Here is a 42,536-nt window from a genome sequence, read left to right as displayed (position 1 = left end):
GAGTGGCACGGTGAGCGCTGAGGCCCGCAGCGAAGCGAGGACCGGAAGCGATCATGTGCCACTCACGGCGGGCGGCGGAGCCGCCCCTTGAAGGAGTAGGGAAAGTTCTCACGAGCCAGTACTCGACGTCGAGACCTCCAGTGGAATTGCGGGCGCTGACCTCGGGCCCTGACGTCCGGAAGGAACTCCCGAGGTCAGCTTCTGACACCACTGCGATGGTGCAGCTATGCGGTTGATGGTAGTGGGGCGGAGCTGACGGGGCTCGTGTGTCGGGAACCTTCACGGCAGCAAGTCCGATATTTACCCCCTGGCGGCGGCCGGCGAGGGGCGCTCCGCCCAGAGAAAGCGCCTTCGCTTCTGCCCGACGGCGCGCCCGGAAGCCTTCGAGGTAGCCTCCTTGACCAAGGTCCTCTGGAAGGAGCACATCAGTGGGGTCCTCTGAGGCAGGTCAAACGTTCACCAGACATGGCGGGGAGCCGAGTTCGACTCTTGAGCCCTCCGGCCTGAGCATCGAGCTCCGCGAGTGCACCAGGAGGCTCAACGCGCGTCTTGGACCCACGCTGGTTTCGGCCCTAGCCGGATCCAGAGGTCCTCAGCATGCTCATGCGTGGGTAGCGGGATCAGCAGCCCCGGGTCCAGCAAGCGAACGACGTCTTCGCGCTGCCTACTCCGCCTGGTGCACGGTCTCTGAGGCCGAGGGCGAGGCAGTCGCACGCACATGGTTCACGGGGGCCAACCCGTGGCTCGACGACGAGTCGCCTGTGGACGCGTTACGCCAAGGCCGACTTGCCGCCGTCGCACGCGCTGCGGATGCCGTCGTGGAAGACTCCTTCGCCGGCTGATATCGCTCCTGCACACCGTTCCACGATCAGGCGACCTTCTCGATCTTCGGAACGGTAGCGATCAGGCCCGCGGGACAACACCAGCCTGCTCCACGGCATGCCGTTCGAACTCAAAGTATTTTGCGTGGTCGTCGCTGAGGCGGGACAGTGCGTGTTCCATAAGGTTAGGCGAGACATCTGTCAGCGCTCTCTTGGTTTCCACGCTTAGCGCGCTTACCCCCGTGTATCCGCGCAGCGGATTCGGGTCGAAGCGAGACTCGACCAACGTGCGACCTCGCCACCCTTCCCCGTGCAGCACATCGGCAGTCTCATCAATGAACGTCGTGAATGCGCTGCGGATATCCGCACGCATGCGGTAGTCATTCCGAGCCTGGTCGTTCCGATCACGCAGCATCTCATCATCGACTGATGCAAAGGCGGTCTCGACCAGGTCAAAGGACACTCGGTCGCCCAGGAGGGACTTGACAGCGTCTACGTGGATTGGCGAGTACCTTCGCCGCAGGTTCCCCGGGGTGACTCGTTGCCAGCTCGCCACCTCCTGAAGGCTGGGCCGCTCGCTCGCGACCGCGTGAGCATAGGCCGTCAGGAGCGTCCGGAGGTCCTTGGCTTCGCGCTCGGCCTCGTTCGCGAACCCGAGAGACGCCAGCAGGAACAGCTCGTCGCGCTGGCCCGCCTCGAGCTCCTCTCTTGCTTCGTGGCTCGTCTCAAGCGCACGCAACCTCAGCTTCTCCGCCAAATCGCGGATCGGCTCGGGCAGGTTGAAGGCGTCTCCGACCTGCGCGTTGGTAGCGATGTACGGCTGGCTCATGCACTCATCATACGCATGCCCTCACATTGTCACTTGACGTTCGTCAAGTGTCATGTGTCTACTGGTCGGGCAGTTGATCCCAACCCAAGGAGGCCAACCATGGCTGTACAGACTCGTTTCCCCGTCCAGATGGAGGACGTGTTCCCCCAGGGCGCGTACATGATCGGCGAGGTCACCGCCGCCGAGGACTTCGACAAGAAGAGGGCCGGCGAGGTCGACCCCCAGGTGCGCGACAAGGTCTCTGGCCAGCGCGTCTGGCAGGTCCGGGTTCTGGATCCGGATCCCGAGAGCCGGAAGGGTCAGGCCGAGGTGACCGTGAAGGTCTCCTCCGATCACCAGCCGGTGCCGCCCAAGGGGCCGGCCACAGGTCCCTTCCGCGCCGTCGCCTTCGAGGGGCTCACCCTCACCCCGTACGTCGACCAGAACGGGAACTTCCCGAAGATCGCGTACTCGCTGAGGGCCACGGGCTTCGCCGAGGCGAAGGCTTCCGCTCGCACCTCGAGCACCGAGGCGGCGTGATCATGGAGCGGAAGGCGATGGGTCTGCTCAACGTCGCAGCGATCGGGATCCTGCTTTGGCAGATCATCCCGCTCGGCTGGCAGCTGGCGTTCGGGGGTGCGTGAGCCATGCACACCGCCTCCCTCGCCTTCCGCTTCGGCCTCGCCGAGCTGCGGTGGATTCTCACGGGCCTCTGGGGTCACGTGCGCTGGTTCCACCGGTTCTGGTTCGTCGTCGCGATGTTCACCTGGCTCTCGGCCGACCTGCTCGGGAGCTGGAAGCCCTTCGCCGTCGTCGGAGCCATCGCGCTGTACTTCGCACTCTGGGCCCGGTTCCAGCCCCACACGTACTACCGGGCTATCTCGCACCCTTTGACGCGCCGGTCCGTGTGGCTCGACCTGCTCGAGTCATGGCCGCTGCTCATGGAGGAGTGCGGGCTGGCATCGTCCAGCATTGATCGTGAGGGGCAGAAGCGCCTTGTCTGCCCCACCATCGTGAGTAGGCGGTGGACTCGCAACGAGCTCGCCGTCGTGCCCGGACTGCTCACTGGCCAGACCGTTGAGGACTTCCAGAAGGTCGCGGACCGCCTCCGCACGACGGCAGGCGCCACGGACATTCGCGTGACGGGAGACCTCTCCCCCACGCTGATCTTCACGTTCGGCGATGCCCTCGCCGAGACCGTGAACCGTGGCCTCTCCGATGCTGGAGAGCCGTGGGACGGGTGCTCGGTGTGGATGGGGGTCGACACAACGGACGATGACTGGTGGCTCCGCATCGCGGGCACACACACCCTCGTGGCCGGTTCCTCGGGCTCCGGGAAGGCATCGCTCGTCTGGGGCGTCACCATCGGCCTCGCTCCCGCCATCGCTCGCGGCGAAGCACAGGTACACGGGATCGACCTCAAGGGCGGCGTCGAGCTGGGAATGGGCAAGGATCTGTTCACCCGCTACGCCGTGACGCCTGCTGAAGCCGTGGTGGTGCTCGAGGACGCCGTCGAGGCGATGAGTGCTCGCCTCGAACGGATGGCCGGTCATACCCGCCAGCACACCGCGAGTGCCGATGAACCGCTGGTCGTCGTGCTGATCGACGAGGTGGCCGCGCTGACGTCGTACATCGAGGACCGCGACCTCAAGAGCCGCGCTCGCACCGCGATGTCGCTGCTCTGCTCCCAGGGGCGCGCCGTCGGCTACACCGTGGTTGCCTGCCTCCAGGATCCCCGGAAGGAGACGATCCCCAACCGCGGCCTGTTCACCCAGATGGTCGGGCTTCGTCTGCGGGATCGCGAGGAGACCTCGATGGTCCTTGGTGACGGTGCAGTGGCATCTGGGGCCCTCTGTCACAAGATTCCGCTCGCCTCTCCGGGCATCGGCTATGTGGTCCCGGAAGACGGCTCGGAGCCGATGCGCGTGCGCGCTGCGTTCGTCGATGACGACCTGATCCGGGCAGCGGCCGAGCAGTTCCCTGCCCCGTCGACGATCCCCGTCGTCGTCCCGGAGCCCACGGAGAAGCCTCGGAGTTCACGGGCTCGCGCTCGGAGCAAGTCGGATTCGGAGGGAGCCGCATCGTGATCGACCCCGAACTCTACACCCTCGACGTCGAGGATCCCACCGCACTGACACGGATGCTCTCCGACGGCTTCGAGGACTGGTCCAAGCAGGCCGCCTCGACCGGGTTCTGCTCCCGCCCGGTGCGCCTCTTCGGTCAGGCGCGCACCTTCGATCGCAGGTCCGGCCAGCACCTCCACACGTTCGACAGCCGCGACCTCCCTGACAGCGTTCTCTACGTCCGCTGCGGCAACCGGCGGGCCTCCCGCTGCCCCTCGTGCTCTCATGAGTACCAGGGCGACATGTGGCACCTCCTCTCCGCAGGGGTCTCCGGCGGGGACAAGGGGGTCCCGGAGAGCGTCTCCACGCACCCGCTGGTGTTCCTCACTCTGACCGCACCGTCGTTCGGCACTGTGCACTCGTCGACTCGTCCCGGTGCTCAGCCTCGGCAGTGCACCGTCAACGCTGCGCCGGGCCTGTGCGAGCACGGTCGCCCTCGCCGCTGCACCGAGCACCACGATGCCGACGACGCCCGGATCGGGCAGCCACTGTGCCCGGACTGCTACGACTACGAGGGGCAGACCGTCTGGCAGTGGCACTGCCCCGAACTCTGGCGGCGCTTCACGATCCGCCTGCGCCGTCTGGTCGCGACTCATCTCGGCATGAGCGAGAAGGCCTCGAGGGATCTCCTCCGCGTGCAGTTCGCCAAGGTCGGCGAGTACCAGAAGCGCGGCGCGATCCACCTGCATGCACTTGTCCGGCTCGATGGGGCTCCGACGGACCAGGAGCCCTTCCCCTCCCCCGCAATCGACGCCCCCGCCTCGTGGCTTGCTGAGCGCTGTCTCGAAGCCGCGCAGGGCGTTGAGGTCGATTCAGCGCCGGTCGACGGCAATGACTGCGCTCGTACTCTCCGCTTCGGCCGTCAGGTCGATGCGCGCCCCGTCCAGCGACACACAGACGATGGTGGCGACGTCTCCCCCGAGATGGTTGCGGCTTACCTCGCCAAGTACGCCACCAAGGCGGCTGGTGATGTCGCAGCGGAGGGCGCACCGAATCGGCACCTCAAGCGCCTGCGGGAGACCTGCCTCGAGCTGTGTGGGCGGGCGCTCCTCGCCGACGGATTCGCGAGCCCCTACGCGCTGCTCGGGAAGTGGGCTGATGCCTTCGGCTTCCGCGGTCACTTCGCGAGCAAGTCCCGCCGGTTCTCCACGACCCTCGGCACTCTCCGCGATGTGCGGCGCAAGTACCACCGCGACCGCGAACGGCTCGAGACGTCCGCAGGCTCTTCGGGGACCGCTGACTCGTTCGACGTCACCGAGCACACCGTCGTGATCAATGAGTTCCGCTTCGTCGGACAGGGCTGGCTCACTCCCGGCGATGCCGAGCTCGCCCGCTCCGCCGCCGACGCAGCACGCGAGTGGAAGGACTCTCGCTGCGCCGCCCGTCGACTCCACGAGAAAGGAAAGAATCATGGAGAAGCTCTGCTTCACCGCTGACGAGGTCGCTGATCGGCTCAGCGTCTCGAAGACCCGTGTGTACGACCTGATGCGCTGCGGCGAGCTGCCCAGCGTCAAGCTCGGTCGCTCCCGCCTGGTCAAGGCCGCTGATCTTCTCGCGTACGTCGAGAGCCTCGAACCGGCCCCTGTGGTCGCATGAGCCGCGCGAACGGTGAGGGCAGCATCTATCGGCGCAAGGACGGCCGGTGGGCTGGTGCGGCGTACGTCCTGACCCCGGACGGCACTCGTCGGCGGAAGACGGCGTACGGGAAGACCCGTAAGGAGGTCAGTGCGAAGCTGGCGAAGATGCAGGAATCGTCTCGGTCGGGCATCGCCGCGACCCCTGGGCGGCTCACTGTGAAGGCTTTCCTGGAGTCCTGGATGCGCGACGTCCAGGAACCGCGGCTGAGCCCGGCGACCTATCAGACGTACGAGGGCTACATCCGGAACCACATCGTCCCCGCACTTGGCTCCAAGCCGCTGGGTCAGCTGACCGCATCAGATCTGCGGGAGTTCCTCGGCGCGAAGAGCCGCGAAGGCAAGAGCGCGGCCACGGTCAAGCAGATCCACGCGATCATCCGCTCGGCACTCCAGCACGCAATGCGCGAGGACCTCGTCCCGAGGAACGTGGCGAAGCTCGTCGTGGTCTCCAATCCTGCACGACAGGAGGTCGAACCGCTGACCCCGGTGGAGGCGAAGCAGCTCCTGAGAGCGGCAAAGGGGCACGACTGGGAAGCCTTGTGGACCCTCTATATCGGGCTCGGGCTGCGCCGAGGGGAAGCACTCGGTCTCCGGTGGGGCGATGTCGACCTCGAGAACGGCCGCCTGCGGGTCGTGCAGTCCCTTCAGCGCTCTCGGGGCGAGCTGCGGCTGAAGAGCCCCAAGACGGACACCTCGCGCCGTCGGGTCGTGGTGCCGTCTTTCTGCATCGATGCTCTGCGACGCCACCAGTCTTCCGAACGAGTGAAGCTTGCTTCGCTCGGGCTGCCCGTGGACCCGACGACGCTCGTGTTCACGTCCCAGGCGGGAACACCGATCGAGCCGCGCAACGTGAACCGGGCGTTCGAGGCGCTCCTGAAGAAGGCGAAGCTGCGCCGGGTCAAGCTGCACGACCTCCGGCACACCTGCGCGCCCCTGCTCCTCGCAGAGGGTGTCGCTCCGCGCGTCGTCATGGAACTTCTGGGTCACTCCGCCATCGCGGTCACGATGAACACCTATTCGCACGTCATCCCGGCGCTGCAGGACGAGTCCGCGCAGCGGATGGACGCGCTCTTCCGGTAGCCTCCAGAAGGAGGTACATACACCACATGCGCCCGACTGTCAACAGCAAAGCGGAAACATCGAAGATGAGATCACACCCCACCGACGCCACCATCCTCGGGAGCCCGAGTCGTTCTGACGGACCTTGGTCGGAGTTCCCCTATCCAGCCTTCTGGGTCGACCGCTTCCCTTCGGAGTCCTCGACCAACCCGCAGTTCATGGCCGTGGTGTACGACGAAGAACGGCGCATGCTGTGGTTAGACGCTGACGACGAGCTCGACGTCGCCCTCCCGAAAGCTCTTGCCGCGGCTCAATCAGAGGGCGGCGAGAGCGCAGTGGTGTACCGCTACCTGATCGATCAGGGCTCCCCTGCCCCCGATGCAGCGACGAAGTGCTCCGTTCTGATCGACGGCTACTACGAACTCTCGACGCTGGGCATCGCTACCTGGGTCAGCGCCGTCGAAGCTGCCACCCCGACCCCACCCATCGACTAGGAGAGGCAAATTGGAACTCGAAGGACTCGACCTTGTTGCACGTGCACAGTCCATCGCCCGGCGTGCACATGAGGGGCAGACGGACAAGCTGGGCGAGGACTACATCGCCCACCCACAACGCGTCGCGGAATGCGCACTGTACATGGCCCCGGCCAAGGACCGATTCGACTGCGTTGCCGCCGGGTGGCTGCACGATGTCGTCGAAGACTCAGAAGTCACCCTCGAAGATCTGCGCAGTCACGGCATGCCGGATCGCATCCTCGACGCAGTCGACTGCCTGACCAAGCGCGACGGCACCTCACGTGCCGACTATTTTGCACGCATCCGTGAGCACAGGATTGCCCGGGTCGTGAAGGCAGCTGACCTCGCGGAGAACTGCGGCCCAGACCGCGCCTTCCGGCTCCCGTCGTCCACTCGATACCGGCTTTCCGCCAAGTACGCCGAGTCCTGGGCGATGCTCATGGGAGTCACCTCATAGTCGACTCCTCGAGCGCACACCTCATGCGGAGAGTGGAACCCCATGTCCAGAAGGGCATGGGGTTCCTTCGTCCAGACCGTCACAAGGGCCGATGCCGCACGGCTGCTGTCACGACGCGTCCAGCGCAGCACGCTCAGCCGCGTTGCTGTCAGCGTTGCTGTCATCGCCAACTTCGGAGCAAAGGTCGGAACCTAGAAAGTCGCTCTGACCAGGGTGGGCCCGGAGGGGATCGAACCCTCGACCCGCGGATTAAAAGTCCGATGCTCTGCCGACTGAGCTACAGGCCCCAGCCCTTTCGGGCCAGACCAGTCTACCCGCGAGTGGCGGTCGCCCTGGCAGGTCAGTGGGAGGCGGCCGCCTCGCCGCCGCCACGCGCCTTCTCGATCGCGGCGAGCCACTTAGCGCGTCCGGAGACCACGAAGCTGAGTTCCTCGCCGTCGGCCAGGGTGAGCACGATCGAGTTGGGCACCAGCGGGATCGCGCCGAGGAACTTGGTCCATCCGCCCTTCTGGCCCACCACTTGCTGCAGCCACACCTCGGTGGCTCCGCGCTGGAAGTTCAGGGCATGGGCATCGAACAGCAACCGCTGGTTGGTGAGGGTGAGCTTGCCGCCCACGGTCTCCATGCCCCGCTGCATGTTGGCGCCGCCCTTCTTGAAAACGGTCTCTCCTGGGTGCAGGTTCGGTGCTTCGCTCATGGTCGGGCTCCGTTCGAATGGACGGCGAACTCGGGCGACGTGCCCTGTGGGGGCCCGCTTGCGCAATGGGGAGATCCAGATGCCACGCCCGGGCAACCGTAACGTCTCTCGGTGCACGTCGACGAGTTCGATCGCGACGGCCCTGCCGAGCACCTCGCAGAGATCGAAGCGGTTGAGCGCCAGGATCCACACCGTCGAGACGCCGACGGCCGCCACCAGCAGCACCGCCTTGGTGATCTGCACCCCGCCCGATCGAGGGGTCGAAACCGTCGTGTCGATCGGGGCCGAAGCATAGGCTGAGGAGGTGCTCGACATCCTCGACGGCGCCCGGGAGCGCCTCGCCCGCGCCTCCGATCCGGTGCCCTGCGCCGTCGCGACCATCGTCTCCGCCCAGGGTTCCGTGCCGCGGCCCGTGGGCACCTCGATGCTGGTGGGCGCCGATGGCGCACTGCACGGCTCGCTCTCCGGTGGCTGCGTCGAGGGGGCGGTGCTCGAGGCCTGCCGCGAAGCGCTCGAGACCGGGAGGAGCAGCCTGCGGAGCTTCGGGTTCAGCGACGAGGACGCCTTCGCCGTCGGGCTGATGTGCGGAGGTTCGCTCGAGGTGCTGATCCAGCCGTTCGCTCCCCCGCCCCCGGGGACGCAGAGCCCCCTCGGCACGGTCAACGACCCCTCCCCCGCCGCCTACGTGACCCGGCTGCCGCGGGAGTCCGACGCACCACGGACGGTCGCCCCCGAGGGTGACGACGCCGACGGCCCACGCGCTGTCCTGCTCGCGGGCGACGGGGCCGAGGAGGTCCGCGGCGCGCTCACGATGCTGCTCCCCCCGGAGGTGCTCGAGGCGGGCAGTGCCCAGGTCGCCGCCATGCTCCGCGAGGCTCGCACCGGCATACTCCGCCTCCCTGCGGGCGCCTCGACGACCGACCTGTTCGTCGAGTCCCGTATCCGGCCCGCGCACCTGGTGGTGTGCGGGGCGAACGCCTTCGGGCAGGCGCTGGTGGAGGCCGCGCGGCCGCTCGGGCTGCGGATCACGCTGTGCGACCATCGGCCGGCGTTCACCGATCCCACGGCGTTCCCGGGGGCGGAGGTGGTGCGTGCCTGGCCGCACCGGTTCCTGGCTGCGGCCGCCGAGCGCGGGGATCTCGATGCCCGCAGCATGGTCTGCGTGCTCACGCACGATCCCAAGGTCGACGTGCCGGTGCTCGCCACCGCTCTGCGACTGGACATCGCCTACGTCGGTGCGATGGGGTCCCGGCGCAGCGATCGCGATCGGCGCACAGCGCTGCGCGAGGCCGGGGTGGACGAGGAGGCGCTGTCGCGGCTGCGCTCCCCGATCGGCCTCGACCTGGGGGCGGAGAGCCCTGCGGAGGTGGCGATCGCGATCCTCGCGGAAATCCTGGCCGTGCGGGCCGAGCGCCGCACCGTCGAGCCGCTGCGCGACGGCAGCGGTCCGCTGCATGCGCGCACTGCTACGAGCGGCTGAGAGGTCAGCCACGCGCGTCCAGCCGCCAAAGGTCCTCAGGCAGGTCCAGGTCCGCACCGTCGTCGAGATCCGTGCAGTCCACGAGCTGCACGTGATCCCGTCGGGCGCGGAGCAGGTCGCGGGCGCCCACGTCCGCGTGCGCGGCCTCCGCGGCGGCGGTGGTCAAGGCGGCGTCGAACAGCACCGGATGGCCCCGTCGGAGCCCGCCGGAGGCCTCGCGGTGGGCGGCGGCGGTGATGCCTCCGGGGCGGTGGGCGGCCAGCACCCGGGCCACCTCCGCCGCGCACATCCCCGGGCGGTCCACCGGCGTGACCAGCACGTCGCGGCCCGGTCCGATCGCGGCCAGGCCGGTGCGCAGTGAGGTCCCCATCCCCTCGCGCCAGCGCGGGTTCTGCTCCGTGCGCGCCCACGGCATCTTGTCCACGACGGAGCCCACCCGCTCGGCGCCCGCGCCGGTGACGACCACGACCTCGGCGCAGCCGCCCTCGCGCAGGGCGCGAGCGACGTGCTCCACCAGGGGGACGCCGCGCAGGAGCAGCAGTGCTTTCGGGCCGCGGCCCAGGCGCCGTCCGGCGCCCGCGGCCAGGAGCAGGCCCACGGGAGGCGCGGCCGCCGGCCGGGGGACGTCGAACGACGCGGCGCTCACCGTGCCAGCAGGTCGCTGCCGAGCACGGGCAGGTCCCGCACCCGCACCCCGGTGGCGTGGTGGACGGCGTTGGCGATCGCCGCGGCGGCGCCGACGATGCCGATCTCGCCGATGCCGCGCGCGCCGAGCGGCCCGGCCTGGGGGTCCTCCTCGTCCAGCCAGTACGCCTCCAGGGAGCGGATGTCCGCGTTGACGGGCACGTGGTACTCGGCGAGGTCGTGGTTGACGACGTGTCCGAAGCGGGGGTCGAGCTCGCCCTTCTCGTGCAGTGCCATCCCCACCCCCATGGTCATCCCACCGAGGAGCTGCGAGCGGGCGGTGCGGGGGTTGATGATCCGCCCGACGGAGAACACCCCGAGCATGCGGTCCAGACGGATCTCACCGGTCTCCTCCTGGACGCGGACCTTGGCGAACTGGGCGCCGTAGGAGTGCATGGCGAGCTTCTTCTCGGCAGGGTTCTCCGCCGCCTCCCCGATCGTCTCGACGCCGTCGGCCGGGGCGGTGCCGTGCTCGCGGCGGAAGGCGTCCGCGGCGGCCAGCACGGCCGCGCTCCAGCTGGCGAGCCCGGTGGAGCCGCCGGCGACGGTCGCGTTCGGCAGCGCGGTGTCGCCGATTCGCAGCGCGATGCGGTCCGGGTCGACCTCGAGGGCGTCGGCGGCGACCTGGGTGAGGGCGGTCCAGGTGCCGGTGCCGAGGTCGGCGGCGCCGATGCCCACCTCGTAGACCCCCGCCTCGTGACGGATCCGGGCCTTCGAGCCGGGCTGCCGGGATGCGGGGTAGGTCGCCGAGGCGACGCCCGTGCCGATCAGCCATCCGCCCTCCCGGCGGGCACGGGGCTGCGGGTCGCGGTCGGCCCAGCCGAAGCGGGTGGCGCCCTCGCGTAGGCAGTCGATCAGCCGGCGTCGGTTGAAGGGCATCCCGGTGTCGGGGTCACGCTCCGGCTCGTTGCGCACCCGCAGCTCGATCGGGTCGACCCCGCAGGCCTCGGCGAGCTCGTCCATCATGATCTCCGGGCCCACCATCCCCGGTGCCTCGCCGGGGGCGCGCATCCAGGAGGGGACGGCGATGTCCAGCGGGAGCACGCGCTGGGTGATGCGACGGTGCTCGCCGGCGTACATCTGCCGAGAGGGCTTGATCGCCATCTCGGGGAACTCCTTGGTGTGCGAGGAGCTGGAGACCGCCTCGAGCCCGAAGGCGGTGATCGTGCCGTCGGCCCGGGCCCCGATCCGGAGGTGCTGGGAGGTGGCGGGCCGGTGCCCGGTCAGCGCGAACATGTGCTGGCGGGTGACGGCGTGCTTCACGGCGCGGCCGGGCACGGCGTGCGCGGCCATCGCCGTGAGCATCATGTCCGCGTGGGGCAGGCCCTTGGAGCCGAAGCCGCCGCCGACGTGCGGGCTGATGATCCGCAGCTGCTCGGGGTCGATGCCCAGTATCGGGGCGAGGGTCTGTCGCGCAGGATGCACGCCCTGGGTGGAGGTCCACAGCGTGAGCTGCTCGCCGTCCCAGCGAGCGATGGTGGTGTGCGGCTCCATCGGGTTGTTGTGCTCGAGAGGGGTGGAGTACCGCTGGTCCACCACGATCTCCGCGGCAGCGAGCGCGGCCTCGAGGTCACCGGTGTCGATGTCGTCCGCGCCGTCCTCGGGTTCGCGCACTGCGGGGTGGTCGGGGCGGAACTCGGCGTCGTGCGGCGCAGCCTCGGTGGTGACCACGACGAGGTCGGCGGCGTGGCGGGCCGTCTCCGGGGTCTCGGCGAGGACGGCGCCGAGGTACTGGCCACGGAAACCGATCCGGTCGTCCTGGAGGATCGCCAGCTCGCCGTCCTCGGTGTCGGCGAGCCGAAGGGCGTTCTCGTGGGTGATCACGCGCACCACCCCGTCGAGCGCGAGCGCGGCTGTGGCGTCGATCGCGGTGACGCGGCCGAGCGCGATCGTCGAGCACAGCGGGAAGAGATGGAGCGGATCCTCGACCGGGTGCTCGTAGGCGTAGGGGGCGAGGCCGCGCACCTTGTCGGGCCCGTCCAGACGCACCCGTCCGGTGCCGATCGCCGAGGCTCGCAGGAGGTCACTCATCACGCGGCTCCTCGTTCTCCTCGTCCAGGCCGGCGAGCTCGGCGAGCACGCTCACCATCACGCCCTGGGCCATCGTCACCTTGAACTCGTTGCCCGCGACGGGCCGGGCCTGCTCGAGCTCGGCCGCCGCGGCCCGGCGGAAGCTCTCGCGGGTGGCGGGGGCGCCGGCGAGGAGCTGCTCGGCGCGGCGAGCCCGCCAGGGGGCGTGGGCGACGCCTCCGAGGGCGATCCTCGCGGAGAGGATCGTGGGCCGCGCGGCGTCCGGGTCGAGCTCGAGCACCGCGGCGACCGAGACCAGGGCGAAGGCGTAGGAGGCGCGGTCGCGGATCTTGCGATACGTGGAACGGGTGCGGGCGGCGCGGTCCGGCGGGGGCAGCTCGACGGCGGTGATCAGGTCGCCGTGCTCGAGGACAGTGTCGCGCTCGGGCTCGTCCCCCGGAAGCCGGTGCAGCGTAGTCAGGGGCAGGCGCTTCTCGCCGTCGCTGCCCAGCACCACCACGGTCGCGTCCAGGGCGGCGAGCGCGACCGCCATGTCGGAGGGGTGGGTGGCGATGCACGCGTCGGAGGCGCCGAGGATCGCGTGGTAGCGGGTGTATCCGCCGAGCGCCGAGCAGCCGCTGCCCGGGGCGCGCTTGTTGCAGGGGGTGGTGGGGTCCTGGAAGTAGACGCAACGGGTGCGCTGCAGCAGGTTCCCGCCGGTGGTGGCGGCGTTGCGCAACTGGCCCGAGGCGCCGGAGAGGAGGGCGCGGGAGAGCATCGGGTGGTCGCGACGCACGCGCGGATCGGCGGCCAGATCGCTGTTGCGGACCATGGCGCCGACGCGCAGGCCGCCGTCCGGCAGCTCCTCGATGTCCGCGAGGTCGAGACGGCCGAGGTCGACCAGCAGATCGGGGGCGGTGATCCCGAGCTTGAGGTGGTCGACGAGGTTGGTGCCGCCGGCGAGGTAGGCCGCGCCGGGTCGTTCGGCGATCGCGGCGACAGCGCCGGCGGGGTCGTCCGCGCGTACGTAGTCGAAGGGTCTCATCGGTCCGTCCCCTCGTTCGCGGCGCTCGCCCCGGCCGCCTGTTGGACGGCGGCGACGATGTTGACGTAGGCGCCGCAGCGGCACAGGTTCCCGCTCATGCGCTCGCGTATCTCGTCCTCGGTGAGCTCGATCGGGTGGTCGTGGCCGTGGTCCTCGGTGACCACGCTGGGGTGCCCCTCGGCCGCCTCGCGGAGCACGCCGTTTGCGGAGCAGATCTGCCCGGGGGTGCAGTAGCCGCACTGGAAGGCATCCTGCTCGAGGAAAGCGGTGTGCAGGTCGGAGAGCTCGCCGTCGGTGGCGAGGCCGTCGGGGGTGAGCACCTCCGCGCCGTCGAGGGACACGGCCAGCAGCAGGCAGGAGTTCAGCCGCCGCCCGTCGACCAGCACGGTGCAGGCGCCGCACTGGCCGTGGTCGCAGCCCTTCTTCGGGGACATGTTCCCCAGGTGGTCCCGCAGCGCGTCGAGCAGGGTGGTGCGCGGGTCGACGGTCAGGTCATGCGGCTGGCCATCGACGATGAGGTGGACTGGATGGCCCATCGGGCACCTCCGGATCAGGTCGGGATTCGACCGTACCGGCCGCCCGGGGGCTCGGCAAACGGTTCCGGCGGGCACCGACCGATCGTTCGCCTGCACCGAGGCGCACGGTCTTCCCAGTGGCCGTGCCGGCGCGGCCGCAGCACGTACGAGCGCTCGCTCGCGCTTGGGGGTGCCGGCCAGGTGAAGAACGGCGGCTCGATGGACGTCAGTCCTTCTTGCGGGTGACCAGCCACCAGATCAGGCCGGCCAGCAGCAGCAGGAAGCCCAGGATGCCGCCGCCGATGCCCAGCAGCACGCCGCCGATGGCGCCGAAGATGCCGCCCAGGGAGACGGGCGGGCCCACGGCCACCTGGGGGCTGTCGCAGTCGATCTGGTGCTCGCCGGTAGCGGTGGCCTCGAAGGAGTCGAAGGAGACCCAGGTGGCCCCGTCGATGGTGGTGCTGCTGGACTGGTTGGTGCCCGGGCCGGGCTCAGCCCCGTCCGGAGTCATGATGGTGCAGGTGGCGGTGGTTCCCTCGGGCGCGTACAGCTGGAGCACGTCCCCCTCCTCCGCGGTGATGCTGCCGCTGCCGCCGGGCAACTGCTCGATCTCGCTCAGACCGCCGGCGGTATTACCCACACCGACCACGGTGAGGATCGTGCCGATGATCAGGCTGAGCAGCAGGATGATGCCTCCCAGGACCATGAGGATCGTCGGTCCCTTGGACTTCTTCCGGGGCGCGGGGGCGGAGCCGAACTCCGGAGCGAAGCTGGGCGCCGGGTCGGAGTGGGGCTGAGGTGCGGGCTGGGACGTGGACATCGGGACCTCCCGGGTCGAAGCTGCGGCCGCGCTCAGCGTATCCCCTGTCACCCCCGCGCCGTCGCGCTCGAACCGGTTCCCGCACGGCAACGCGCCTAGACTTTCCGTATGTCCGATCTGTTCGTACTCGCCGCCGACGTCGAGACCGAACTGGTCGAGCGCCGCTCCCGCTTCCTCACCCGCTTGCACCGCGTCACCTCGGTCGAGCAGGCCGAGGAGCGCATCCGCACCGCGCGCACCGATCACCCTGATGCACGCCATCACTGCACTGCCCTGGTCATCGGAGCCACATTCGACGCCGCGCCCGTCCACCGCTCCAGCGATGACGGAGAGCCCTCCGGGACCGCTGGCATGCCGATGCTGCAAGCGCTGCTGCACGCCGATCTCACCGACACCCTGGCGGTGGTGATCCGCTACTTCGGCGGGGTCAAGCTGGGGGCGGGGGGTCTGCTGCGCGCCTACACCGCCGGGGTGGAGCAGGCCGTGGCGGCCGCGACCCTGCTGCGCCGCACGGAACTGGTGGTGGCGCGCCTGGAGGTGCCGCTGGCTGAGGTGGGCATCGCCGAGAACGCGGTACGGGTGTGGGCCGGCGCCCATGGCGCCCAGGCGGAGCCCACCGAGTACACCTCCCGGCTCGCCCGGTTGGACGTGCTGCTGGACCCGCCGCTGCTCGATGACTTCGCGGCCGATGTGGCCCGCTGGTCCTCCGGTCGCGTACGCGTCACCGAGGCAGGCCGCCGCGCTGCGGACGTGCCCATGGCCTGACCGAAGCGGGCAGAAGAACAGCGCCGCCCCCGACCTGAGTCGGGGACGGCGCTGCGGCGATGTGTGCCTGACGTGTCAGGCGAAGCGCATGTGGATCACGCGCGGTTGCGGCTACCGGTGGCCAGGCCGTAGATGACCATGACGATCAGCGCGCCGATGACGGCGAGCAGGATGGTGCCGATGCTCCACGGGTTGTTCATGATGCCGGAGATGCCGTCACCACCGAACAGGCCGCCGAGGAAGCCACCGACGATGGCGCCGATGACGCCCAGGACGATGGTTAGGCCGAGGCCCATCGACTGCTTGCCCGGCATGATGGCGCGAGCGATCAGGCCGATGATGGCACCGATGATGATCCAGGAAATGATGGCCCAGAGAAGACCCATTGTTTTTCTCCAATCAGGGGAAGGGATCAGGGACTACGGCGACCATTCTGCCCCAGATGACGCTCGCATGGTGGAACACGCGGCCGACCTAGCGGTCAGAAGTACAGGAATTCCGGCGTACTGGTGACCGATTCGCCCCGCTTTGCGACACTTTGAGCGTGCCGGTTGCGCGAAGAAGTTGTGCATATCCGAAGGTGGGCTTTACAACACCTTTAGCCCGCACACTCCCTGGCACGGCCGGTTCAGAAGTCCCAGTCGTCGTCCTCGGTCTCCACAGCCTTGCCCATCACGTAGCTGGAGCCGGAGCCGGAGAAGAAGTCGTGGTTCTCATCCGCGTTCGGCGACAGCGAGGCAAGGATCGCCGGGTTCACCTCGGTGGCCTCGGAGGGGAACAGGCCCTCGTAGCCCAGGTTCATCAGCGCCTTGTTGGCGTTGTACCGCAGGAAGGTCTTGACCTCCTCGGTCCAGCCCACCGGGTCGTAGAGATCCTCGGTGTACTCCTCCTCGTTGTCGTACAGCTCCATGAGCAGCGAGAAGGTGTAGTCCTTCATCTCGGCACGACGCTCGGGCGAGGCCTTCTCCAGTGCCTTCTGGAACTTGTAGCCGATGTAGTAGCCGTGCACGGCCTCGTCACGGATGATCAGCCGGATGATGTCGGCGGTGTTGGTGAGCTCGCCGTGGCTGGAGTAGTGCATGGGCAGGTAGAAGCCGGAGTAGAACAGGAAGGACTCCAGCAGGGTGGAGGCCACCTTGCGCTTCTCCGGGTCATCGCCCTGGTAGTAGCTCATGACGATCTTGGCCTTCTTCTGCAGCGGCTCGTTGAACTCGCTCCAGCGGAAGGCCTCGTCGATCTGCTTGGTGCTCGAGAGGGTCGAGAAGATCTGGCTGTAGGACTTCGCGTGCACCGACTCCATGAACGCGATGTTGGTGTACACCGCCTCCTCGTGCGGGGTGACCGCATCGGGGATGAGGGAGACGGCGCCGACGGTGCCCTGGACGGTGTCCAGCAGGGTGAGGCCGGTGAACACCCGCATCACCAGGGTCTGTTCCTGCTCGCTCAGGCGGCCCCAGGAGGGAATGTCGTTGGACAGCGGCACCTTCTCCGGCAGCCAGAAGTTGCCGGTCAGGCGGTCCCATACCTCCTGGTCCTTGGGATCGGGGATCCGGTTCCAGTTGATCGCCTGGACAGACGTCTTCAGGTGGTCGTTCACCGCTGCCTCACTTGCTCCTTCAGGGGTCGGGTTCGGGTGCCTGCCAGTCTAGGCAGAGGCGGTGCCCAAAGGGACCGCGGCATCCGGTTCCCCACGGTGGGCCGCGCCACCACCGCGCCACCACCCGCCAGGATCGGCGACCTTCGTCGGGGTGCGCGCCGGCAGCGAGGCGGCTACGGTCGAACCACAGCCCCACGAGCCGAGAGGGTCGATCATCGTGAGCGCCACCGAACCGGTCCCCGCACGCCCTCGTATCCGCGAGGGCTGCCCCGATACGCAGGCACGCCCACCTCGTTCCCTCGCGCCCGATCTCGCGCGCGGCCTGATGCTCGCCCTGATCGCGATGGCGAACGTGCCCTGGTTCCTGTGGGGCCAGGAGTCCGGGGCGTTCGGAATCCACGTGCCGGCCCGCAATGCCCTGGACACGGCGATCCAGGTGGTGATGGGCCTGGGGGTGGACGGCCGCAGCTTCCCGCTGTTCGCCTTCCTGTTCGGGTACGGCATGGTGCAGTTCTTCCGCTCCCGCATCGATCGCGGCCTCGAGCACCGCACCGTGCGGCGCATGCTGCGTCGCCGCCATTGGGCGATGCTGCTGCTGGGGTTCCTGCACGCCCTGCTGCTGTTCCTCGGCGACATCCTGGGGGCCTACGCGATCGCCGGGCTGCTGCTGGTGTGGATCTTCTTCGGACGGCGCGATCGCACCCTGCTGATCTGGATCAGCGTGGCGACGGCCCTGTTCGCCCTGTACTCCCTGGGCTCCGTGGTCAGCGGCCTGTACCTCTCCACCCAGCCGGACATCCTGGAGGCCATGGATGCCGGCGGCGCCTCCTTCTCCATGGGGTCGTTCCGGGACATCGCCCACGGGCAGTCGAACTACCTGGTGGCCGCGGGGCTCCGAGCGGGGATGTGGGCCTTCAGCTTGCCCTCCACGGCCCTCGGGTTCGCCGTCCCGGTCTCGATCATGCTGGGATGGCTGGCGGCGCGCCACCGTGTCCTGGACGAACCCTGGAACCACATGCGCCTGCTGCGCCTGACGGCCGCCGTCGGGATCACGATCGGTTGGGCCGGGGGCGTGACGCGGATCCTGCCGATGCTGGGGGTGCTGGACATGCCGGACGTGCTGTTCTGGACGTTCATGGGCACCGAGATGATCTCCGGCGTGGCCTGCGGCATCGGGTACGCCGCTGCGTTCGGCCTGATCGCGGCGCACCTGGAGGGACGCACCCGTCCCGCGACGAACACAACCGCAGCGCCCGCCGAGGCCCCCGAACCGGCCGTGCGCAAGCGCGACCTCTCCCCCGATGCCCGGTCCGCTCTGGTGGCCTCACGTTCCTACGGGGCCCCGGCATCACCGGTGACACCGGAGATGACACGGCAGGTGAGTGCCCCGGTGCGCGCCATCGCCGCAGTGGGGCAGCGTTCGCTCACCTTCTACCTGTTCCAGTCGATCATCTTCGCTCCCCTGCTGGCCGCCTGGGGCTTCGGCCTGGGACAGCACCTGTCCACCACCGCCTCGACCGCGCTGGCACTGGGGGTATGGCTGATCTCGGTGCTGATCGCCGGATGGATGGCATCGAGGGACATGCGGGGCCCGGCTGAGCGTCTGCTGCGCCGCCTCACCTACGGGAAGCAGGATGCGGCGGCGCAGGCAGGGGCTCAGCCGATCGCCGAGGCGACGCCGTAGAGGATGTAGGACAGGGTGAAGCCGACGATGGCCATCGCGCCCTGAATGAGAGTCCAGGTGGCCAGGGTCTGCTTCATGTCCATCCCGAAGAACCTGCTGACCAGCCAGAAGCCGGAGTCGTTGACGTGGGAGAAGCCCACCGAGCCGGCCGACATCGCCATCACGATCGCGACCACCTGCAGGGGGCTGAAGTCGCTGGCGGCGATCACGCCGGCCATCAGGGAGGCCGCGGTGGTCAGAGCCACGGTGGCCGAGCCCTGTGCCAGGCGCACGATCTGGGCGATCAGGTAGGCCGCCACGATCACCGGCAGGCCGACGTTGTTCAGCGAATCCGCCACGGCGTCCCCGATCCCGGTCACGCGCAGCACACCGCCGAACATGCCGCCGGCACCGGTCACCAGCACCACCGAGCAGATCGGCCCCAGGGCTGAATCAGCCACCTTCTCGATCAGGGTGCCCTTCTTGCCGGCACCCCAGCCCAGCACGAACATCGAGACGATCACGGTGATCAGCAGGGCGATCGGGGTCTCACCCAGCAGGCGCAGGGTCGAGACCACGCCGTCGGCCAGGAACGCGTCCTTGTCCGGACGGGTCGAACCGATGGTGTTCAGACCGGTGTTCAGCAGGATGAGGATCAACGGCAGCAGCAGCAGGCCGATGATGGTGGGGACGCGGGGGCTGGAGGAGAAGCCCATCTCGTCCTTGTCGCCCTCGAGGATGTCCGGCACCGGGATGTCGAAGCGCATGCCCAGGCGGGGTGCCAGCAGCACGCCCACCAGGTACCAGATGATGACAGCGAACACGAGACCCACCAGCATCACCAGGCCGATGTCAGCACCGACGATGCCGGAGGCGGCCACCGGGCCGGGATGCGGCGGGGCGAAGATGTGCATGGCGCTGAAAGCCACCGCCGAGGGCAGCGCGATGGACAGGAAGGAGCCGCCGACCCGTCGGGCCACGGCGTAGATGATGGGCATCATGACCACCAGGCCGGCGTCGAAGAAGATGGGGAAGCCCATCAGCAGGCTGGCCAGGGACAGGCCGAAGCCGGCCCGCTTCTCGCCGACCAGGTCGATCATCCGGTCGGCGAGCACCTGGGCGCCGCCGGAGGTCTCGATCATCCTGCCCAGCATCGCGCCGAGTGCGACCAGCAGCATGACGTTGCCCAGGGTCGTGTTGAAGCCGAAGGCGAGGGCGGGCAGCACGCTGGCCGGGGCGATGCCCGCAGCCAGGGCCGTTCCGATCGAGGTGATCATCAGGGCGAGGAATGCATGGACCTTGAAGGCCATGATGAGGATGAGAAGCACGGCGATGGCCGAGACTGCCACGATCAGCAGCCCGGCTGTGCCGAGTTCCCAGTTGAGGACGAGGTCATCCATGACGACTCCAAACGGGCAGGGGAACAGGGACGGGCCAGAATTCGCTGACGGGGGACCCCGTCACTGTCATCCTAGGACCGCCCTTCCTCGGACCGGCGCTGGCGCGGGTCACGGCCCCGTCACGCTCGGACCGTGACCTCAAGGCCCTGCTGCGCTCCGAGCTGCCGTGCTCTGTGCGCGGCAGCGTCGAATCGCTCCGTCCAGTCCGGCACTGCAGCCAGCTGCCTGGCGAAGCCGCTCTCTGCACCGTCGGCCCGTGCCTTCTGCAGCACCAGGTGCGTGCCGCCGCCGCGATGGACGGTCTCGATCACCGCGGGGACCTGGTCGATCAACTGCGGGGTGACCGTCATCCTCAGTTCGTGGTCCACACCGGAGGCCAGCAGGAACTGGAGGGACTTCGCACTTCGCCGCCAGGCACCGGCCCGTCCCACCAGGTCCGTGTAGCCGGCCGGCGCGGCCTTCACGTCGAACCCCACCCAGTCCACCAGCGGTGAGCAGACGCGATGCCCGTCGGTGTCGACCCCGAGCAGGGCCTGCATCCGGGTGGGGAAGGCCCCGCCGGTGTGCAGCCCAACCGCGAAGCCGCGCTCGCGAACGGCGCGGGCGGCAGGCACCACAGCGTGCTGCATGGTGGCCTCTCCCCCACTGAACACCACGCCGTCCAGCAGCCCTCCCCGTCGCTCCAGGAGCCGACCCAGCTCACCGAAGGGCACGGCGCCGGGGGCGTGGGCGTCCAGGATCGCGGTGTTGTGGCAGTAGGTGCAGCGCCAGGGGCAGCCCTGGCAGAACACCGCGGCCACCAGGCGGCCGGGCCAGTCCACGGTGGACAGCGGCACCAGACCTACGATGCGCAGGTCTGGTGCCGCCAGGCTGGCCAGAGGGCTCACGCCGTCACCGGGGTGATCACGGCCCCTGGGCGGCCGGTCGCGGCCGCGGGCTCGTCGGCCGCCGCAGCGGGCCCGTCGGCCGCCTCCTGGCAGCCGCCTACGCCGGAGGCCTGCTCGGTGAAGAAGGTGCGCTCGGCGTACTCGCCCTTCTTGCCGATGTTGAAGGAGGCCACGGGCCGGAAGTAGCCCATCACACGGGTCCACACCTCGCAGGCTTCACCACAGCGCTCGCACTGGTGGTGCTCGCCGGTGAGGTAGCCGTGGCTGGGGCAGATCGAGAAGGTGGGGGTGATGGTCAGGTACGGCAGGTGGAACCGGGTCAGTGCTCTGCGCACGAGTTCCCGGCAGGTGGTCGCCGAGCTCATCGCCTCGTTCATGTACAGGTGCAGCACGGTGCCGCCTGTGTACTGGGATTGCAGCTCCTCCTGCAGCTCGAGCGCCTCGAAGGGGTCCTCAGTGGCGCCCACGGGGATCTGGGAGGAGTTGGTGTAGTACGGGTTGGCGGTGGTGCCGGCGGTGAGGATGCCGGGGAAGCGCGCGCGGTCCTCCTTGGCGAAGCGGTAGGTGGCGCCCTCGGCCGGGGTGGCCTCCAGGTTGTACAGGTTCCCGGTCTCCTCCTGGTACCGCACCACCGTCTCGCGCACGTGGTCGAGGATCCGCAGGCACATCTGCTGCCCGAACTCGTCCATCAGGTCGTGGGCATCGCCGGTGAAGTTGCGGACCATCTCATTCATCCCGTTGACCCCAAGGGTGGAGAAGTGGTTGCCCAGGTGGCCCATGTACCGCTTGGTGTACGGGTACAGGCCGCCGTCGATCAGCTCCTGCACGGTGGCCCGCCGCTTCTCCAGGGTGTCCTTGCCCACCTCGAGCAGGCGGTCCAGCTCGGCGATCAGCGCGTCCTCGTCCCCGGCGTACAGGTAGCCCAGGCGCGCCATGTTGACCGTGACCACGCCAATGGAGCCGGTGAGCTCCGCGGAGCCGAACAGGCCGTTGCCGCGCTTGAGCAGCTCGCGCAGGTCCAGCTGCAGGCGGCAGCACATCGAGCGGATCATCCCGGGGTCCAGGTCGGAGTTGATGAAGTTCTGGAAGTAGGGCAGCCCGTACTTCGCGGTCATCGCGAACAGCCGCTGGGTGTTCTCGGCCTCCCAGTCGAAGTCGCGGGTGATGTTGTAGGTGGGGATGGGGAAGGTGAAGGCGCGCCCGTCAGCGTCGCCCGCGGTCATCACCTCGATGTAGGCCCGGTTGACCAGGTCCATCTCGTGCTGGAGATCGCCGTAGGTGAAGTCGCACAGCTGCTCGCCGATCAGGGGGTGCTGGCCCTGCAGGTCCTCTGGGCAGGTCCAGTCGAAGGTGAGGTTGGTGAAGGGGCACTGCGAGCCCCAACGACTGGGCACGTTGAGGTTGTGGATCAGCTCCTGCATGCACTGCAGCACCTCCTCGTAGGTCATGTCATCCAGCCGCACGAACGGCGCCATGTAGGTGTCGAAGGAGCTGAAGGCCTGGGCGCCGGCCCACTCGTTCTGCAGGGTGCCCAGGAAGTTGACGATCTGCCCGCAGGCCGAGGAGAAGTGCTTGGGCGGGGCGGCGGCGATCGCCCCGGGCACACCGTTGAAGCCCTCCTCGAGCAGACGGCGCAGCGACCAGCCGGCGCAGTACCCGGTGAGCATGTCGAGGTCGTGGATGTGGATGTCCCCGTCGCGGTGGGCACGGCCCGCCTCGGCACTGAACACCTCGTCCAGCCAGTAGTTGGCGATCATCTTGCCCGCGGCGTTGAGCACCAGCCCGCCCACGGAGTAGCCCTGGTTGGCGTTGGCGTTGACGCGCCAGTCGGAGCGGTCCACGTACTCGGTGACGGTGGCGACCGGATCGATCATGCGGCGGCCGACGGGGGCCGCGCCGGGCTCGGCGGGCTCGATCGGGGCGGGCTGCTTCGGGGACGCGGTCATGGGCTCTCTCCTTCGGGACGGGGCACGGTGCACGGGTGTGGGCACGGGTTGCGCGCAATGCTGCGGGTGTGTGGTGTGCGCCGCGGCTCTGCCACCGTAGGAATCGACCACAACATGTTGGGGTCGCAACACGCCGATACCCCCAGGTGTAGTAGTTCTGGTTCCGACGAAACCGGCGCCGAGAGGACCAAGGTCCCCGATGGACGCTTGCCGTACTACGCCAGGCGTAGTACGGTGATGGCACTGATCGGTACTCCCGCATCCCACCCGGCAGAAGGAGGGGCATTGATCGGAGCCGATGCCATTCGAGGGCACATCGACCTGATCGTGCTGTCGATCCTCGAGTCCCGCCCCTCCTACGCCTACGAGATCTCCAAGACCATCACCGACCGCTCCGACGGCGACTACGTCATCAAGCAGACCACTCTGTACACCGCGGTCAAGCGGCTCGAGTCCCAGCAGCTGCTGGACAGCTACGAGGACGTCTCCACCTCCGGCAAGCCGCGCACCTACTACCGCATCACCGCCGAGGGCATCGCACAGCTCTCGGCGAAGCGGCTCGAATGGGCCCGCACCCGTCAGCTCGTCGATCACTTCGCAGAAGGACAGCACCAGCCATGAGCGTCATCGACTCCTATCTCGATACACTCTTCGCCCCCTACCCCGACTCCTCGCGGATGCGCAGCGCTCGCATCGAGCTGCGCGCCATGATGGAGGACAAGCAGCAGGAGCTGATGGACCGCGGTCACAGCGAGGCCCAGGCCGTCGGCACCGTGATCGCCGAGTTCGGCAGCCTCGAGGAGGTCGCCCCCGTCCTGGGCATCGATCGTGAGATCGGCGCCGCCACCAGCCCACGCTTCGGAGCCGACGGCACCCTGGCCGGGGACGTGCGCACCGGTCCTGTCCTGGACACCGACCGCGCGCGCCAGTACGTGCAGGCGGTGCGCGCCGCACAGCCGATCAGCGCCATCGCCATCCCCCTGTTCGTGCTGTCCCCCGTTCCGCTGCTGGCCCTGATCGCCTTCACCTCCCCGGACACCGACCCCGCCTCCTGGGTGGTGATCACCGGGCTGGTGCTGCTGCTGGGCGCCATCGCGCTCGGCGTGCTGCTGCTGATCGTACGGGGAGCCCGGTTGGCGGACTACGAGGACATCTCCGAGGGCAGATTCACCCCCGCGCCGACGCTGCACGAGTACACCCAGGAGCTGCGGCGCACCCACCGCCGCTCCTCGACGCTCACGACTGCGGTGGCGATCGCCCTGTGGATCCTGAGCGCCGTCCCGATCCTGGTGCTCGGCAATCTCCGCCAGGACGGCATGCTGCCCCTGCTCGGCGTGTGCGGCACACTTCTGATGGTGGCACTCGGCCTGCTGATCTACATCCAAGGATCCTGGATGGACTCCGCGGCCTCGACGCTGGAGCAGGAGACGGACGACCTTCCCGAGACCAGCCGGTCGCCCGTGGTCCGGGTCATCGCCGCGGTGTTCTGGCCGCTGACCGTCGCGATATACCTGGGGTGGAGCTTCGTGACCGGTGACTGGGGGTCGACCTGGGTGATCTGGCCGGTGGCCGGGGTGCTCTACGCCGCTCTCTGGGCGGCCAACTCCGCCCTGGAGAGCGTGTCACGACCCTGATGCGTGACACGCGGGCTCAAGGTGTGCTGAGTTGGCGCAACGGCCCGCCCTGATCGCCAACTGCGCACCTCTGGGCACGAGAGCTCTCAGCGCCCGCCGTCGACCGGGGTGCCCCAGAGATAGCCCTGCGAGTGTTCTGCACGCTGGACCCCACGCCGTTCTGTGCGCACTGCGAGGTGCGCTGCTTCAAGGCCGAGGAGCGCGCCTGGAACCGCCAGATGATGCGCTGCGCGGGACCGCGGTCGCGGACCTGCGGCTTCGCACGGCAGGGTGCACGGCACTTCACAGGGAGTGTGTGCGCCCGGATCCGCCGGCTGAAAAATCGCACCTGACGCAAGGACGAACCGGGGCCCGGTCGAGGAGCGAATCCTCGACCGGACCCCAGTTCGTCGGCCGATGTCGGCTCAGAGCATGCAGCTCACGCAGCCCTCGACCTCGGTGCCCTCGATCGCCATCTGCCGCAGGCGAATGTAGTAGAGGGTCTTGATGCCCTTGCGCCAGGCGTAGATCTGCGCCTTGTTGACGTCGCGCGTGGTGGCGGTGTCCGGGAAGAACAGCGTCAGCGACAGGCCCTGGTCCACGTGCTTGGTGGCCTCGGCGTAGGTGTCGATGATCTTCTCGAAACCGATCTCGTACGCGTCCTCGTAGTACTCGAGGTTGTCGTTGGTCATGAACGGCGCCGGGTAGTACACCCGTCCGATCTTGCCCTCCTTGCGGATCTCGATCTTGGAGACGATCGGGTGGATCGAGGAGGTGGAGTGGTTGATGTAGGAGATCGACCCGGTGGGCGGGACGGCCTGCAGGTAGGCGTTGTACATGCCGTGCTCGCGCACCTGCTCGCGCAGCTCGCGCCAGTCGTCCTGGGTGGGCAGGTGCACGCTGGAGGCCGCGAACAGGTCGCGCACCTTCTGCGTGGCCGGCTCCCACACCTGGTCGGTGTACTTGTCGAAGTACTCGCCGGTGCCGTACTGGGACTTCTCGAACTCGTAGAAGGTCTCCCCGCGCTCCTTGGCGATCTCCATCGACGCCTTGATGGCGTGGTAGGTGACCGCGTAGAAGTACATGTTCGTGAAGTCCAGGCCCTCCTCGGACCCGTAGTGGATCGCCTCGCGGGCCAGGTAGCCGTGCAGGTTCATCTGCCCCAGGCCGATGGCGTGGGACTTGCGGTTGCCCTCGGCAATGGTGGGCACGGACTCGATGTCGGAGGTGTCCGAGACGGCCGTGAGACCACGGATCGCAGTGGCGATGGTCTGCGCGAAGTCCGGGGAGTCCATCGCCTTGGCGATGTTCAGCGAGCCCAGGTTGCAGGAGATGTCCCGGCCCAAGGTGTCGTAGGAGAGATCGACGTTCATCTCCGACGGGGTGGCGATCTGCAGGATCTCCGAGCACAGGTTGGAGTGGGTGACCTTGCCGGGGATGGGGTTGGCCCGGTTCACCGTGTCCTCGAACATGATGTACGGGTAGCCGGACTCGAACTGGATCTCGGCGAGCACCTGGAAGAAGTCACGGGCGCGGATCTTCTTCTTGGAGATGGCGGGGTTGTCCACCATCTCGTGGTAGAGCTCGGTGACGTTGATGTCGGCGAAGGGCTTGCCGTACTCGCGCTCCACGTCGTACGGGGAGAACAGGTACATCGGCTCGTTCTTCTTGGCCAGCTCGAAGGTGATGTCGGGGATCACCACGCCGAGCGAGAGGGTCTTGATGCGGATCTTCTCGTCGGCGTTCTCGCGCTTGGTGTCCAGGAACCGCAGGATGTCCGGGTGGTGCGCGTGCAGGTACACGGCACCGGCACCCTGGCGGGCGCCCAGCTGGTTGGCGTAGCTGAAGGAGTCCTCCAGCAGCTTCATCACGGGGATCACGCCGCTGGACTGGTTCTCGATGTGCTTGATCGGCGCACCGTACTCGCGCAGGTTGCTCAGCAGCAGCGCCACGCCGCCGCCGCGCTTGGACAGCTGCAGGGCGGAGTTGATGGAGCGGCCGATGGACTCCATGTTGTCCTCGATGCGCAGCAGGAAGCAGGAGACCAGCTCACCGCGCTGCGCCTTGCCGGCGTTGAGGAAGGTGGGGGTGGCCGGCTGGAAGCGACCGTCCAGGATCTCCTCGACCAGATTCCGGGCGAGCCGCTCGTCGCCGCGGGCCAGGGTCAGGGCCACCATCACCACGCGATCCTCGAAGCGCTCCAGGTAGCGCTTCCCGTCGAAGGTCTTCAGGGTGTACGAGGTGTAGTACTTGAAGGCGCCCAGGAAGGTGGGGAAGCGGAACTTCTTGGCGTAGGCCTGCTCGGACAGCGACTCCACGAAGGAGAAGTCGTACTGCGCGAGCACCTCGGGCTCGTAGTACTTGTTCTCCACCAGGTAGTCGAGCTTCTCGCGCAGCGAGTGGAAGAACACCGTGTTGGGGTTCACGTGCTGCAGGAAGTACTCGCGGGCGGCCAGGCGATCCTTCTCGAACTGGATCTTGCCGTCCGGTCCGTACAGGTTCAGCATCGCGTTGAGCGCGTGGTAGTCCAGCTGCTTGTGGTGCTCGGCCGGGGGCATCTCGGTCAGTGTCGCCAAAACTCTTCCAATCCGTCGTGGACCTTCTGCACGTCCCGTGCAGTGCCCAGCAGTTCGAACTTGTACATGTGGGGGACCTTGCACTTGGCGGAGATGATGTCTCCCGCGATGCAGTAGGCCTCGCCGAAGTTGGTGTTGCCACCGGTGATGACGCCCCGGATCAGGTCCCGGTTGCGCTTGTCGTTGAGGAACTTGATGACCTGCTTGGGGACGGCGCCACCGTGGTTGCCGCCGCCGTAGGTCGGGACCATCAGGACGAACTCCTCGTCCATGACGAGGGGCTCCTCCTTGGCGTAGAGAGGGATGCGGTGCGCGGGGATCCCGAGCTTCTCAACGAAGCGGTGGGTGTTCTCCGACACCGAGGAGAAATAGACGAGGGTGCCCACGCCGATGCCTCCTGCGCGGTCTCTCAGATGGCGGCGGCGCGACGCTGCACGCCGGAAGCGGCGGCGATCGCCTTGATCTTGTCCGGGCGGAAGCCGGACCAGTGGTCCACACCGGTGATGACGACGGGCGCCTGGACGTAGCCCAGGGACTTCACGCGAGCGAGGGCTTCGGCATCCTCGGTGATGTCGACGACGTCGTAGGCGATGCCCGCCTTGTTCAGGGCACGCTTGGTCGCATCGCACTGGACGCACAGGGGCTTCGAGTACACGGTGATGTCCACGGAGGAAGACCTTTCTCGGGGCACCGCGCCGGGGCGGCGCGAGGAGGAACGGGTGATGCGGTTGTCAGGGCGGCCCGGAGGCCCGTGCCGCCGGCTCCGGCCCCCGTCCCCGCCTTCCACCTCGTTGGACGCGAGGTGGCCGGCTGCCCCTGGGAGGGCGGTGGAAGGGGTGGATCCCTGCGGCCCCGCCAACACTACACCTAGTGGTCGATCGGTGGGAGCACCACAAGATGTACCGAACTACAACAATGTCATCCACATCGGGCTGTTGACGGGATGTGGACGGTCCGGGAGGACTGTGGACACAGCACGCACCCCACGCACGGAACAGCAGGACGGCGCCGATCACAGCCTGTGGGCGAAGGCAGGGGGCAGCTCCACCGGTGGTGGACGAAGCGCTCAGGCGGGCTGTTCGACCGGGCTCAAGGTGACTCGGATCGCCACGGAATCCCGGGCGCGTCGCGGCGTGTCGGGGTGGGCCGATGGGCGTGTCGCGGCAAGTCGGGGTGAACCGAAGGTCGGGCCGCGGCAAGTCGGTGGGCGTGGCGCGAGGGGCTCAGCGCCCGTCGTCGTCAGGGTGCGAGTGGCCGTGGTCCAGGTTCCACACGTCGACCTCGTCGGTGGGCAGGGAGCGGCGGGACCCGCCCGCCGGCGGCTCCTGCGCACTCGGCCGGTCAGCTTCCGGCTCCTCGGCGGACGCCTCGAGGACGGGCACCGGTTCGGTCACGGGCTCGGGCTCGCCGACCGGAGCCGGGTCCGCAATCGGTGCGGGTTCGGCGATCTGCTCCGAGGCGGGAGACGGGGACTGCTCCACGACCGGGACGGGTTCGGTGTTGGGCACCGGCTCGGTGACCGGTGCGGGTTCGACAGCTGGCTCGTCGTCCGTGTCCTGGGGAGGGGCCGACTCGGGCGCCGAGGGGGCATGCGCATCACCTTCCGGAGCACCGGCGGCGGCGTGCTGCGGTTCGTCTCCCTCGCCGGGGACGGCGGTGGCACCGGGCTCGGATGCGGGCTGCACCTCGACCTCGGTCTCGATCCCATCAACGCGCGGGGATGCGGACTTCGCCTCCGGTGCTGCCTCCGGCTCCGGCTCAGCGGCTGCCTCCGCCTGCGGTTGTGTCTCCGGCTCAGCAGCTGCCTCGGGCTCCGGCCCCGGCTCCGGCTCGGGCTCCGGCTCGGGCTCCGGCTCGAGGCTGCGTCCGTCGGCCTCCACGATCGCCGCGAGCACCTCGCGCATCAGCAGCAGCTGTGCGCGTGCTTCCTCCGCACCCATGATCGGGCGCGTGCCGCGGTCCACGAAGGCGTGGAACGCCTCCCACATCGCCTCGGCCGCCCCTGCAGTGGCCGTGCTCGCTGTGGTGACCACCGCCCCGGCGGACTTCTCCCGCAGGCTGATTCTCGAGCGCCGATCGCCCAGCGACGGGGCCGGCAGCTCCACGTCCACCCGCTTGCGGGCCGACAGCACCTCGATGCGCTCGGAGTACTCCGGGGCGAACGGCAGGTAGTGCCACACCAGGCGCACCGGTGCGCTGTTCTCCAGCTCTCCCAGGATCTCGATGGACCCCGGGATCACGCCCTTGGGCCAGTGCCGCACCGCGACCAGACGGGTCACCGGCCCGTAGGCACGCTCGATCACCGCCACCTGGTGGGCCACACCGGTCAGCAGCCCCTTGACGTACAGGTCGCGGTCGCGCTGGGTGGCGCCGCCTCCGGCGCCCGCTTCCACGGCGGCCTGGAGGGACTTGCGGCGCTGGGAGCGCACCTCAGTGGGCAGGTCGTAGGCCGAGGTGGTCACGTGCGCCCAGCCGAACAGCGGCTGGCTGGCCGGCATCAGCACCTCGTGGTCGATCATCCGCACGTCCTTCGCGGCGATCTTCTCCGACAGCGCGATGACGGAATCGTCGTACTGCTGGGGGTGGGCCATCATCACCAGGTGACGCCCGGTCATGCGCTCGAAATCGACGACCTCGGCGATCTCCTCGGCGGAGAACCCCAGCGGCGGCTCCACCAGCACCGGGATGCCCCGCCGCATCAGCTGCATCAGATCGCTGACGTGCAGGCCGTCGGTGGACAGCAGCGCGGCGTCCACCGCGACCTTCTTGCCGCGAACCGCGGTGATCAGATCGGCCACCGACTCGTAGCGCGACTCCTCGGCCACCCCCCACACCTCGGAGGCCTCGCGGCGGCGGCGCGGTGAGTGCTCGACCAGGGCGGTCACCGTGAACCTGTCCCAGCGACGACGCAGCACCGGCAGGTGCACGGCCTGTGCCATCGTTCCGGCACCGATCACGGCGATGTTCAGGGTCTTCGGCATCGGGCGGGCTCCTCGGGGGCTCGGCGGAGGCGGGCGGCGGCTCCCGGGTTCCGGGGCGGGGCGCCGCGCAGGACTCCGGCGCCGCCGGCGGCGGCGCGCTGCGCTGTGGCTGTTCTACCACACGCGATCGGGCCCCTCCGGCGGCTATCGTGGGGCGTCGTCCAGCACGTCCGGGGAGGTCACGATGCCCACATTGTTCTACACCGTCGCCCGCAAGGCCGCCGTCCCGCTGCTGCACGGCATCTGGCGGCCGCGCGTGACGGGCGTGGAGAACGTGCCCCGCGAGGGAGGCTTCATCGTGGCCTCCAACCACCTGGCCTACATCGACTCGGCGATCATCCCGATCGCGATCCCCCGCCCCGTCCACTTCGTCGCCAAGGACGACCTGTGGAAGCAGACGGGCCCCCTTGGCCGGATGCTCACCTGGTTCTTCAAGCAGGTGGGGGCGGTCCCGGTGGACCGGCAGGCCCTCTCCTCCGGCAAGGGTGCCCTGCAGGCCGGGCTGGAGATCCTGCGCCGGGGCGACGGGTTCGGCATCTACCCCGAGGGCGGCCGATCCAAGGACGGCCTGCTGCATCCGGGCAAGCAGGGCGCGGCTTGGCTCGCACTGGAGTCGGGCTGCCCGGTGATCCCGGTGGGTCTGAAGGGAACACCGCACTTCCGGCCCCGCCGCCTGCTTCCCGAGCGCCGAGCGATCTCGGTGCGGATCGGTGCGCCGATCGACTTCTCCGATCTGGACCCCGGGCTGTCCAAGGGTGCCCGGCGGCGTCAGATGACCGCGCGGATCATGGACGAGATCCAGGCGCTGTCCGGGCAGCGCCGCTCCCCCGTCGCCCATCGGGATCCGCAGCCCTGATCCCCGCCCGCCCCTCCGGCTCGGACCCTCGACCCGACATCGCGGCCCGTCTGCGCCTAGTATCGATGCAGGCCACCCGTCGTCGCGGGGGCCGCCCGCAACCGCAGCGCAGCGCAGGAGAGCAGATGGCCGTCGTCGTCGGATTCATCCCCACCGAGGTGGGCTACAAGGCGCTGGATGCCGCGCGCGATGCCGCCGAGCAGCGCGGGGGCCCGCTGATCGTGGTCAACGTGGTGCGCGAGGGCGTCTCCGAGGACCCCCGCCACGCCGACGACCTCCAGCTCGAGACGGCATTGGAACGCCTGCGGCGCTCCGCCGTGCGCGTGCAGGTGCGCCAGGAGCACACCGAGGACGACATCGCCGACGTCCTGCTGAAGGTGGTCGACGAGGAGAGGGCCGAGCTGCTGGTGCTCGGCATCCGCCGTCAGAACGATCTGGCGCGCCACCTGCTGGGCCTGACGGTGCAGAAGCTGCTGCTGGCCGCCCGCAGCGAGGTGCTGGTGGTGTGAGACCGGGCGACCGGGTGCGCCGGCCGCTGCGGACGCACGGCCCGCACTCGGACACGAACCGCCGAAGCGGCCCGCCCCCGGATGGGAACGGGCCGCTTCGTCGTTCAGCTGTTCAGCCGGGTTCAGGCCTGCTCGGCAGGGGTCTCGGCATCCAGCGGGTCGCCACCGGGCTGGGAATCGGCCTTGGGGGTGTTGACGGCGCGCTCGATGGCCTCGCCCACCTCCTGGTCGATGTTCTTCCAGTACTGGAAGGCACGGGAGAGGACCGGCTCCTGCACCGTGCTCAGCGAGCCGGAGACCGTCTCCACCAGGCGCTCGCGCGCCGCGTCGTCGAAGACCTCGCGCACCAGGGTGTGGGCCTGGCCGAAGTCGTCGTCCTCCGGGTGCAGCGTGTAGGCCGAACGCACCATGGTGCCGTCGGCCTCCCAGCCGTTGTCCACCTGACCCTGATGGTCATCGCCCTGGTAGGCGCGACCGAAGGAGTTCGGTGCGTATACCGGGGCATCGCCCGAGTGGTGGTACTCCATGTTGCCCTCCTTGTCGTAGGAGTTCATGGGGACCACGGGGGCGTTGACCGGCAGCTGGTTGAAGTTGGTGCCGATGCGGTGGCGCTGCGCATCCGGGTAGGAGAACACGCGGGCCAGCAGCATCTTGTCAGGGGACACCCCAGTGCCGGGCACGGTGTTGGCCGGGCTGAAGGCCGCCTGCTCGATCTGCGCGAAGTGGTTCTTGGGGTTCTCCTTGAGGGTGAACCGGCCCACCTCGTGCAGCGGGTAGTCCGCGTGGGGCCACACCTTGGTGAGGTCGAAGGGGTTGAAGCGGTAGTTCTTCGCGTCCTCGTACGGCATGATCTGCACGTTCATGGTCCAGGAGGGGTATTCGCCGCGCTCGATCGCATTGAACAGGTCGCGGCGGTGGTAGTCCGAGTCCTCACCGGCGAGGCGACCGGCCTCCTCGTTGGAGAGGAAGGCCATGCCCTGGTCGGTGTGGAAGTGGTACTTGACCCAGAACTTCTCGCCGGCCTCGTTGACCCACATGTAGGTATGGGAGGAGTAGCCGTTCATGTGGCGCCAGGTCTTGGGCAGGCCACGGTCACCCATCAGGTAGGTCACCTGGTGGGAGGACTCCGGGGAGAGGGTCCAGAAGTCCCACTGCATGGTGTTGTCGCGCAGGCCGGAATCGGGGGTGCGCTTCTGGGAGTGGATGAAGTCGGGGAACTTCATGGGATCGCGCACGAAGAAGATCGGCGTGTTGTTGCCGACCATGTCGAAGTTGCCGTCCTCGGTGTAGAACTTCAGCGCGAAGCCGCGCACGTCCCGCCAGGTGTCGGGGGAGCCGAGCTCACCAGCCACGGTGGAGAAGCGGGCCAGCATGGTGGTCTTGGCACCGGGCTGGAGGAACTTGGCCTTGGTGTACTTCGAGACGTCCTGGGTGACCTCGAACTCGCCGAAGGCGCCGGAGCCCTTCGCGTGGGGACTGCGCTCCGGCACCCGCTCACGGTCAAAGCGGGCCAGCTTCTCGACCAGGGCGACGTCGTGCAGCAGCAGCGGACCGTCGGCACCCACGCTGAGCGAGTGCGCATCGGACTGACGCGGTGCACCGGACTCGGTGGTGGAGGGCTTGGTGGGATCGAACTGGGTCATTCCTTCTCCTCAGGTGGGTTTCGATCGGATGATCGGGGCGACGTACAGGGGGTGGACGACTGGACGGGGACGGGAGCAGGCGGGCCGACGGGTGCGCCGGTGATGGGGTCAGCCTCTCTCACGACAGGCGGAGCACAGCCCCCGATAGACGACATCGGCGACCTCGACGTCGAAGCCAAGATCATCGTGCGGGATCAGGCAGGGCGCGGCACCGACGGCGCAGGGCACGTCCTCCAGGCGGCCACACCTGCGGCACACCAGATGGTGGTGGTTGTCGTGCCGGTGCAGCTCGTAGCGCGAGCGGCGGCCGTCCACCAGGACGCGGCGCAGGAGCTCCGCATCGGTGAGAGCGTGCAGGACGTCGTACACGGCCTGCCGCGAGACTGTCCCGAGACGCTCACGCACGGCGTGGGCGACGGTCTCCGCATCAGCGTGGGGACGGCGCTCCACCACTTCCAGGGTGGCCAGCCGCGGACCTGTGACCCGCAGCCCCGCAGCACGCAGCGCGGCGACGTGATCGGCTGCCTGGCCGGGGATGCGGTCGGTGGTGGTCATGCCGCCACCGTACGTCATTTACTGGACTTGTTCAAGAAAACGTATGGATCCATTGACGCAGGCCCATCCGGAGGCCCCCCGAGAGCTTCTCCCGGAGCGCCCCATCGAGTGGTCCGCTGAGCAGCCCCGCACCTGGCCCCCTCCCGCGACCCAGCTCGTGGCCGAACTCGTGGCTCTTCTCGGCCCGTGTGGCGGCGTTCCTCCGCCCTGGACCCTTCTGCGTCTAGTCTGACCAGGTGACCAGCCGGATCACTCGCGAGCAGCGCGAGACCGTGCCGGGCGCTGCCGGGGTGAGGGGGGCGGAACCGTCCCGAACGACAGGGGCGTCGGGCGCTCCGGACGCGCCCTTCGGACACGGGCGCTCCGCCTCCGTGCTGCTCGCCCTGATGCTGACGATGGCGTCGGTCCCCGTTGCCGCGGGCGAGAGCGTCCTGGCGATCGCGATCGCGGCGATCCTCGGAGCAGCCGGTGGGCTCAGCCTGAGAAATCCCCTGATCGCCGGTGCCATCATCGGCCTTACCTTCACCTTCGCAGTGTTCGCGGGTCCCGCGCACGTGGGCCCCGGCTCGCTGGCCTCGATCGTGGCGATCGCCTCGGCAGCCGGGCACGGGAAGATCCTGGGCGCGATCATGATGTCCGTCTGGCACGTCACCACGCTGATGGCCATCTCCGCGGTGCGGGGCGATGAGGCGGCGTACATGGTCTCCGAGCTGCTGCTGTGGATCGTGCTGCAGGGCGGGACACTGGTGGCGGCCACCTGGGGTCGGCGCCTGTTCGAGCGATCCGTCGCCGAGCGCGCTCGGCGGCTCAGCGAGCTGTCCGATCAGCGCCGTGCCATCGCCCGTGAGCTCCACGACACCGGGGTCCGTGCGATGACGGAGGTGGTGATGCTGGCGGAGAACGGCGCACTGCACCCCGGCACGGCACCGAGCACGGCCGCGGAGTTCCGCCGCATCTCCAGCACCTCCCGCCGCGCGGCCGATGAGATGCGCGAGCTGCTGGAGCAGCTGCGCGGGTCCCACGAAGTGGGCAGCCCCGCCCATGCCCGCGGTGCCTGCGTCGAGGATCTGCTGGAGATGCTCCGCGGACGGTTGGCGGCGGCCGGGTTCTCGGTGCGGGTGGCCTCGGAGGGCGAGAGCTCGCTGCCCGACCGTGAGGTGGCGGTGATCGCTCGCTGCCTGGAGGAGGTGGAGGCCAACGTAGTGCGCCATGGCGACCGCACCGCTCCGGTGGCGATCCTGAGCGAGTCCCTGCCCGGCTCCTCCGTTGCCGAGCCGGGGCTCCGACTGGCGGTGCTCAACGGCATGGCCCCTGACGATCGCCACGGCCTCAGAGGCGGGGCCGGCCTGGAAGGGGTCAGGGAGAGACTGGCAGCCGTGGGGGGAGACCTGGAGGCACGCTGCGAGGGCTCGACCTTCCTGACCCGCATCGACATACCGGGGGAGATTCGATAACACCGGGGAGATTCGATGACACCGGGGAGATTCGATGACGAATGGGAAGATTCGATGACGACTGTGATGATCTGCGACGACGATCCGATCGTGCGTGCGGCGCTGGCTGCGTACCTGGACCGGGAGAGCGATCTGTCCGTGGTCGCGACGGTGGATTGCGCGGAGCAGGCGCTGGCGCAGTTGGACGACCACGCCCCTGACGTGGTGCTGATGGACATCGCGCTGCCCGGGCAGAACGGCCTGGAGGCCACGGGACAGGTGCGGGAGCGCCATCCGCGCACGGCGGTGCTGGTGCTGACCACGTTCGGCACCGACGAGCACCTGCGCGCCGCGCTCGCGGCCGGGGCCAGCGGGTTCCTGCTCAAGACCACGGCCGCCTCCGCCCTGGTGGCAGCCGTCAGAGCAGCGGCGGCCAACGCCGGCACGGTGATCACCCCGGAGCTGGCGCACCAGATCGCCTGCGATCAGGCGCGCGAGGGCGGCCCCGGTGGCCACGTGGATGCCGAGGCGATCGCAGAGCTGGGGCTCACCGATCGCGAGCAGGACGTGCTCACCCTGCTGTGCCAGGCGGAGTCCAACGCGGGGATCGCCGATCGCCTCGCGCTGTCGGAGTCCACGGTGAAGACCCATGTCTCCTCCCTGATGGCGAAGCTGGGCTGCACCTCCCGCCTGCAGGTCGCACTGACCGCCTTCGAGCGGGGGCTCGCCACTCCCCCAGTGCCGCACGAACCCCAGGCCACCTGATCCCGAGACCACCGGATGACGAAGAACCCCCTCACCGCGCTGGTGAGAGGGTTCTTCGACTCCGGAGCCGCCTGCGAGAATCGAACTCGCGACCTATTCATTACGAGTGAATCGCTCTACCGACTGAGCTAAGGCGGCACACCCACCGTTCGCACGGGCCACGACGATCAGCGTGATCGTGCTGCCTGGGCGCATGGCGGACCGGACCACTCTATGGGACCGGCTCGGGGCCGCGCAAAGCCGTGCGGCGTGCGCTTCATCGCACCTTCTCAGCCGCCGGAGGAGCAGGTGAGCCCGTCCTCCGGCACCGTGCCCTCCAGCAGGTACGGATCCACCGCCTGCTCGATGCAGCCGCCCGAGCGTCCGTAGGCCGTGTGCCCATCGCCCTCGAAGGTCAGCAACACCGCATCGTCGAGCTGCTCGGCGAGACTCTGCGACCATTCGTAGGGCGTTGCCGGGTCCCCGGTGGTCCCGATGACCACGATGGTCCCGGCGCCCTCCGCGCTGACCGGTGCGGGTTCTCTCAGCGGCGGCACGGGCCACTGCCCGCACACGGTGGCGCCGTACCCCATGCTGGGCCCGAAGGTGGGGAACTGCTCGGCCAGCCGCTCGGCCTCCTCGGCCTGCCAGTCCTCATCGGCGACTCCCGGATGGTCCAGGCAGTTGATCGCATTGATCGCGACTATGCCGTTGCCCTTGTAGCTGCCGTCGGCCTGACGCTCGGAGGAGAGATCCGCGATCGTGAGCAGAGCCGTGCCGTCCCCCTGCATGGCCGCCGCGAGCGCATCGCGGCCCGTGGGCCAGAACCCGTCCTCGTACATCAGCAGCAGCACGGCCGAGCGGGCCAGGGAGCCGGTCAGGGGTCGCTGCGGGTCCGCGGTCTCGAGAGGCTCGGCGTCCACGGAGTCGAAGAAGCTGTGCAGCTGCTGCTTGGCATCGGCCACCTCGCCCTTGAAGGGGCAGGCCTCCCCCTGGGGCAGGCAGTCTGCGAGGAAGGCCTCGGTGGCCTTCTCGAAGCCCTCGGCCTGCCCGGCGGAGATCTCATCGAGCGTCGAGGAGGGGTCCAGGGCGGCGTCCAGCACGAACCGGCCCACGCGCTGCGGGTAGAGATCGGCGTAGGTGGCACCGAGGTAGGTGCCGTAGGAGTAGCCGAAGTAGTCCAGCTGCTCGGAGTCCAGTGCGGCGCGCAGCACGTCCATGTCCCGGGCGGCGGAGTACGTGTCGAGGTAGGGCAGCAGCTCTCCCGAGTCCTGCTGACAACCCTCGGCGATCCGGGCCATCCAGTCCAGGCCCTGCTGCAGGTTCTCCTCGGCGCCCGCGGCCGGGTCCCCGGTGGTCGCGAGGTACTCGTCGGTCTCCTCGTCGGTGAGGCACTCGATGCCCTCGGAGCGGGCCACGCCCCGGGGGTCGAAGCCCACGATGTCGTAGGCGGCGGTGACCTCACGGGAGAAGATGAACGGGGCGGAGGCAGTGAAGTCCACACCCGAACCGCCGGGACCGCCGGGGTTCACCACCAGGGAGCCGGTGGGCTCACCGGTGGCCCCGTGCTTGGCGAGCGCCAGCTCGATGTCCCCGGCCGAGGGGTCGTTCCACACCATCGGCACCGTGAGGGTGCCGCACTCCAGCTCCTCGCCGCCCTCCACGTCCTGGCACGGCCCCCAGGCGATGTCCTGCTCGTAGTAGGCAGCGTAGTCCGGGTCCTCGGCCGGATCGGTGGGCAGGTCCTGCGCGGCGGAGGTCCCCAGGTCGGCGAGCGCCGGGGCCTCGCCGCTGCCGTCGTCACCCCTGCCGTTGCCGCCACCCTGGCCTCCGCCGGCGCTCTGGCCGGCCCCGGTGGTCTGCTCGGGATCCTGCCCGCCCTGCGGCACGCAGCCTGTCACGACGAGCACGGCGGCGGCGGAGGCGGCCGCGAGCCGAGCGAAGTGGCGACGGGCCGGTGAGCGGCGGGTCGGGGATCCGAGACGCATCAGTACTCCTGGGTCGGGCGTTCCCGCGGGGTGCGGGACGGTCGTTCGTTCTCACGGCGAGCGCGAGGGGCGCCGCCGACTGCGGAGGGCGACGGTCCGGGGCTGCCCGGGGGTGCCGGGCCGCCCCGCTCATCCTAGGTGGCGGGTCGTGCTCGGCGCCGGGATGCTCATCGGGTCGGTCGTTCATCCGATCTCGCGGCGGCTCCATCTCCAGGCCCCCAGCGCCAGGGGCAGCACCACCAGGATCAGCAGGGGCAGCACATCGAAGGCCTCGGCCTGGCCGTCCCCGAGAACGGTGGCGGCGGCCTGCAGGTCCAGTGCCCGCAACACCCCGTCGAGGGTCTCGGATCCAGCCAGCATCGCGATCTGGCGGGCGGTGCCGATGATGAAGGGGAAGCCGATCGCCGCCAGCAGACCCATCACGGTGGACTGGGTGAGCACCCCCATGGCCAGTGAGAACGCGAGCGTGGCCAGCAGCGCCGTGACGTGAGTGGTCATCACCCGGTCCACGGCGGTGAAGTCGGCGCCCTCCCCCAGCAGCCCGCCCCCGATCCAGGTGGCCAGCACGGACAGCAGCACCGAGGCGGCGATGACCACGGCGACCACCAGCACGGTGGACAGCAGCTTCGAGGCCAGCACCGTCAGGCGCGAAGGTCGCTGGAGCTGGGTCACCTGGATGGAGCGGTCGCTCCATTCCCCGGCGGTCATCATCACGGCGATCACCGGGATGATCAGCGTGAGCGGCAGTGACACGGCAAGCATGGTGAGCTCCACGTCCACGGGCGCCTCGGGTATCAGCGCTCCCTGCAGCAGGCCGCCCAGCAGGGCGATCGCGAGCACGGCGAGCGAGGAGAGGATCACCACCGCCAGCCCCGAGCGCGTGTCGAGGTAGCTGCGGATGTCGATGTCGGGTCTCATGGCGGGTCTCCTCAGGCGATCGTGGCCGGGCCGCGCTCGGCCGCTGTGGTGTCGGACGGGGTTGTGCCGGTGAGGGAGAAGAAGACCTCCTCGAGCCCGCCGGCATCAGCCGGGCCGAGCGAGGTCAGCACGATCTGCTCGCGCAGGGCCAGGCGGCCCATGTCGTCCGCGGCCAGCTCCACGTCGACCAGGCCGTCGGCACGGGCGGTGTGGGGCACGGACTCGCTCTGCAGGGCGGCCAGCAGCGTCTGCGTGTGCTCGGCGCCGACGCGGGTGCCGCGGGCGGTGGTGAGCTCCTCGAGGGTGCCCTCGCGCACCAGACGCCCCTGGTCGATGACCACCAGGCGGTCCACGGTGGCCTGCACCTCGCGCAGTTGGTGGCTGGACAGCAGCACGGTGCCGCCGGAATCGGCGAAGGAGCGCAGCAGGCGACGCATCCACCGGATGCCCTCCGGGTCCAGTCCATTGGCGGGCTCGTCCAGGACCAGCACCTTCGGGTCCCCCATGAGGGCGACACCGATGCCGAGCCGCTGGCGCATGCCGTACGAGTAGCCGCCCACGCGCTTGCGTGCGGCGTCGGCCAGGCCCACCAGCTCGAGCACCTCCTGGGCGCGCCCAGCGGGCATCCGCAGGGTGCGCTCGGCGAGCCGGAGGGTCTCCAGCCCCGTGCGTCCGCGTCCCAGCGCGGTCGCGTCGAGCATCACGCCGATGGTGCGCGCGGGATCGGTGAGGTCGCTGTAGCGTCGGCCGCCGACGAGGGCCTGACCGGCGTCGGCCGCCGCCAGGGAGGTGAGGATCCGCAGGGTGGTGGACTTCCCGGCCCCGTTGGGGCCGAGGAACCCGGTCACGGTGCCGGGCGTGTAGGTGAAGGAGAGGTCGTCGACGACGGCACGGGTGCCGTAGCGCTTGGTCAGCCCGCGCACCTCGATCGGTGTGCCCCCGGTGTCAGCTTTGAGGGTTCGATGGTTCATGGTGGACCGTCCTGCCTGGTAGGAGCGCTTGGAGGATGCTTCTGGCGAGATGTCTCCACCTTCTTCCGAGCAGGGGTGCCGCCGGAACCGCCCGCAGGATCGCGCGGGCCAGACGTTCGTCGTCGCCTCCCGCCCCCGCACCCGCGACCTTGGACACGGCCGCCGGGCCGAAGGTCGACCCCTGGCCGACTGGTCACCTGGATACAGTGACCGCGTGGATGACCAGGGACGGCCGCTGAGGCACCGATGGCAGGAGGCACTGATCCTGCTGGCCGTCGCGGCCGACGCGGTCTTCATGGCGCTGGTCGCCGACGGGGACCCGTGGCGTCTCGCCCAGGCGGTGGGGATCGCGGTGGTCGGTTCACTGCTGCTGGCCCGGCACCGGCACTGGCGCTGGCTGTTGCCGCTGCTGATCCTGCTGAACGCCGTGGTCGCCTCCCTTTCCATCCTGATCATCGCCACCTACTGCTTCGCCACGCGCAGCAGCAGCCGGCTGATGACGGTGCTCGTGGGGCTGCTGGCAGTGGCGGTCACGGTGGTGCCCACCTACCCGGACCTGCTGCCCGAGCGCACCGGGCAGGCGATCGCCCTGGTCTTCTTCCTGGTGGCCTCGACCGTGGCGATCGGGATGTACACCCAGACCCGCCGGCAGCTGATGGCACAGCTCCGCCGCCGTGCGGAGGAGGCGGAGCAGGGTCGCGCCGAGGCCCAGGACCAGGCGCGTCGGGCCGAGCGCACCCGCATCGCCCGCGAGATGCACGACATCGTGGCCCACAAGATCTCGCTGGTGGCCCTGCAGGCGGGCGCCCTGGAGGTGAACCCCAACCTGGAGCGGGAGCAGGTGGTCGAATCCGTGGGGCTGATCCGGCAGACGGCCACCACGGCCCTCTCGGAGCTGCGGGAGGTGCTGGGGGTGCTGCGCAGCGAGGACGAGGGGGCACCGCTGGCGCCCCAGCCCACCTGGGACGACGTGCGCGAGCTGGTGGTGACATCGCAGTCGGCGGGGATCTCCATCGAGCTGTTCGACTTCATCGACGACCCGGTGCCGGACCAGATGGCGCGCACCGCCTATCGGGTGGTGCAGGAGGGCCTGACCAACATCCACAAGCATGCCCGGCACACCAAGGCCCGGGTGGCCCTGATCGGCGAGCCTGGGACCGACCTGGTGATCGAGGTCAGTAATGTTCTTCCCGTGGGGTTCACCACGGACCTCCCGGGGGCGCGGATGGGGCTGTCGGGCATCGAGACCCGCGTGCTGCACGCCGGGGGGACGATCGCCTCGGGCCCCACCGATGACGGACGTTTCGAAGTGAAGGCGGTGATCCCATGGCCGGCGACGGCGTGACACGCGTGGGGCTGGTCGACGACGACTCCCTGGTGCGAGCGGGACTGGCGATGATCCTGGGCGCGGATCCGGGCATCGAGGTGGTGGGGCAGGCGGGCGACGGCTCCGAGGCCGTCCCGCTGGTGCAGAAGCACCGGCCCGACGTCCTGCTGATGGACGTACGGATGCCCGGGCTCGACGGCATCGCCGCCACCAAGGCGGTCTCGGCGCTGCCCAGCGCTCCCCGCATCATCATGCTCACCACGTTCGACATGGACGAGTACGTGTTCCGGGCGCTCGAGGCCGGCGCCAGCGGGTTCCTGCTCAAGGACACCCCGCCCCAGGACCTGATCCGAGCGGTGCACGTGGTGGCCGCGGGGGACGCGATGCTCTCCCCCGCCGTGACCCGGCGGATGCTCTCCCACTTCTCCGACGCGAACCCCGGCACCCGGCAGGACACGCACCCGGGCCTGGAACTGCTCACCGAGAGGGAGACCGAAGTGCTCGGTGCGGTGGGGGCAGGGCTGTCCAACACCCAGATCGGGATGCGGCTGTTCATGAGCGAGGCCACGGTGAAGGCCCACGTCTCGAAGATCTTCGCCAAGCTGGACTGCACCAATCGGGTGCAGATCGCGATCATCGCCCACGAGGCCGGGCTGACCGACATCGACCAGCCTCCCCTCTGAGGCGGAGCACAGTACCCCCAACGGGATTCGAACCCGTGTCGCCGGCGTGAAAGGCCGGTGTCCTGGGCCACTAGACGATGGGGGCCCTGGGCACAGAATGCCCGCCGGGAAGCATACCTGCCGCGCCTCCGCCTGCGCGAACGGGTACGGGGCAGGTGCGGCGCATCCGACACCGCCGCGATCCGGCGACCGTGGTTCGATGGTGGCATGGTCCGCATCAGTCGCAGCGAGTTCGAGGAGGCGGTGGATGACGCCCTGGACTCCTTGCCCGAGGAGATCGCGGAGGCCATCGCTCGCTCCAACGTCGTGATCCTGGTGGAGGAGGAGCCGGATCCGCAGCCGGACGGCACCGAGCTGCTGGGACTGTACGAGGGGATCCCCCTGGACCACCGCAGTGTGTTCGACGGGTACGCGCAGCCGGACAGGATCCTGATCTACCGCGGTCCCCTGCAGCGCGTGAGCGCCACCCGCGAGGAGCTGGTGGAGCAGATCGCGGTGACGGTGCTGCACGAACTGGGCCACCTCTTCGGCATCAGCGATGCGAGGCTCCACGAGCTCGGCTGGGCCTGAGAGCAGGCGTGAGTCCGTCGTCGGCACCGGAGTCGAGAGGTGCGAGGCGGCTCACAGCCGAAGTGTGCACGAGCCCCCGAAACCTCCGGTAGAGTTGTCCAGGTCGATCGGCGAGAACCACTGCGGTGGGGATCAGGATCGACGGTCAGGCCCTGTAGCTCAGTTGGTTAGAGTGCCGCCCTGTCACGGCGGAGGTCGCCGGTTCAAGCCCGGTCAGGGTCGCCCCCTCGCGAAGGCCCC

At 69.1% G+C, this 42,536-nt stretch carries 41 protein-coding genes and 4 tRNA genes; 21 read left to right on the top strand and 24 right to left on the bottom strand.

Annotated features, from left to right (window positions below; all coding sequences use genetic code 11):
- Positions 1-903: 903 nt before the first annotated feature.
- Positions 904-1,650 (bottom strand): hypothetical protein, encoded by a 747-nt coding sequence (locus M3B01_RS07325; protein ID WP_122942810.1) that lies wholly within the window; start codon positions 1,648-1,650, stop codon positions 904-906.
- 99 nt (positions 1,651-1,749) lie between these two features.
- On the opposite strand from M3B01_RS07325, the gene M3B01_RS07320 reads away from it, so the two are divergent.
- The 7 genes from M3B01_RS07320 (at position 1,750) to M3B01_RS07290 (ending at position 7,420) form a co-directional block, all read left to right on the top strand.
- Positions 1,750-2,169: a plasmid replication, integration and excision activator gene (locus tag M3B01_RS07320; RefSeq protein WP_193866740.1), complete on the top strand. Its 420-nt coding sequence runs from the start codon at positions 1,750-1,752 to the stop codon at positions 2,167-2,169.
- A gap of 107 nt (positions 2,170-2,276) precedes the next feature.
- Positions 2,277-3,716: an FtsK/SpoIIIE domain-containing protein gene (locus M3B01_RS07315; RefSeq protein ID WP_193866741.1), complete on the top strand. Its 1,440-nt coding sequence runs from the start codon at positions 2,277-2,279 to the stop codon at positions 3,714-3,716.
- Complete coding sequence (locus M3B01_RS07310) at positions 3,713-5,188, top strand: replication initiator (protein ID WP_193866742.1); 1,476 nt, start codon at positions 3,713-3,715, stop codon at positions 5,186-5,188. Before M3B01_RS07315 ends, M3B01_RS07310 begins: the two co-directional genes overlap by 4 nt.
- Complete coding sequence (locus M3B01_RS07305) at positions 5,163-5,348, top strand: helix-turn-helix domain-containing protein (protein ID WP_181869305.1); 186 nt, start codon at positions 5,163-5,165, stop codon at positions 5,346-5,348. Before M3B01_RS07310 ends, M3B01_RS07305 begins: the two co-directional genes overlap by 26 nt.
- On the top strand, positions 5,345-6,469 hold the full coding sequence (locus M3B01_RS07300) for a site-specific integrase (RefSeq protein WP_259790674.1): 1,125 nt from the start codon (positions 5,345-5,347) through the stop codon (positions 6,467-6,469). The genes M3B01_RS07305 and M3B01_RS07300 overlap by 4 nt, the downstream gene beginning before the upstream one ends.
- 26 nt (positions 6,470-6,495) lie before the next feature.
- Positions 6,496-6,942: a hypothetical protein gene (locus M3B01_RS07295; RefSeq protein WP_193866744.1), complete on the top strand. Its 447-nt coding sequence runs from the start codon at positions 6,496-6,498 to the stop codon at positions 6,940-6,942.
- Positions 6,943-6,952: 10 nt separating this feature from the next.
- A complete protein-coding gene (locus tag M3B01_RS07290) occupies positions 6,953-7,420 on the top strand; it encodes an HD domain-containing protein (protein ID WP_228020086.1) in 468 nt (155 codons plus the stop codon).
- A gap of 214 nt (positions 7,421-7,634) precedes the next feature.
- On the opposite strand, the gene M3B01_RS07285 is transcribed toward M3B01_RS07290, so the two are convergent.
- Positions 7,635-7,707, bottom strand: a tRNA-Lys gene (locus M3B01_RS07285).
- A gap of 53 nt (positions 7,708-7,760) precedes the next feature.
- Positions 7,761-8,360: a hypothetical protein gene (locus tag M3B01_RS07280; protein ID WP_259790671.1), complete on the bottom strand. Its 600-nt coding sequence runs from the start codon at positions 8,358-8,360 to the stop codon at positions 7,761-7,763.
- A gap of 61 nt (positions 8,361-8,421) precedes the next feature.
- Here M3B01_RS07280 and M3B01_RS07275 point away from each other — a divergent pair, with 61 nt between their 5' ends.
- A complete protein-coding gene (locus tag M3B01_RS07275; RefSeq protein WP_259790670.1) occupies positions 8,422-9,597 on the top strand; it encodes an XdhC family protein in 1,176 nt (391 codons plus the stop codon).
- A gap of 4 nt (positions 9,598-9,601) precedes the next feature.
- Here M3B01_RS07275 and M3B01_RS07270 read toward each other — a convergent pair whose 3' ends face one another.
- The 5 genes from M3B01_RS07270 to M3B01_RS07250 all read right to left on the bottom strand — a co-directional run bounded on the left by M3B01_RS07270 (position 9,602) and on the right by M3B01_RS07250 (position 14,671).
- On the bottom strand, positions 9,602-10,243 hold the full coding sequence (locus M3B01_RS07270) for an NTP transferase domain-containing protein (RefSeq protein WP_193866746.1): 642 nt from the start codon (positions 10,241-10,243) through the stop codon (positions 9,602-9,604).
- Positions 10,240-12,312 carry a xanthine dehydrogenase family protein molybdopterin-binding subunit gene (locus M3B01_RS07265; RefSeq protein WP_259790668.1) on the bottom strand — a complete coding sequence of 691 codons (2,073 nt, stop codon included), beginning with the start codon at positions 12,310-12,312 and terminating at the stop codon, positions 10,240-10,242. The genes M3B01_RS07270 and M3B01_RS07265 overlap by 4 nt, the downstream gene beginning before the upstream one ends.
- On the bottom strand, positions 12,305-13,336 hold the full coding sequence (locus tag M3B01_RS07260) for a xanthine dehydrogenase family protein subunit M (RefSeq protein ID WP_259790666.1): 1,032 nt from the start codon (positions 13,334-13,336) through the stop codon (positions 12,305-12,307). The genes M3B01_RS07265 and M3B01_RS07260 overlap by 8 nt, the downstream gene beginning before the upstream one ends.
- Complete coding sequence (locus tag M3B01_RS07255; protein WP_259790664.1) at positions 13,333-13,872, bottom strand: (2Fe-2S)-binding protein; 540 nt, start codon at positions 13,870-13,872, stop codon at positions 13,333-13,335. Before M3B01_RS07255 ends, M3B01_RS07260 begins: the two co-directional genes overlap by 4 nt.
- Before the next feature lie 205 nt (positions 13,873-14,077).
- Positions 14,078-14,671, bottom strand: a complete 594-nt coding sequence (locus M3B01_RS07250) for a hypothetical protein (protein ID WP_259790661.1) — start codon at positions 14,669-14,671, stop codon at positions 14,078-14,080.
- Between the two features lie 108 nt (positions 14,672-14,779).
- Here M3B01_RS07250 and M3B01_RS07245 point away from each other — a divergent pair, with 108 nt between their 5' ends.
- Positions 14,780-15,436: a YigZ family protein gene (locus tag M3B01_RS07245; protein WP_259790658.1), complete on the top strand. Its 657-nt coding sequence runs from the start codon at positions 14,780-14,782 to the stop codon at positions 15,434-15,436.
- 95 nt (positions 15,437-15,531) lie between these two features.
- Here M3B01_RS07245 and M3B01_RS07240 read toward each other — a convergent pair whose 3' ends face one another.
- The gene (locus M3B01_RS07240) at positions 15,532-15,822 is read right to left on the bottom strand and encodes a GlsB/YeaQ/YmgE family stress response membrane protein (RefSeq protein WP_193866752.1); all 291 of its coding nucleotides are present in this window, start codon (positions 15,820-15,822) and stop codon (positions 15,532-15,534) included.
- 242 nt (positions 15,823-16,064) lie between these two features.
- On the bottom strand, positions 16,065-17,033 hold the full coding sequence (nrdF, locus tag M3B01_RS07235) for a class 1b ribonucleoside-diphosphate reductase subunit beta (protein WP_193866753.1): 969 nt from the start codon (positions 17,031-17,033) through the stop codon (positions 16,065-16,067).
- Between the two features lie 217 nt (positions 17,034-17,250).
- Between nrdF and M3B01_RS07230 the strand changes: the two genes are divergently transcribed.
- Positions 17,251-18,717: a DUF418 domain-containing protein gene (locus tag M3B01_RS07230; RefSeq protein WP_193866754.1), complete on the top strand. Its 1,467-nt coding sequence runs from the start codon at positions 17,251-17,253 to the stop codon at positions 18,715-18,717.
- Here the strand turns inward: M3B01_RS07230 and M3B01_RS07225 are convergent.
- From M3B01_RS07225 to M3B01_RS07215, 3 genes are all read right to left on the bottom strand, one after another.
- Positions 18,690-20,096 carry a GntP family permease gene (locus M3B01_RS07225; RefSeq protein WP_193866755.1) on the bottom strand — a complete coding sequence of 469 codons (1,407 nt, stop codon included), beginning with the start codon at positions 20,094-20,096 and terminating at the stop codon, positions 18,690-18,692. The genes M3B01_RS07230 and M3B01_RS07225 overlap by 28 nt on opposite strands.
- Positions 20,097-20,215: 119 nt before the next feature.
- Positions 20,216-20,983: an anaerobic ribonucleoside-triphosphate reductase activating protein gene (locus M3B01_RS07220; RefSeq protein ID WP_259790652.1), complete on the bottom strand. Its 768-nt coding sequence runs from the start codon at positions 20,981-20,983 to the stop codon at positions 20,216-20,218.
- Positions 20,980-22,929 (bottom strand): ribonucleoside triphosphate reductase, encoded by a 1,950-nt coding sequence (locus M3B01_RS07215; RefSeq protein ID WP_396123346.1) that lies wholly within the window; start codon positions 22,927-22,929, stop codon positions 20,980-20,982. Before M3B01_RS07215 ends, M3B01_RS07220 begins: the two co-directional genes overlap by 4 nt.
- Before the next feature lie 285 nt (positions 22,930-23,214).
- On the opposite strand from M3B01_RS07215, the gene M3B01_RS07210 reads away from it, so the two are divergent.
- The 3 genes from M3B01_RS07210 to M3B01_RS14720 all read left to right on the top strand — a co-directional run bounded on the left by M3B01_RS07210 (position 23,215) and on the right by M3B01_RS14720 (position 24,895).
- Positions 23,215-23,550 carry a PadR family transcriptional regulator gene (locus M3B01_RS07210; RefSeq protein ID WP_193866756.1) on the top strand — a complete coding sequence of 112 codons (336 nt, stop codon included), beginning with the start codon at positions 23,215-23,217 and terminating at the stop codon, positions 23,548-23,550.
- Complete coding sequence (locus M3B01_RS07205) at positions 23,547-24,563, top strand: permease prefix domain 1-containing protein (protein ID WP_259790648.1); 1,017 nt, start codon at positions 23,547-23,549, stop codon at positions 24,561-24,563. Before M3B01_RS07210 ends, M3B01_RS07205 begins: the two co-directional genes overlap by 4 nt.
- A 131-nt stretch (positions 24,564-24,694) precedes the next feature.
- A complete protein-coding gene (locus tag M3B01_RS14720; RefSeq protein ID WP_396123345.1) occupies positions 24,695-24,895 on the top strand; it encodes a nitrous oxide-stimulated promoter family protein in 201 nt (66 codons plus the stop codon).
- Positions 24,896-24,967: 72 nt separating this feature from the next.
- Here the strand turns inward: M3B01_RS14720 and nrdE are convergent, their stop codons facing one another.
- From nrdE to M3B01_RS07185, 4 genes are all read right to left on the bottom strand, one after another.
- The gene (gene nrdE / locus M3B01_RS07200; RefSeq protein ID WP_259790645.1) at positions 24,968-27,100 is read right to left on the bottom strand and encodes a class 1b ribonucleoside-diphosphate reductase subunit alpha; all 2,133 of its coding nucleotides are present in this window, start codon (positions 27,098-27,100) and stop codon (positions 24,968-24,970) included.
- A gap of 5 nt (positions 27,101-27,105) precedes the next feature.
- On the bottom strand, positions 27,106-27,504 hold the full coding sequence (gene nrdI / locus M3B01_RS07195) for a class Ib ribonucleoside-diphosphate reductase assembly flavoprotein NrdI (protein WP_193866760.1): 399 nt from the start codon (positions 27,502-27,504) through the stop codon (positions 27,106-27,108).
- Between the two features lie 23 nt (positions 27,505-27,527).
- Positions 27,528-27,785: a glutaredoxin-like protein NrdH gene (nrdH, locus tag M3B01_RS07190; protein ID WP_259790642.1), complete on the bottom strand. Its 258-nt coding sequence runs from the start codon at positions 27,783-27,785 to the stop codon at positions 27,528-27,530.
- Positions 27,786-28,341: 556 nt separating this feature from the next.
- Entirely contained in the window at positions 28,342-30,099 is a 1,758-nt protein-coding gene (locus tag M3B01_RS07185; RefSeq protein WP_259790638.1) for a Gfo/Idh/MocA family protein, read from the bottom strand.
- 184 nt (positions 30,100-30,283) lie between these two features.
- Between M3B01_RS07185 and M3B01_RS07180 the strand changes: the two genes are divergently transcribed.
- Positions 30,284-30,955 carry a 1-acyl-sn-glycerol-3-phosphate acyltransferase gene (locus tag M3B01_RS07180; RefSeq protein WP_259790635.1) on the top strand — a complete coding sequence of 224 codons (672 nt, stop codon included), beginning with the start codon at positions 30,284-30,286 and terminating at the stop codon, positions 30,953-30,955.
- A 125-nt stretch (positions 30,956-31,080) separates the two neighbouring features.
- Positions 31,081-31,464 carry a universal stress protein gene (locus M3B01_RS07175; protein ID WP_193866764.1) on the top strand — a complete coding sequence of 128 codons (384 nt, stop codon included), beginning with the start codon at positions 31,081-31,083 and terminating at the stop codon, positions 31,462-31,464.
- 122 nt (positions 31,465-31,586) lie between these two features.
- On the opposite strand, the gene M3B01_RS07170 is transcribed toward M3B01_RS07175, so the two are convergent.
- Together M3B01_RS07170 and M3B01_RS07165 are read right to left on the bottom strand one after the other, a co-directional pair.
- Entirely contained in the window at positions 31,587-33,107 is a 1,521-nt protein-coding gene (locus M3B01_RS07170) for a catalase (RefSeq protein ID WP_259790630.1), read from the bottom strand.
- A 108-nt stretch (positions 33,108-33,215) separates the two neighbouring features.
- A complete protein-coding gene (locus M3B01_RS07165; RefSeq protein ID WP_259790627.1) occupies positions 33,216-33,662 on the bottom strand; it encodes a Fur family transcriptional regulator in 447 nt (148 codons plus the stop codon).
- A gap of 236 nt (positions 33,663-33,898) precedes the next feature.
- Between M3B01_RS07165 and M3B01_RS07160 the strand changes: the two genes are divergently transcribed.
- Positions 33,899-35,116, top strand: a complete 1,218-nt coding sequence (locus M3B01_RS07160) for a sensor histidine kinase (protein ID WP_259790625.1) — start codon at positions 33,899-33,901, stop codon at positions 35,114-35,116.
- 54 nt (positions 35,117-35,170) lie between these two features.
- Positions 35,171-35,860, top strand: a complete 690-nt coding sequence (locus M3B01_RS07155; protein ID WP_259790623.1) for a response regulator transcription factor — start codon at positions 35,171-35,173, stop codon at positions 35,858-35,860.
- Between the two features lie 65 nt (positions 35,861-35,925).
- Here the strand turns inward: M3B01_RS07155 and M3B01_RS07150 are convergent.
- The 4 genes from M3B01_RS07150 to M3B01_RS07135 form a co-directional block, all read right to left on the bottom strand.
- Positions 35,926-35,998 (bottom strand) — tRNA-Thr (locus M3B01_RS07150).
- Positions 35,999-36,129: 131 nt separating this feature from the next.
- Positions 36,130-37,827, bottom strand: coding sequence for an alpha/beta hydrolase (locus M3B01_RS07145; protein WP_259790622.1), 1,698 nt, complete (start codon positions 37,825-37,827; stop codon positions 36,130-36,132).
- Between the two features lie 183 nt (positions 37,828-38,010).
- Positions 38,011-38,745 carry an ABC transporter permease gene (locus M3B01_RS07140; protein ID WP_259790620.1) on the bottom strand — a complete coding sequence of 245 codons (735 nt, stop codon included), beginning with the start codon at positions 38,743-38,745 and terminating at the stop codon, positions 38,011-38,013.
- 11 nt (positions 38,746-38,756) lie between these two features.
- Complete coding sequence (locus M3B01_RS07135) at positions 38,757-39,716, bottom strand: ATP-binding cassette domain-containing protein (protein WP_259790618.1); 960 nt, start codon at positions 39,714-39,716, stop codon at positions 38,757-38,759.
- 214 nt (positions 39,717-39,930) lie between these two features.
- On the opposite strand from M3B01_RS07135, the gene M3B01_RS07130 reads away from it, so the two are divergent.
- Together M3B01_RS07130 and M3B01_RS07125 are read left to right on the top strand one after the other, a co-directional pair.
- Complete coding sequence (locus tag M3B01_RS07130) at positions 39,931-41,061, top strand: sensor histidine kinase (RefSeq protein WP_259790616.1); 1,131 nt, start codon at positions 39,931-39,933, stop codon at positions 41,059-41,061.
- On the top strand, positions 41,043-41,726 hold the full coding sequence (locus M3B01_RS07125; RefSeq protein ID WP_259790614.1) for a response regulator transcription factor: 684 nt from the start codon (positions 41,043-41,045) through the stop codon (positions 41,724-41,726). Before M3B01_RS07130 ends, M3B01_RS07125 begins: the two co-directional genes overlap by 19 nt.
- 12 nt (positions 41,727-41,738) lie before the next feature.
- On the opposite strand, the gene M3B01_RS07120 is transcribed toward M3B01_RS07125, so the two are convergent.
- Positions 41,739-41,811, bottom strand: a tRNA-Glu gene (locus M3B01_RS07120).
- Between the two features lie 122 nt (positions 41,812-41,933).
- Between M3B01_RS07120 and M3B01_RS07115 the strand changes: the two genes are divergently transcribed.
- Positions 41,934-42,296, top strand: coding sequence for a metallopeptidase family protein (locus M3B01_RS07115; protein ID WP_193865349.1), 363 nt, complete (start codon positions 41,934-41,936; stop codon positions 42,294-42,296).
- A 148-nt stretch (positions 42,297-42,444) separates the two neighbouring features.
- Positions 42,445-42,518, top strand: a tRNA-Asp gene (locus tag M3B01_RS07110).
- The last annotated feature ends 18 nt before the right edge of the window (positions 42,519-42,536 follow it).

This window comes from Brachybacterium sp. p3-SID957 (assembly GCF_025144775.1).
GTDB lineage: Bacteria > Actinomycetota > Actinomycetes > Actinomycetales > Dermabacteraceae > Brachybacterium > Brachybacterium epidermidis.
Note: the sequence above shows the minus strand (reverse complement) of the source record. Positions and strands in the feature narration are given on the sequence as shown.

What these genes read in the sequence shown, in the direction of transcription:
- M3B01_RS07325 (WP_122942810.1), bottom strand. Translation starts at nt 1,650, where the DNA reads ATGAGCCAGCCGTACATCGCTACCAACGCGCAGGTCGGAGACGCCTTC.
- M3B01_RS07320 (WP_193866740.1), top strand. Translation starts at nt 1,750, where the DNA reads ATGGCTGTACAGACTCGTTTCCCCGTCCAGATGGAGGACGTGTTCCCC.
- M3B01_RS07315 (WP_193866741.1), top strand. Translation starts at nt 2,277, where the DNA reads ATGCACACCGCCTCCCTCGCCTTCCGCTTCGGCCTCGCCGAGCTGCGG.
- M3B01_RS07305 (WP_181869305.1), top strand. Translation starts at nt 5,163, where the DNA reads ATGGAGAAGCTCTGCTTCACCGCTGACGAGGTCGCTGATCGGCTCAGC.
- M3B01_RS07300 (WP_259790674.1), top strand. Translation starts at nt 5,345, where the DNA reads ATGAGCCGCGCGAACGGTGAGGGCAGCATCTATCGGCGCAAGGACGGC.
- M3B01_RS07295 (WP_193866744.1), top strand. Translation starts at nt 6,496, where the DNA reads ATGCGCCCGACTGTCAACAGCAAAGCGGAAACATCGAAGATGAGATCA.
- M3B01_RS07265 (WP_259790668.1), bottom strand. Translation starts at nt 12,312, where the DNA reads ATGAGTGACCTCCTGCGAGCCTCGGCGATCGGCACCGGACGGGTGCGT.
- M3B01_RS07260 (WP_259790666.1), bottom strand. Translation starts at nt 13,336, where the DNA reads ATGAGACCCTTCGACTACGTACGCGCGGACGACCCCGCCGGCGCTGTC.
- M3B01_RS07255 (WP_259790664.1), bottom strand. Translation starts at nt 13,872, where the DNA reads ATGGGCCATCCAGTCCACCTCATCGTCGATGGCCAGCCGCATGACCTG.
- M3B01_RS07250 (WP_259790661.1), bottom strand. Translation starts at nt 14,671, where the DNA reads ATGTCCACGTCCCAGCCCGCACCTCAGCCCCACTCCGACCCGGCGCCC.
- M3B01_RS07245 (WP_259790658.1), top strand. Translation starts at nt 14,780, where the DNA reads ATGTCCGATCTGTTCGTACTCGCCGCCGACGTCGAGACCGAACTGGTC.
- M3B01_RS07240 (WP_193866752.1), bottom strand. Translation starts at nt 15,822, where the DNA reads ATGGGTCTTCTCTGGGCCATCATTTCCTGGATCATCATCGGTGCCATC.
- M3B01_RS07225 (WP_193866755.1), bottom strand. Translation starts at nt 20,096, where the DNA reads ATGGATGACCTCGTCCTCAACTGGGAACTCGGCACAGCCGGGCTGCTG.
- M3B01_RS07215 (WP_396123346.1), bottom strand. Translation starts at nt 22,929, where the DNA reads ATGACCGCGTCCCCGAAGCAGCCCGCCCCGATCGAGCCCGCCGAGCCC.
- M3B01_RS07205 (WP_259790648.1), top strand. Translation starts at nt 23,547, where the DNA reads ATGAGCGTCATCGACTCCTATCTCGATACACTCTTCGCCCCCTACCCC.
- nrdE (WP_259790645.1), bottom strand. Translation starts at nt 27,100, where the DNA reads ATGCCCCCGGCCGAGCACCACAAGCAGCTGGACTACCACGCGCTCAAC.
- M3B01_RS07185 (WP_259790638.1), bottom strand. Translation starts at nt 30,099, where the DNA reads ATGCCGAAGACCCTGAACATCGCCGTGATCGGTGCCGGAACGATGGCA.
- M3B01_RS07180 (WP_259790635.1), top strand. Translation starts at nt 30,284, where the DNA reads ATGCCCACATTGTTCTACACCGTCGCCCGCAAGGCCGCCGTCCCGCTG.
- M3B01_RS07175 (WP_193866764.1), top strand. Translation starts at nt 31,081, where the DNA reads ATGGCCGTCGTCGTCGGATTCATCCCCACCGAGGTGGGCTACAAGGCG.
- M3B01_RS07170 (WP_259790630.1), bottom strand. Translation starts at nt 33,107, where the DNA reads ATGACCCAGTTCGATCCCACCAAGCCCTCCACCACCGAGTCCGGTGCA.
- M3B01_RS07165 (WP_259790627.1), bottom strand. Translation starts at nt 33,662, where the DNA reads ATGACCACCACCGACCGCATCCCCGGCCAGGCAGCCGATCACGTCGCC.
- M3B01_RS07155 (WP_259790623.1), top strand. Translation starts at nt 35,171, where the DNA reads ATGACGACTGTGATGATCTGCGACGACGATCCGATCGTGCGTGCGGCG.
- M3B01_RS07145 (WP_259790622.1), bottom strand. Translation starts at nt 37,827, where the DNA reads ATGCGTCTCGGATCCCCGACCCGCCGCTCACCGGCCCGTCGCCACTTC.
- M3B01_RS07140 (WP_259790620.1), bottom strand. Translation starts at nt 38,745, where the DNA reads ATGAGACCCGACATCGACATCCGCAGCTACCTCGACACGCGCTCGGGG.
- M3B01_RS07135 (WP_259790618.1), bottom strand. Translation starts at nt 39,716, where the DNA reads ATGAACCATCGAACCCTCAAAGCTGACACCGGGGGCACACCGATCGAG.
- M3B01_RS07125 (WP_259790614.1), top strand. Translation starts at nt 41,043, where the DNA reads ATGGCCGGCGACGGCGTGACACGCGTGGGGCTGGTCGACGACGACTCC.
- M3B01_RS07115 (WP_193865349.1), top strand. Translation starts at nt 41,934, where the DNA reads ATGGTCCGCATCAGTCGCAGCGAGTTCGAGGAGGCGGTGGATGACGCC.